At 59.8% G+C, this 56560-nt stretch carries 56 protein-coding genes and 3 other annotated features (2 of these 59 only partly in view); of the genes, 23 read left to right on the top strand and 33 right to left on the bottom strand.

The window, feature by feature from the left end:
- Positions 1 to 891, bottom strand: the 5' portion of a protein-coding gene (locus KPHS_23580) for a hypothetical protein (protein ID YP_005226658.1). 507 nt of this gene lie to the left of the window's left edge; 891 of the gene's 1398 nt are visible here — the first part of the coding sequence; it begins with the start codon at positions 889 to 891; its stop codon lies off the left edge, out of view.
- 206 nt (positions 892 to 1097) lie between these two features.
- Here KPHS_23580 and KPHS_23570 point away from each other — a divergent pair, with 206 nt between their 5' ends.
- The 3 genes from KPHS_23570 to KPHS_23550 all read left to right on the top strand — a co-directional run bounded on the left by KPHS_23570 (position 1098) and on the right by KPHS_23550 (position 3299).
- A complete protein-coding gene (locus KPHS_23570) occupies positions 1098 to 1487 on the top strand; it encodes a hypothetical protein (RefSeq protein ID YP_005226657.1) in 390 nt (129 codons plus the stop codon).
- 259 nt (positions 1488 to 1746) lie between these two features.
- Entirely contained in the window at positions 1747 to 2736 is a 990-nt protein-coding gene (locus KPHS_23560; protein YP_005226656.1) for a D-lactate dehydrogenase, read from the top strand.
- A 116-nt stretch (positions 2737 to 2852) separates the two neighbouring features.
- The gene (locus KPHS_23550; RefSeq protein YP_005226655.1) at positions 2853 to 3299 is read left to right on the top strand and encodes a heat shock protein hslJ; all 447 of its coding nucleotides are present in this window, start codon (positions 2853 to 2855) and stop codon (positions 3297 to 3299) included.
- A gap of 45 nt (positions 3300 to 3344) precedes the next feature.
- Here the strand turns inward: KPHS_23550 and KPHS_23540 are convergent, their stop codons facing one another.
- A complete protein-coding gene (locus tag KPHS_23540; RefSeq protein ID YP_005226654.1) occupies positions 3345 to 3509 on the bottom strand; it encodes a putative lipoprotein in 165 nt (54 codons plus the stop codon).
- Between the two features lie 461 nt (positions 3510 to 3970).
- On the opposite strand from KPHS_23540, the gene KPHS_23530 reads away from it, so the two are divergent.
- The 5 genes from KPHS_23530 (at position 3971) to KPHS_23490 (ending at position 11051) form a co-directional block, all read left to right on the top strand.
- Positions 3971 to 7498 carry a putative oxidoreductase, Fe-S subunit gene (locus KPHS_23530; RefSeq protein ID YP_005226653.1) on the top strand — a complete coding sequence of 1176 codons (3528 nt, stop codon included), beginning with the start codon at positions 3971 to 3973 and terminating at the stop codon, positions 7496 to 7498.
- Between the two features lie 357 nt (positions 7499 to 7855).
- Complete coding sequence (locus KPHS_23520; protein YP_005226652.1) at positions 7856 to 9010, top strand: outer membrane pore protein N, non-specific; 1155 nt, start codon at positions 7856 to 7858, stop codon at positions 9008 to 9010.
- A 143-nt stretch (positions 9011 to 9153) separates the two neighbouring features.
- Positions 9154 to 9366 carry a KTSC domain-containing protein gene (locus KPHS_23510; RefSeq protein ID YP_005226651.1) on the top strand — a complete coding sequence of 71 codons (213 nt, stop codon included), beginning with the start codon at positions 9154 to 9156 and terminating at the stop codon, positions 9364 to 9366.
- An 81-nt stretch (positions 9367 to 9447) separates the two neighbouring features.
- Positions 9448 to 9882, top strand: a complete 435-nt coding sequence (locus KPHS_23500) for a universal stress protein UspF (protein YP_005226650.1) — start codon at positions 9448 to 9450, stop codon at positions 9880 to 9882.
- Between the two features lie 233 nt (positions 9883 to 10115).
- Positions 10116 to 11051, top strand: coding sequence for a tRNA 2-thiocytidine(32) synthetase TtcA (locus KPHS_23490; RefSeq protein ID YP_005226649.1), 936 nt, complete (start codon positions 10116 to 10118; stop codon positions 11049 to 11051).
- Positions 11052 to 11096: 45 nt separating this feature from the next.
- Here the strand turns inward: KPHS_23490 and KPHS_23480 are convergent, their stop codons facing one another.
- Positions 11097 to 12470: a DEAD/DEAH box helicase gene (locus KPHS_23480; RefSeq protein YP_005226648.1), complete on the bottom strand. Its 1374-nt coding sequence runs from the start codon at positions 12468 to 12470 to the stop codon at positions 11097 to 11099.
- A gap of 524 nt (positions 12471 to 12994) precedes the next feature.
- Entirely contained in the window at positions 12995 to 13978 is a 984-nt protein-coding gene (locus KPHS_23470) for a zinc transport protein ZntB (RefSeq protein ID YP_005226647.1), read from the bottom strand.
- Positions 13979 to 14257: 279 nt separating this feature from the next.
- Here KPHS_23470 and KPHS_23460 point away from each other — a divergent pair, with 279 nt between their 5' ends.
- From KPHS_23460 to KPHS_23440, 3 genes are all read left to right on the top strand, one after another.
- Positions 14258 to 15001 (top strand): DeoR transcriptional regulator, encoded by a 744-nt coding sequence (locus KPHS_23460; RefSeq protein YP_005226646.1) that lies wholly within the window; start codon positions 14258 to 14260, stop codon positions 14999 to 15001.
- Positions 14964 to 16082 carry a putative oxidoreductase gene (locus KPHS_23450; protein YP_005226645.1) on the top strand — a complete coding sequence of 373 codons (1119 nt, stop codon included), beginning with the start codon at positions 14964 to 14966 and terminating at the stop codon, positions 16080 to 16082. Before KPHS_23460 ends, KPHS_23450 begins: the two co-directional genes overlap by 38 nt.
- 236 nt (positions 16083 to 16318) lie before the next feature.
- On the top strand, positions 16319 to 16513 hold the full coding sequence (locus KPHS_23440; RefSeq protein YP_005226644.1) for a hypothetical protein: 195 nt from the start codon (positions 16319 to 16321) through the stop codon (positions 16511 to 16513).
- A 111-nt stretch (positions 16514 to 16624) separates the two neighbouring features.
- Here KPHS_23440 and KPHS_23430 read toward each other — a convergent pair whose 3' ends face one another.
- Together KPHS_23430 and KPHS_23420 are read right to left on the bottom strand one after the other, a co-directional pair.
- Positions 16625 to 17371 carry a hypothetical protein gene (locus tag KPHS_23430; RefSeq protein YP_005226643.1) on the bottom strand — a complete coding sequence of 249 codons (747 nt, stop codon included), beginning with the start codon at positions 17369 to 17371 and terminating at the stop codon, positions 16625 to 16627.
- Positions 17372 to 17621: 250 nt separating this feature from the next.
- Complete coding sequence (locus tag KPHS_23420) at positions 17622 to 19001, bottom strand: aromatic amino acid transport protein (RefSeq protein YP_005226642.1); 1380 nt, start codon at positions 18999 to 19001, stop codon at positions 17622 to 17624.
- A gap of 334 nt (positions 19002 to 19335) precedes the next feature.
- Between KPHS_23420 and KPHS_23410 the strand changes: the two genes are divergently transcribed.
- The 3 genes from KPHS_23410 (at position 19336) to KPHS_23390 (ending at position 21919) form a co-directional block, all read left to right on the top strand.
- Positions 19336 to 19815: a regulator for leucine (or lrp) regulon and high-affinity branched-chain amino acid transport system gene (locus tag KPHS_23410; RefSeq protein ID YP_005226641.1), complete on the top strand. Its 480-nt coding sequence runs from the start codon at positions 19336 to 19338 to the stop codon at positions 19813 to 19815.
- 251 nt (positions 19816 to 20066) lie between these two features.
- Positions 20067 to 20681, top strand: a complete 615-nt coding sequence (locus KPHS_23400) for a YitT family protein (RefSeq protein YP_005226640.1) — start codon at positions 20067 to 20069, stop codon at positions 20679 to 20681.
- 38 nt (positions 20682 to 20719) lie between these two features.
- On the top strand, positions 20720 to 21919 hold the full coding sequence (locus KPHS_23390) for an aromatic amino acid aminotransferase (protein YP_005226639.1): 1200 nt from the start codon (positions 20720 to 20722) through the stop codon (positions 21917 to 21919).
- Between the two features lie 28 nt (positions 21920 to 21947).
- On the opposite strand, the gene KPHS_23380 is transcribed toward KPHS_23390, so the two are convergent.
- From KPHS_23380 to KPHS_23360, 3 genes are read right to left on the bottom strand one after another with little or no spacing between them, the layout of a single operon-like run.
- Entirely contained in the window at positions 21948 to 22616 is a 669-nt protein-coding gene (locus KPHS_23380) for an ABC transporter permease (RefSeq protein YP_005226638.1), read from the bottom strand.
- A complete protein-coding gene (locus tag KPHS_23370; RefSeq protein ID YP_005226637.1) occupies positions 22609 to 23622 on the bottom strand; it encodes a putative ABC transport system ATP-binding component in 1014 nt (337 codons plus the stop codon). Before KPHS_23370 ends, KPHS_23380 begins: the two co-directional genes overlap by 8 nt.
- A gap of 8 nt (positions 23623 to 23630) precedes the next feature.
- Positions 23631 to 24437: a putative lipoprotein gene (locus tag KPHS_23360; RefSeq protein ID YP_005226636.1), complete on the bottom strand. Its 807-nt coding sequence runs from the start codon at positions 24435 to 24437 to the stop codon at positions 23631 to 23633.
- A 220-nt stretch (positions 24438 to 24657) separates the two neighbouring features.
- Here KPHS_23360 and KPHS_23350 point away from each other — a divergent pair, with 220 nt between their 5' ends.
- On the top strand, positions 24658 to 25833 hold the full coding sequence (locus KPHS_23350) for a putative aminotransferase (protein ID YP_005226635.1): 1176 nt from the start codon (positions 24658 to 24660) through the stop codon (positions 25831 to 25833).
- Positions 25834 to 25877: 44 nt separating this feature from the next.
- Here the strand turns inward: KPHS_23350 and KPHS_23340 are convergent, their stop codons facing one another.
- A complete protein-coding gene (locus KPHS_23340) occupies positions 25878 to 26912 on the bottom strand; it encodes a zinc-binding oxidoreductase (protein ID YP_005226634.1) in 1035 nt (344 codons plus the stop codon).
- A gap of 88 nt (positions 26913 to 27000) precedes the next feature.
- On the opposite strand from KPHS_23340, the gene KPHS_23330 reads away from it, so the two are divergent.
- Positions 27001 to 27549, top strand: a complete 549-nt coding sequence (locus KPHS_23330) for a putative TetR family transcriptional regulator (protein YP_005226633.1) — start codon at positions 27001 to 27003, stop codon at positions 27547 to 27549.
- Positions 27550 to 27605: 56 nt separating this feature from the next.
- Here the strand turns inward: KPHS_23330 and KPHS_23320 are convergent, their stop codons facing one another.
- Together KPHS_23320 and KPHS_23310 are read right to left on the bottom strand one after the other, a co-directional pair.
- Complete coding sequence (locus KPHS_23320; protein ID YP_005226632.1) at positions 27606 to 28517, bottom strand: NmrA/HSCARG family protein; 912 nt, start codon at positions 28515 to 28517, stop codon at positions 27606 to 27608.
- Positions 28510 to 29379 (bottom strand): MBL fold metallo-hydrolase, encoded by an 870-nt coding sequence (locus KPHS_23310; protein YP_005226631.1) that lies wholly within the window; start codon positions 29377 to 29379, stop codon positions 28510 to 28512. Before KPHS_23310 ends, KPHS_23320 begins: the two co-directional genes overlap by 8 nt.
- 87 nt (positions 29380 to 29466) lie before the next feature.
- Between KPHS_23310 and KPHS_23300 the strand changes: the two genes are divergently transcribed.
- Together KPHS_23300 and KPHS_23290 are read left to right on the top strand one after the other, a co-directional pair.
- Positions 29467 to 30108, top strand: a complete 642-nt coding sequence (locus KPHS_23300) for a transcriptional regulator LysR (RefSeq protein ID YP_005226630.1) — start codon at positions 29467 to 29469, stop codon at positions 30106 to 30108.
- Positions 29467 to 30391: a sequence feature (potential frameshift: common BLAST hit: gi|152969909|ref|YP_001335018.1| transcriptional regulator LysR), on the top strand. It overlaps the preceding gene by 642 nt.
- Entirely contained in the window at positions 30080 to 30391 is a 312-nt protein-coding gene (locus KPHS_23290; RefSeq protein YP_005226629.1) for a transcriptional regulator LysR, read from the top strand. Its footprint overlaps the feature before it by 312 nt. The genes KPHS_23300 and KPHS_23290 overlap by 29 nt, the downstream gene beginning before the upstream one ends.
- Positions 30392 to 30410: 19 nt before the next feature.
- On the opposite strand, the gene KPHS_23280 is transcribed toward KPHS_23290, so the two are convergent.
- Positions 30411 to 31316: a LysR family transcriptional regulator gene (locus KPHS_23280; protein ID YP_005226628.1), complete on the bottom strand. Its 906-nt coding sequence runs from the start codon at positions 31314 to 31316 to the stop codon at positions 30411 to 30413.
- A 139-nt stretch (positions 31317 to 31455) separates the two neighbouring features.
- Between KPHS_23280 and KPHS_23270 the strand changes: the two genes are divergently transcribed.
- Positions 31456 to 32385: a putative 2'-hydroxyisoflavone reductase gene (locus tag KPHS_23270; RefSeq protein ID YP_005226627.1), complete on the top strand. Its 930-nt coding sequence runs from the start codon at positions 31456 to 31458 to the stop codon at positions 32383 to 32385.
- Between the two features lie 25 nt (positions 32386 to 32410).
- A complete protein-coding gene (locus KPHS_23260; protein YP_005226626.1) occupies positions 32411 to 32617 on the top strand; it encodes a DUF1471 domain-containing protein in 207 nt (68 codons plus the stop codon).
- A 50-nt stretch (positions 32618 to 32667) separates the two neighbouring features.
- Here KPHS_23260 and KPHS_23250 read toward each other — a convergent pair whose 3' ends face one another.
- A complete protein-coding gene (locus KPHS_23250; RefSeq protein YP_005226625.1) occupies positions 32668 to 33546 on the bottom strand; it encodes a putative ARAC-type regulatory protein in 879 nt (292 codons plus the stop codon).
- A gap of 158 nt (positions 33547 to 33704) precedes the next feature.
- Here KPHS_23250 and KPHS_23240 point away from each other — a divergent pair, with 158 nt between their 5' ends.
- Positions 33705 to 34460 (top strand): putative dehydrogenase/reductase oxidoreductase protein, encoded by a 756-nt coding sequence (locus KPHS_23240; RefSeq protein YP_005226624.1) that lies wholly within the window; start codon positions 33705 to 33707, stop codon positions 34458 to 34460.
- Between the two features lie 4 nt (positions 34461 to 34464).
- Here KPHS_23240 and KPHS_23230 read toward each other — a convergent pair whose 3' ends face one another.
- A complete protein-coding gene (locus tag KPHS_23230) occupies positions 34465 to 35058 on the bottom strand; it encodes a putative regulatory protein TetR (protein ID YP_005226623.1) in 594 nt (197 codons plus the stop codon).
- Positions 35059 to 35131: 73 nt separating this feature from the next.
- Here KPHS_23230 and KPHS_23220 point away from each other — a divergent pair, with 73 nt between their 5' ends.
- Positions 35132 to 35845 (top strand): oxidoreductase, encoded by a 714-nt coding sequence (locus KPHS_23220; protein YP_005226622.1) that lies wholly within the window; start codon positions 35132 to 35134, stop codon positions 35843 to 35845.
- A gap of 66 nt (positions 35846 to 35911) precedes the next feature.
- Here the strand turns inward: KPHS_23220 and KPHS_23210 are convergent, their stop codons facing one another.
- The gene (locus KPHS_23210) at positions 35912 to 36406 is read right to left on the bottom strand and encodes a hypothetical protein (RefSeq protein ID YP_005226621.1); all 495 of its coding nucleotides are present in this window, start codon (positions 36404 to 36406) and stop codon (positions 35912 to 35914) included.
- Between the two features lie 29 nt (positions 36407 to 36435).
- Between KPHS_23210 and KPHS_23200 the strand changes: the two genes are divergently transcribed.
- Positions 36436 to 36564, top strand: a complete 129-nt coding sequence (locus KPHS_23200) for a hypothetical protein (protein ID YP_005226620.1) — start codon at positions 36436 to 36438, stop codon at positions 36562 to 36564.
- Here the strand turns inward: KPHS_23200 and KPHS_23190 are convergent.
- From KPHS_23190 to KPHS_23030, 17 genes are all read right to left on the bottom strand, one after another.
- Positions 36535 to 37077 carry a type VI secretion system lipoprotein TssJ gene (locus KPHS_23190; protein ID YP_005226619.1) on the bottom strand — a complete coding sequence of 181 codons (543 nt, stop codon included), beginning with the start codon at positions 37075 to 37077 and terminating at the stop codon, positions 36535 to 36537. The two genes, KPHS_23200 and KPHS_23190, sit on opposite strands and share 30 nt — an antisense overlap.
- Complete coding sequence (locus KPHS_23180; protein ID YP_005226618.1) at positions 37055 to 38140, bottom strand: type VI secretion system baseplate subunit TssG; 1086 nt, start codon at positions 38138 to 38140, stop codon at positions 37055 to 37057. The genes KPHS_23190 and KPHS_23180 overlap by 23 nt, the downstream gene beginning before the upstream one ends.
- Complete coding sequence (locus KPHS_23170) at positions 38104 to 39858, bottom strand: type VI secretion system baseplate subunit TssF (protein ID YP_005226617.1); 1755 nt, start codon at positions 39856 to 39858, stop codon at positions 38104 to 38106. Before KPHS_23170 ends, KPHS_23180 begins: the two co-directional genes overlap by 37 nt.
- A gap of 79 nt (positions 39859 to 39937) precedes the next feature.
- Entirely contained in the window at positions 39938 to 41071 is a 1134-nt protein-coding gene (locus KPHS_23160) for a type VI secretion-associated protein (protein ID YP_005226616.1), read from the bottom strand.
- Positions 39938 to 41530, bottom strand: a sequence feature (potential frameshift: common BLAST hit: gi|288935816|ref|YP_003439875.1| type VI secretion-associated protein). Its footprint overlaps the gene before it by 1134 nt.
- Positions 41123 to 41530 (bottom strand): type VI secretion-associated protein, encoded by a 408-nt coding sequence (locus tag KPHS_23150; RefSeq protein YP_005226615.1) that lies wholly within the window; start codon positions 41528 to 41530, stop codon positions 41123 to 41125. Its footprint overlaps the feature before it by 408 nt.
- The gene (locus KPHS_23140; protein YP_005226614.1) at positions 41530 to 44955 is read right to left on the bottom strand and encodes an ImcF domain-containing protein; all 3426 of its coding nucleotides are present in this window, start codon (positions 44953 to 44955) and stop codon (positions 41530 to 41532) included. The genes KPHS_23150 and KPHS_23140 overlap by 1 nt, the downstream gene beginning before the upstream one ends.
- The gene (locus KPHS_23130; protein YP_005226613.1) at positions 44939 to 46078 is read right to left on the bottom strand and encodes a hypothetical protein; all 1140 of its coding nucleotides are present in this window, start codon (positions 46076 to 46078) and stop codon (positions 44939 to 44941) included. Before KPHS_23130 ends, KPHS_23140 begins: the two co-directional genes overlap by 17 nt.
- The gene (locus KPHS_23120; RefSeq protein ID YP_005226612.1) at positions 46075 to 46332 is read right to left on the bottom strand and encodes a PaaR repeat-containing protein; all 258 of its coding nucleotides are present in this window, start codon (positions 46330 to 46332) and stop codon (positions 46075 to 46077) included. The genes KPHS_23130 and KPHS_23120 overlap by 4 nt, the downstream gene beginning before the upstream one ends.
- A gap of 44 nt (positions 46333 to 46376) precedes the next feature.
- Positions 46377 to 47675: a hypothetical protein gene (locus tag KPHS_23110; RefSeq protein ID YP_005226611.1), complete on the bottom strand. Its 1299-nt coding sequence runs from the start codon at positions 47673 to 47675 to the stop codon at positions 46377 to 46379.
- Positions 46377 to 48795 (bottom strand) — a sequence feature (potential frameshift: common BLAST hit: gi|206580265|ref|YP_002238883.1| lipoprotein). (Overlaps the previous gene by 1299 nt.)
- Complete coding sequence (locus tag KPHS_23100) at positions 47761 to 48795, bottom strand: DUF2235 domain-containing protein (protein YP_005226610.1); 1035 nt, start codon at positions 48793 to 48795, stop codon at positions 47761 to 47763. Its footprint overlaps the feature before it by 1035 nt.
- A complete protein-coding gene (locus tag KPHS_23090) occupies positions 48783 to 49313 on the bottom strand; it encodes a putative lipoprotein (RefSeq protein ID YP_005226609.1) in 531 nt (176 codons plus the stop codon). The genes KPHS_23100 and KPHS_23090 overlap by 13 nt, the downstream gene beginning before the upstream one ends.
- A 67-nt stretch (positions 49314 to 49380) precedes the next feature.
- Positions 49381 to 49911: a putative lipoprotein gene (locus tag KPHS_23080; RefSeq protein YP_005226608.1), complete on the bottom strand. Its 531-nt coding sequence runs from the start codon at positions 49909 to 49911 to the stop codon at positions 49381 to 49383.
- Positions 49912 to 49978: 67 nt separating this feature from the next.
- The gene (locus KPHS_23070; protein ID YP_005226607.1) at positions 49979 to 50509 is read right to left on the bottom strand and encodes a putative lipoprotein; all 531 of its coding nucleotides are present in this window, start codon (positions 50507 to 50509) and stop codon (positions 49979 to 49981) included.
- A 68-nt stretch (positions 50510 to 50577) separates the two neighbouring features.
- Positions 50578 to 51108: a putative lipoprotein gene (locus KPHS_23060; RefSeq protein YP_005226606.1), complete on the bottom strand. Its 531-nt coding sequence runs from the start codon at positions 51106 to 51108 to the stop codon at positions 50578 to 50580.
- 63 nt (positions 51109 to 51171) lie between these two features.
- Positions 51172 to 51951, bottom strand: coding sequence for a DUF4123 domain-containing protein (locus KPHS_23050; RefSeq protein YP_005226605.1), 780 nt, complete (start codon positions 51949 to 51951; stop codon positions 51172 to 51174).
- Complete coding sequence (locus KPHS_23040; protein ID YP_005226604.1) at positions 51952 to 54321, bottom strand: Rhs element Vgr protein; 2370 nt, start codon at positions 54319 to 54321, stop codon at positions 51952 to 51954. It lies immediately after the preceding gene.
- 1 nt (position 54322) lies between these two features.
- On the bottom strand, positions 54323 to 56560 hold the 3' portion of the coding sequence (locus tag KPHS_23030; protein YP_005226603.1) for a putative protease. It continues 417 nt past the right edge of the window; 2238 of the gene's 2655 nt are visible here — the last part of the coding sequence; the start codon falls outside the window, past its right edge; it ends in the stop codon at positions 54323 to 54325.

Genomic DNA, 56560 nt, shown 5'->3' with positions numbered 1-56560 from the left:
ACCGCTGACGATCATCTGTTCGGTGCCCTGCTGCCAGTTACCCACCGACAGCGCCACCCGCCCGCGCAGCGGATACGCCTCGTAACGGGTGCGCCAACGGCCGTCGCTGATGGTGATCCGCTCCGGGGTGATCTCCCACGGCAGGTCCAGAATAGGCTCTACCTCACCCCGCGGGGTGACCAGCAGCTGGCCGCGATTGTGCTGCCACTCGAGCTCAGCATCGATCCATTCCGCAGTCTGCGGGAATTCGAAGGTGCCCTGCATCTGGCCGTCGACCGGCAGACCATCCGGCACCAGCGGCAGATGGAAGGTCCCCACCAGCTTCACCGGCGGCTGATCGTCAGTCAGCCGGGCGCTGAACTGGCTGACGGTGAGCGCCTGGCCGCGCAGGCGCGCCTGCAGACTCAGTTCCTTCCCGGCAAAGCCGATATCCTGCTGCGCAGGCGTTAATGACATTACCAGCCGCCCCTGCCATTTCTCCCACGGCGACAGCCGCAGATTGTCAATGGTTAACCAGCTATAGGGCAACATCGATTGCCATTCGGCAAGCGTGCGCGGTGAACCGGGAGAGGGATCGCTGGCCGGCAGTTTGCTCAGGCAGGCGCTGTTGATCTCCAGCTGGCCAATATGCAGCCGCCAGCGGCTGGGACGCGAGAGACGGGCATCGGTCACCCGGGCGATTTCACAGTCGCCCACCAGATAACGCAGATCGGGGATCAGCAGGGCCGACCGCGTCAGGCGCGGGCTCTCCTGCAAAGAGATACGCGTGCCCACGGGCAGCCAGATGCCCGCCAGCGTCGGCACCCAGTGGGTTAGCGTCAACAGCAGGGTTAGCGGCAATAACACCAGAACTAACACCAGCGCGATGGCGGCTTTATATTTACCCTTCATGGGCAGTTAATATCCTGATTCAACATAAGTAAAAGCCGAAAGGCGTCCATTGTGACACGTTCGACCAGTGAGTGAAAGTTTACGGCCTGTTAAAGCATAGTTGCCAGCCGGACTCGCGGCGCGACGTTCGGCCATTATCATTTAACTGTTGTTTAAGTCGCCCCTGCCACACTCCAGCCAGACGGGAATAGCTTGCGGGAGAGGCGGTGTCGTTAATTATCTCGCTCATAGAGAGCGCACAGGACCACTATCCATGGGTATTGCTGATTGTTTTTCTGCTTACCTTCACTAAATCCTGCGCATTGGTCTCGCTGGCAATCCCCGGCACCTCCGGCCTGCTGCTGCTGGGGACATTCGCTTCCGCCAGCCTCGGACATTTCCTGTTAATGTGGTCCAGCGCCAGCCTCGGCGCCATCGGCGGATTCTGGCTATCGTGGCGGCTGGGCATTCGCTACCGTCATCGCCTCACCCATCTACGCTGGCTGACCGCCGAGCGTCTGGCCCGCAGCCGCCTCTTCTTTCAGCGCTATGGCCCGTGGGCTATCTTTTTTCAGCCGCTTTCTCTCTCCCCTGAGGGCTACGCTGCCCTTCGTTAGCGGCGCCAGCAGTCTGCCGCTGTGGTCGTTTCAGCTGGCTAACGTCAGCTCCGGTCTGCTGTGGCCGCTTCTGCTGCTCGCCCCCGGCGCTTTCAGCCTCAGTTTGTGGTGAAAAAACTTTGTCTTTCAAAGAGATTCCGCAAGTCCGCGATATGCTCTAGAATTAGGATTAGCACCCTCTCATTAAACTATTTTTTAATAATTGTACGTTTATTTTAAATATGCTACCGTGACGGTATAATCACTGGAGAAAAGTCTTATGAAAATCGCGGTTTATAGTACGAAGCAGTACGATAAAAAGTACCTGCAGCACGTTAATGATGCATACGGCTTTGAACTGGAATTCTTCGATTTCCTGCTGACAGCGAAGACTGCCAAAACCGCCAACGGTTGCGAAGCGGTATGTATCTTCGTCAATGACGACGGCAGCCGCCCGGTGCTGGAAGAGCTGAAGGCCCACGGGGTGAAATATATCGCCCTGCGCTGCGCCGGGTTTAACAACGTCGACCTTGAGGCGGCAAAGGAGCTTGGCCTGCGCGTCGTGCGCGTTCCAGCTTACTCTCCGGAAGCGGTCGCTGAGCATGCGATCGGTATGATGATGTCGCTCAACCGCCGCATCCACCGCGCTTACCAGCGTACCCGCGATGCCAATTTCTCCCTCGAAGGCCTCACCGGCTTCACCATGTACGGCAAAACCGCCGGGGTGATCGGCACCGGGAAAATTGGCGTAGCGATGTTGCGGATCCTTAAAGGCTTCGGCATGCGCCTGCTGGCGTTCGACCCGTACCCAAGCGCCGCCGCGCTGGAGCTGGGGGTAGAATATGTTGACCTCGCCACGCTGTACAAGGAATCGGACGTGATCTCCCTGCACTGTCCGCTGACCGACGAAAACTACCACCTTCTCAATCGCGAAGCCTTCGATCAGATGAAAGACGGGGTGATGGTGATCAACACCAGCCGCGGCGCCCTGATCGACTCTCAGGCGGCCATCGACGCCCTGAAGCACCAGAAAATTGGCGCGCTGGGGCTGGACGTTTATGAGAACGAACGCGATCTGTTCTTTGAAGACAAATCCAACGACGTGATCCAGGACGATGTCTTCCGCCGCCTCTCCGCCTGCCATAACGTGCTGTTTACCGGCCACCAGGCGTTCCTCACCGCCGAGGCGCTGATCAGCATTTCGGAGACCACTCTGGGTAACCTGCAGCAGGTCGCCAACGGCGAAACCTGTCCAAACGCCATCGTCTGACGCCTTTCCCTTTTGTGCTCCTCTTCCGGGGGGAGCACATTCAGATAATCCCCACAGATCCCTGCTGCGATACCGTTACACTGGCTTGGTTTTATTAGTTATGTGAATGTTTTGGAGTGAAAATGAACAAATTTGCGGCGCTTCTGGCGGCAGGTATGCTGCTGTCCGGCTGTGTCTATAACAGTAAGGTGTCCACCGGTGCGGAACAGCTGCAGCATCATCGCTTCGTGCTGACCAGCGTCAACGGCCAGGCGGTCAACGCCAGCGACCGGCCGCTGGAGCTAAGCTTCGGTGAGAAGATGGCTATTACGGGCAAGATGTATGTATCCGGCAATATGTGCAACGGCTTTAGCGGGGAAGGTAAAGTGTCGGACGGCGAGCTGAAGGTCAAATCGCTGGCGATGACCCGGATGCTGTGCCACGATGCCCAGCTCAATACCCTGGATGCGACGATCGACAAGATGCTGCGCGAGGGTGCGCAGGTCGATCTGACGGAAAACCAGTTGACGCTGGCGACCGCCGACCAGACGCTGGTCTATAAGCTCGCCGACCTGATGCACTAGCCGGCGTTGAGGTGCCGCTGACGCTGCCCCGCGACGGGGCCGCTGTTAGTAGCCGCAGCTGCCGCCCGCCAGCGCCTGCTCGCTGCAGCGTTTGCCGTTCGGCAGCGCGCACATGCCAATCGCCGAACCATCGAGCTGACGAGCCACCGATAACGAGCCGCCTATCATGGCGCAGTTGGCCTGACCGGCGTCGCTCATCGCCGCCCGCATTCCCGGCGTGACGTGCGCCGCCGTGGCCTGCTGAACGGGTTCACTACTGCACGCGGACAGCAACAGCGCCGCACATCCTACTAACATCGCAGCTCGCATTCTCTCTCCCCTCGGAAACGTCTTAAAAAAGCAAACCCCAGAATAATAGGCAGCGTGGCGGGCGGCGTCGAGAGGGGAAGTACGTATTTATGCGCCTCATTAACATTTTCTAGCAAATTTTCGCCTAAAGCTTGATCTGCCTCGGCCATGTCGCCCGGCGCAGGTGGTTCCTCTCCCGGCAGGCAGCCATTTTCTCCGCGAACCACGCAAAATATTGATCTGGTCACGGGTACCCGGCGCATTGAGGACACAAATGCAAAAATGGCGGGGTCAGCGGTTTGCTAAACTACCCCTTATATAATTACAGGGCGCGTCGCGGTTTCACGCGTCCATTCTTTTGCGCAATGTAAGGGTGTCTTCATATGATTACGATTGATGGTAATGGCGCGGTCGCTTCCGTCGCGTTTCGCACCAGTGAAGTTATCGCCATCTACCCGATCACGCCCAGTTCAACGATGGCGGAACAGGCTGACGCCTGGGCCGGCAATGGGCTGAAAAACGTCTGGGGCGATGTTCCCCGCGTGGTCGAAATGCAGTCGGAGGCGGGCGCCATTGGCGCCGTACATGGCGCGCTGCAAACCGGCGCCCTCTCCACCTCCTTTACCTCATCGCAGGGCCTGCTGCTGATGATCCCCACGCTGTACAAACTGGCCGGCCAGCTGATGCCGTTTGTGCTGCACGTCGCCGCCCGCACTGTCGCTACCCATGCGTTGTCTATCTTCGGCGACCATTCCGATGTCATGGCCGTCCGCCAGACCGGGTGCGCCATGCTGTGCGCCAGCAGCGTTCAGGAAGCGCAGGATTTCGCGCTAATCTCGCATATCGCCACCCTGCAAAGCCGGGTGCCGTTTATTCATTTCTTTGATGGTTTCCGTACTTCGCACGAAATCAACAAAATCGCCCCGCTGGCGGATGACACTATTCGCGCCCTGCTGCCGCAGGATAAGATCGCTGAGCATCGCCAGCGCGCGCTCAACCCGGAACACCCGGTGATCCGCGGAACCTCGGCCAACCCCGACACTTACTTCCAGTCCCGGGAAGCTACCAATCCGTGGTACGACGCGGTGTATGACCATGTCGAGAAAGCGATGGACGACTTCGCTGCCGCCACCGGCCGTCAGTACAAACCGTTTGAGTTTTGCGGCCACCCGCAGGCAGAGCGCGTGATCGTCATTATGGGCTCGGCCATCGGCACCTGTGAAGAGGTGGTCGATGAGTTGCTGAGTCGCGGCGAGAAAGTCGGCGTGCTAAAAGTCCGCCTCTATCGCCCGTTCTCCGCCGCCCACCTGCTGGCGGCACTGCCGGAGAGCGCCCGCGCGGTTGCCGTACTGGATCGCACCAAAGAACCCGGCGCGCTTGCCGAACCGCTTTACCTCGACGTGATGACCGCCCTGGCGGAAGCCTTTAACCGCGGCGAGCGCGAGACGCTACCGCGCACTATCGGCGGCCGCTACGGTCTCTCCTCCAAGGAGTTTGGTCCGGAATGCGTGCTGGCGATATTCAGTGAACTGCAGGCCGCCCAGCCGAAGCCGCGCTTTACCGTCGGGATCTATGATGACGTGACCAACCTGTCGCTGCCGCTGGGCGAAAATACCCTGCCGGCAGAGGCCAAGCTCGAGGCCCTGTTCTACGGCCTCGGCAGCGATGGCAGCGTGTCAGCCACCAAAAACAACATCAAAATCATCGGCAACTCGACCCCGTGGTTCTCCCAGGGCTATTTTGTCTATGACTCGAAGAAAGCGGGCGGCCTCACCGTCTCGCATCTGCGGGTCAGCGAAAAACCGATTCGTTCATCGTATCTGATTTCGCAGGCTGATTTCGTCGGCTGCCACCAGCTGCAGTTTATCGATAAATACCAGATGGCCGAGCGGCTGAAGCCCGGCGGCATTTTCCTGCTCAACACGCCGTACAGCGCCGATGAGGTCTGGTCCCGCCTGCCCCAGGAAGTCCAGGCCACCCTGAATCAGAAAAAAGCGCGTTTTTACGTGGTCAACGCGGCAAAGATCGCCCGCGAATGCAGCCTCGGGGCGCGCATTAATACCGTGATGCAGATGGCCTTTTTCCATTTAACCCAGATCCTGCCGGGTGATAGCGCGCTGGCGGAACTGCAGGCAGCCATCGCCAAAAGCTACAGCAGTAAAGGTCAGGAGCTGGTGGAGCGCAACTGGCAGGCGCTGGCCCTGGCCCGTGAATCACTGGCGGAAGTACCGCTCCAGCCGGTGAACGCCAGCAGTCCGAACCGCCCGCCGGTGGTCTCCGACGCCGCGCCGGATTTCGTCAAAACGGTCACCGCCGCGATGCTGGCCGGGCTCGGCGATGCGCTGCCGGTCTCTGCCCTGCCGCCGGACGGCACCTGGCCCATGGGCACCACCCGCTGGGAGAAACGCAACATCGCCGAAGAGATCCCCATCTGGAAGGAAGCGCTGTGTACTCAGTGCAACCACTGCGTCGCCGCCTGCCCGCACTCGGCGATCCGCGCCAAAGTGGTCGCCCCGGAAGAGATGGAGAACGCCCCTGCCAGCCTGCATTCGCTGGATGTGAAATCCCGCGATATGCGCGGGCAGAAATACGTTCTGCAGGTCGCCCCGGAAGACTGCACCGGCTGCAACCTGTGCGTCGAAGTGTGCCCGGCAAAAGACCGCCAGACCCCGGAGATCAAGGCCATCAATATGATGTCCCGCCTGGAGCATGTGGAAGAGGAGAAGGTCAATTACGAGTACTTCCTCAACCTGCCGGAAATCGACCGCAGCAAACTGGAGCGCATTGATATTCGCACCTCGCAGCTGATTAGCCCGCTGTTTGAATACTCCGGCGCCTGCTCGGGCTGTGGCGAAACGCCGTATATCAAACTGCTGACCCAGCTGTACGGCGACCGAATGCTGATTGCCAATGCCACCGGCTGCTCCTCCATTTACGGCGGCAACCTGCCCTCGACACCGTACACTACCGACGCCAACGGCCGCGGCCCGGCGTGGGCCAACTCGCTGTTTGAGGATAACGCCGAATTCGGGCTCGGCTTCCGCTTGACCGTCGACCAGCATCGCCAGCGCGTGATGCGCCTGCTGAGCGAATTCGCCGATAAACTGCCGGCAGAGCTGAACGCGGCGCTGCACGCCGAGGCGACGCCGGAAGATCGCCGTGAACAGGTGGCGGCCCTGCGTCAGGCGCTGGCCGGCGTGGCGGGTGCTGAAGAGCTGCTGACCGATGCCGACGCACTGGTGGAGAAATCCGTCTGGCTGATCGGCGGCGACGGCTGGGCTTACGATATCGGCTTCGGCGGCCTGGACCATGTACTGAGCCTGACGGAAAACGTCAATATTCTGGTGCTGGACACTCAGTGTTACTCCAACACCGGCGGGCAGGCGTCAAAAGCCACCCCGCTGGGAGCAGTGACTAAGTTTGGCGAGCATGGCAAACGCAAGGCGCGTAAAGATCTGGGCGTCAGCATGATGATGTACGGTCATGTTTATGTGGCGCAAATTTCGCTGGGCGCGCAGCTGAACCAGACGGTAAAAGCGATTCAGGAAGCGGAAGCCTATCCGGGGCCATCGCTGATCATCGCCTATAGCCCTTGCGAAGAGCATGGCTACGATCTGGCGCTCAGCCACGACCAGATGCGTCAGCTGACCGCCACCGGCTTCTGGCCGCTCTACCGCTTCGACCCGCGTCGAGCAGATGAAGGCAAGATCCCCCTGGCGCTAGATTCCCGTCCGCCATCAGACGCGCTGGCCGAGACGCTGCTTAATGAGCAACGTTTCCGCCGCCTGAACGCCCAGCAGCCTGAAGTGGCGGAGCAGCTATGGAAAGACGCCGCCGCCGATCTGCAGAAGCGCTATGACTTCCTCGCCCAGCTGGCTGGCAAAGCGGAGAAATCGCCAAGCGAAGGTTAACCGCCCCGTCACCTTTGTCCATAAAAAAAAGCCCGAACACAACGTTCGGGCTTGTCGTTTTACCGATAAACAACATCATTCCGCAGAATGAGACGGCAACAATAAATTATTGGCATGACAATAAAGGCATATAACGCGCAAATAATACGTGATTAGCCCGGGCATGTATAATTTTTATTTTGTATATTATCTATAAATGCATTCAGCATAATTATCACCATTTCATTGGTATTATTTATTTTAGATTTTACTTATATCGTAACAATTGAGTCTTACCGGATCTCAGACCGCTCCTTTAGCATGAGTTCACTTCCCACCCGGAAGTTAAAACATAAAAACAGTTAAAGGAATTTCTTCATGAAAAGAAAAGTACTGGCCCTCGTTATTCCGGCTTTATTAGCCGCCGGTGCCGCGCATGCGGCGGAAATTTATAATAAAGACGGGAATAAATTAGATCTCTATGGCAAGGTAGATGGTCTGCATTATTTCTCCAGCGACTCGAAAAAAGACGGCGATCAAACTTATTTACGTTTTGGCTTTAAAGGCGAAACCCAGATCAACGATATGCTTACCGGCTATGGCCAGTGGGAATATAACGTTCAGGCCAACAACACCGAGACCTCCAGCGATCAGGCGTGGACCCGTCTGGCATTCGCCGGTATCAAAGTGGGCGATTACGGCTCCTTCGACTACGGTCGTAACTACGGCGTGCTGTACGACGTTGAAGGCTGGACCGATATGCTGCCGGAGTTCGGCGGCGACTCCTACACCTATGCGGATAACTTTATGGCAGGCCGCGCCAACGGCGTCGCAACCTACCGCAACAGCGATTTCTTCGGTCTGGTGGAGGGTCTGAACTTCGCCCTGCAGTATCAGGGTAAAAACGAAGGCCAGAACGCGCAGGATATCAACGTCGGCACCAATAACCGCAGCAGCGACAGCGATGTTCGCTTCGACAATGGCGATGGTTTCGGCCTCTCCACTTCCTACGACTTCGGCATGGGTATCAGCGCGGCGGCAGCTTACACCTCGTCTGACCGTACAGGCGACCAGCAACACTATACTCACACCGAACGATACGCCAAAGGCGACAAAGCGGACGCCTGGACCGCCGGCCTGAAGTACGACGCCAACGATATTTACCTGGCGACCATGTACTCTGAAACCCGCAATATGACGCCATACGGCTCTACCAGCAGTACCAACGGTGGCGGTATCGCCAATAAAACGCAAAACTTCGAAGTCACCGCGCAGTATCAGTTCGACTTCGGCCTGCGTCCGGCCATCTCCTACCTGCAGTCCAAAGGCAAAGATCTGTACAATAACGGCCGCTATGCCGATAAAGATCTGGTCAAATATATGGACGTTGGCGCGACCTATTACTTCAACCGTAATATGTCCACCTATGTTGATTACAAAATCAACCTGCTGGATGGTAACGACAAATTCTACGAAGACAACGGTATCTCTACCGATAACATCGTCGCCCTGGGCCTGGTTTACCAGTTCTGATGCGCCTGCCCGCCGGTTCCGGCGGGCTTTCCCCCTCCCGCCTCGCTGCAGATAAAACAAAACGCTATATCTCGCGGACTAAAATAGCCGTCCGTTTAATGATATAGTCATGGCCAGTCAGTGCTTGCCCGAGGACGTCCATCATGCACCACCATCCGGTAAAATCTTCCCGAATTATCTCCGTCGCCTACGATGACGCCTCCGCCACACTGGAAATCTATTTCTATCACCAGCCGCCATTACAATATACCGGGGTCCCACCGCGTATTTTTCATGATTTTTTACAGGTGGTGTCAAAAGGCCGGTATTATGACGGGGTGATCAAAGGAAAATTTCCCGAACGCAAGCTACGTTAATGTCAAAGTGTGACTGCGGTCATGATACAAAACGTGCCCTAATACCGTACAATATGAAGGGATACTTAAACAGGAGGTTTTATGAGCAGAATGATTCTTGTCCCTATCGATATCTCTGATAAAGAATTTACTGAACGCATTATCAGTCACGTTGAATCGGAAGCGCGGATTGACGACGCCGAGGTGCATTTCCTCACCGTGATCCCTTCTCTGCCCTATTATGCCTCACTGGGAATGGCCTATACCGCTGAGCTTCCCGGCATGGACGAGCTGCGTGAGGGTTCTGAAACGCAATTGAAAGAGATCGCGAAGCAGTTCTCCATCCCGGAAGACCGGATGCATTTTCACGTCGCGGAAGGATCGCCAAAAGATAAAATCCTTGCGCTGGCCAAGTCGCTGCCAGCCGACCTGGTGATCATCGCTTCGCACCGACCGGATATCACAACTTATCTGCTGGGCTCCAACGCCGCCGCGGTGGTTCGTCACGCCGAGTGCTCGGTACTGGTGGTCCGCTAACGCCGCAGCCCGCCGCCCGGCGGGCTTTTTATTTCCGCATCAGCCGCCCCCGCCTGGCTGCTCGCTGCCGAAAGTGCCGGAAAGATGCTGACATTCCGCCCCTGAATCCGTACCATACACGCCACGGTTGCCTGTCAAACCTCAATAATTGCTACGCGCCAGCGCCACGTTGTTCAGCGGCTGGCAGAATGCGTGCTCTTCTGATGCCACACTATGAATTGAGCCACTATTACATGCTGCAAAACCAAGAAATCAGTAAAAAAGAAAAGTACAACATCGATAAGCTGCAGAAACGTCTGCGCCGCAACGTCGGTGAGGCGATTGCCGACTTCAATATGATTGAAGAGGGCGACCGCATTATGGTTTGTCTTTCAGGCGGCAAGGACAGCTATACCATGCTGGAGATCCTGCGCAATCTGCAGAAAAGCGCGCCCATCTCCTTCTCGCTGGTGGCGGTGAACCTCGATCAGAAGCAGCCAGGGTTCCCGGAGCATATTCTGCCGGCGTATCTGGAGCAGCTGGGGGTTGAATACAAGATTGTCGAAGAGAACACCTACGGCATCGTCAAAGAGAAGATCCCGGAAGGAAAAACCACCTGCTCGCTGTGCTCTCGCCTGCGTCGCGGCATCCTCTATCGTACCGCCACCGAGCTCGGGGCGACCAAGATCGCCCTCGGCCATCATCGCGACGATATCCTGCAGACGCTGTTTTTGAATATGTTCTACGGCGGCAAAATGAAAGGGATGCCGCCGAAGCTGATGAGCGACGACGGCAAACACATCGTCATCCGCCCGCTGGCCTACTGCCGCGAAAAGGACATCGAGCGCTTCTCCCAGGCCAAAGGCTTCCCGATTATTCCGTGCAACCTGTGCGGTTCGCAGCCAAACCTGCAGCGCCAGGTGATCGCCGATATGCTCCGCGACTGGGATAAGCGTTATCCTGGGCGCATTGAAACCATGTTCAGCGCGATGCAGAACGTGGTACCTTCGCACCTGAGCGACGTCAATCTGTTTGATTTTAAAGGTATCACCCACGGCTCAGAGGTGGTGGATGGTGGCGATCTGGCGTTTGACCGGGAAGATATTCCCCTGCAGCCCGCCGGCTGGCAGCCGGAAGAAGAAGACGCCCGTCTCGATGAGCTGCGTCTGAACGTAGTGGAAGTGAAATAACCCTCACGCGTCTCAGGCAGCCGCCTGAGACGCACTCTCCTGCCCTTACTTCAGCAGTCGTACGCGGCAGGATTTACCTTTGATCTTGCCATTTTGTAACTGCTTATACGCCTTCTGCGCCATATTCTGGCGGATCGCCACATAGACGTGGGCCGGGTGGACGGTAATTTTGCCGATATCGGCACCATCAAAGCCCATATCCCCGGTCAGGGCTCCCAGCACATCTCCCGGGCGCATTTTCGCCTTTTTCCCGCCGTCGATACACAGCGTCGCCATCTCCGCCGTCAGCGGCGCGATGGTGTTGCCCGTCGGCGCCGGCAGCCAGTTCAGGGAAAGCTGCAGCATGTCGGCCAGAATAGTGGCGCGCTGCGCCTCTTCCGGCGCACAGAAGCTGATGGCCAGCCCTTGTTCACCGGCGCGGGCGGTACGGCCGATGCGGTGAACATGCACCTCCGGATCCCAGGCCAGCTCGAAATTCACCACCAGCGCCAGGGATTTGATGTCCAGACCGCGGGCAGCGACGTCGGTCGCCACCAGAACCCGGACGCTGCCGTTAGCGAAGCGCACCAGCGTCTGATCGCGATCGCGCTGCTCAAGGTCACCATGCAGCGACAAGGCGCTCTGCCCGGCGGCGTTGAGCGCATCGCAGACCGCCTGGCAATCGCGTTTGGTATTGCAGAACACCACGCAGGATGCGGGCTGATGCTGGCTGAGCAGGCGCTGCAGCAGGGCAATCTTACCGTGGCGGGAAACTTCAAAGAACTGCTGTTCAATCGCCGGGAGCGCGTCGACAGTGTCGATCTCAATGGTCTGCGGATTACGCTGCACCCGGCCGCTGATCGCCGCGATTGCCGCCGGCCAGGTAGCAGAAAACAGCAGCGTCTGCCGGTCAGCCGGTGCGAAGCGGATCACCTCATCAATGGCGTCGCTGAAGCCCATATCGAGCATGCGGTCCGCTTCGTCCATCACCAGGGTCTGCAGCGCGTCAAGGGAGACCGTTCCCTTCTGCAGATGATCGAGCAGACGGCCCGGGGTGGCGACGATAATATGCGGGGCATGCTGCAGGGAATCTCGCTGGGCGCCAAAGGGCTGCCCGCCGCAGAGCATCAGAATCTTGATGTTCGGCAGGCAGCGCGCCAGGCGGCGCAGCTCGCCGGCGACCTGATCGGCCAGCTCGCGGGTCGGGCACAACACCAGCGACTGGGTCTCGAAGCGCGCCGGATCGATATGCTGCAGCAGACCCAGCCCAAATGCGGCCGTTTTTCCGCTGCCGGTTTTTGCCTGCACGCGCACATCTTTCCCCGCGAGGATCGCCGGCAGGGCGGCGGCCTGAACCGGGGTCATCGACAGATAACCCAGCTCGTTAAGGTTGGCTAATTGGGCGGCAGGTAAAACAGTCAGGGTAGAAAAAGCGGTCACAATGTATTCTCGTATTAAAAGGCAGACAATCTGCAGGCGCGTATCCTCGCAGATCTCCGCGCCTGATGCGACAATTTAATCGGCTCTTCGTCAGGCGGCGGATCGGGCTGGGGCTGCGGACGCGGTCGTGGATCGGGTAAAGGAGCCGGATCGTTCGGCTCGGGCGAGATAGGGATAGACTGGGCTGTCAGCTCTGAAGCGTAATACATAGAGGCCTCCCGGAGAGTGATACGGGCGAACCCGCAGGCGTCAACGGCCAGAAACCGTCGGGTGTCTTAGTAAGGGTAGAAGCTGGTCCGGAGAGCGCAAAAAAAAGCCGACTCAACAAAGCCGGCGTCGTACGAATCAATTGTGCTATGCAGTAATTCAAAAAAGGAAGTAAGACAATATGGAGCGCAACGCCCATCGCTTGACGTTGCATTCACCTGCGAGAGAGATATTGCCCTGAATGGGTAGATGGTTTATTGATTTCGCTCAAACATTGCCGGGTTTTCCCGGCACTACAGCCGCTAAAAGGCGATTCTTTACAGCCATTTACTGCGATGTAACCACCACGCAACACCACCGATGACAACGACTAACATCAAGCAGAAAAGGCTAAACCCCAGATGCCAGCTGTTGCCAGGGATCCCGCCGAGGTTGACGCCGAACAGGCCGGTTAAAAAGGTGCTGGGTAGAAACACCATCGCCATCAATGACATGGTATAGGTCCGCCGCGCCAGCGACTCCTGCATAATCTGGGCGATCTCGTCGCTCATGATCGCCGTCCGCGCGATACAGCTGTCGATCTCATCCAGACCGCGCCCCAGCCGCTCGGCGATATCCTGCATTCGCCGCCGCTGATCGTCACTCATCCACGGCAGCCGCTCGCTGGCCAGCCGGGCATAAACGTCGCGCTGCGGCGCCATATAGCGGCGCATCACAATCAGCTGCTTACGCAGCAGCGCGAGAAATCCGCGCGGCGGCACCTGCTGATCGAGCAGGTCGTCTTCCAGGTCGATAATGCGATCGTGCAGTTGTTCGATAAACTCGCTGGCATGATCGGTCAACGCATCGCAGACCTCCACCAGCCAGCTGCCGCCGTCCGTCGGGCCATTACCTTCCTTCAGGTCGCCCAGCACATCGTCCAGCGCCAGCACTTTGCGCTGACGAGTGGAGACGATCAGCCGCTCATCCATATACAGGCGCATCGCCACCAGCTGGTCGGGCCGCTCATCGGTACTGCCATTGATACAGCGCAGGGTGATCAGCGCCCCGTCACCGATCCGCGTCACCCGCGGCCGGGTGCTCTCTCCCGCCAGGGCATCGCGTACGTTATTGGGCAGCAACGGGGTGGCCGCCAGCCAGTCGGCGCTGTCGCTATGGGTATAGTTGAGATGCAGCCAGCAAGGCTTGTCTTTGTCGATAATATCGTCATCGGCGAGCGGCTTAACGCCCCCCTGCCCGTCGAGCACCCACGCGAAGATCGCGTCCGGTATCTGCAACTCCGAGCCTTTAATCGCGTCCACTCAACCTCCGTTAATCCATATCTGCTAAATTACGCGCCTTCTCTATAAGGTACGCGAAAGCGCGCATTCTTGCTTTTAATGACCCGGAAATACAGGCCTAGTCGCTTCATTGAAAAGCGCTTTCGCCCCCGGTCGCGGCGCTCCCCTCATTTAACGTTAAAACTTAGTGAAATCAAGTTCTTCACGATTCAACACATACAGAGCGACGTTTTGCCGTTTATTTTGCAACTTCTTGCTGTATTATGCTGTTTATTGCGTTAATTTGCGGAGTCAATGGCCATGCATAAGCTCGCCAGGCAAAAACATATTCTCGACAGGCTTAGCGAAACCGGTCAGCTGAGCATCAGCGAGCTGGTTGCAGAGCTGCAGGTGTCGGCCGATACCATTCGCCGCGATCTGAGCGACCTGGAACAACAGGGCGTGCTGCAGAAAAGCCACGGCGGGGCCATCGCCCTTAACGTCCCGGCCATGACGCGCCAGGGCAGAAACGCTCTTCTCACCCAGACCAAGCAGCGCCTGGGTCAGCAGGTCGCCGCGCGCATTCCCTCTGGCTCGACGCTGTTTCTCGACGCCGGAAGCACGCTGTTGGCGGTGGCAGCCCAGCTGAAAGGGCCGTTGACCGTGATCACGGCATCTCTGGATATCGCTCAGCTGTTCAGCGACCGTGCCGATATCCAGCTGATCCTGCTTGGCGGCCAGTGGGATAGTAAACAACGGCTGTTCGCCGGCAGCGCCACCCTGTCGCTGGTCACCCGCTACCGGGCCGATATCGCCATTCTCGGCGCCTGCGCGCTCCATACCGGGCTGGGGCTGAGCGCCAGCCAGGAAGCTGATGCCGACGTTAAACGCGCCATGCTGGCCGCCAGCGCCGAGCACTGGCTGGTGGCGGACCGTACCAAACTCAACCGCTGCGAACCGTGGCGGGTGGCCGGGCTCAGCGACATTCACCATCTTTTTCTTGATCGTCCCTGGGCTGAGCTGGGGGATGACCCCGCCCTCTCTGTACATATTGCTGACGCTTAACAACGTGGAGAACCTGATGAGTAACAATACGATAAATATCGCCCTGATTGGCTACGGATTCGTCGGTAAGACCTTCCACGCGCCGCTTATCCGTTCGGTGCCGGGGCTGAACCTGGCGTTCGTCGCTTCCCGCGATGAAGAGAAGGTCAAACGCGATCTGCCGGACGTCACGGTGATCGCCTCCCCGGAAGCAGCGGTCCAGCATCCGGACGTTGACCTGGTGGTCATCGCCTCCCCTAACGCCACGCACGCCCCGCTGGCCCGCCTGGCGCTGAACGCCGGCAAACATGTGGTGGTGGATAAGCCCTTTACCCTCGATATGCAGGAGGCCCGGGAGCTGATCGCCCTGGCGGAGGAGAAACAGCGTCTGCTCTCCGTCTTCCATAACCGCCGCTGGGACAGCGACTATCTCGGGATCCGTCAGATGATTGAGCAAGGCACCCTCGGCGCGGTGAAACACTTCGAGTCGCATTTCGACCGCTTCCGCCCGGAAGTCCGCGTCCGCTGGCGCGAGCAGAACGTCCCGGGCAGCGGCTTGTGGTTCGACCTGGGGCCGCACCTTATCGACCAGGCGCTGCAGCTATTTGGTTTGCCGCAGTCGGTGCAAGGTAACATAGCCACCCTGCGCGACGGCGCGGAGATCAACGACTGGGCGCATGTGGTATTAAACTACCCGGCGCATAAAGTGATCCTGCACTGCAGCATGCTGGTCGCGGGCGGCTCGTCGCGCTTCACCGTGCACGGCGATAAAGGTAGCGTTATCAAAGCGCGGGCCGACCAACAGGAGAGCCAGCTGCTGGCGGGCGTGGTACCGGGCAGCGCCGGCTGGGGCCAGGATGACGACCCGCTGGTTATCTATGATGCCTCGCTGCAGGCCCACGCGCAGGCTACCCCGCAGGGCGATCAGCGCCAGTACTATATGCTGATCCGCGATGCGCTGAAGGGCCAGATCGCCAATCCGGTGCCGCCGGTGGAAGCGCTGGCGGTGATGGCCGTTCTGGAAGCGGCGGTGCGCTCTGCTGAAAGTGGTATGGTGCAGACCCTGGACCTGTCCGACGACGAGCGCAACACGCTGCGCTAATCCGCCCTCTTCTCCGGTTACCTGCGCGGCCCGCAGGTAACCGCTACTTTTGCTCCACATTAGAAAAAATCACTATCTATCCGCAGATTAACATTGCTTTATCCTGCTACATGGCGCAAAGCACCGCTGGAAATTTCAGCCAATTGGGAGGAGGATAGAATGCAGATCGATCGTAATGAGAAAAAGGTTGCTGACGCTGTGGACGCGGCAACCGTACTACAGGACAGGAGAAGCGCATGTATTACACGTTAGGAGATACCACTCTCCATTTTTATCGCTATCAGTGCAAATTTTACGTCGCCCACTGGGAAGGGGGTAACGTGATGAGCGAAAAATTTAAATCGTTTATCGAACAGATCACTGAGAATACCGGGCTGGATGCGAAACGCGTCGAGACCGCCGCGCGCGATTATTTTACTAACGTGGATTAACAGGCAGTGCTGTTCGTAAGAGACAAGCTGGTGCGGTAGCCGCGCAGGCTAACCCACCTTTCACCGCCAGGACGCCTCGCGCCGCCTGGCGGCTTCTCTATTCTGCCAGCGTTAAACGGTAGTCAGTTTTGCCAGAATGGCGGCGAAGGCGTCATTAACCTTATCGCCGGCGAGCAGTTTTTTACGCAACGTGAAGCTTCTGCCGCTGGAACGGATCAGCAGCCGAACTTTCGCATCATTATTGCTGCGTTCAACTACGGCAACATCCCGCAAGGGAATAACGTAGGTATCGGCATAGAGCCCCGGCGTAAATATCATCGACTCGCCGCTCACGCCAATCACCACCCGATTTTGCAGACGATAGCCATTGCACAGCGCAACAATACCAGCGGCAATAAATACTCCGCCTATACCCATGCCAATCATTAAAATAATGATCCCGGCGATGAGCGCCAGCGCCCCTTGGGGATAAAAGCCTGAGGCATTAAAGGTTAATAGCTGCTGGTTATCAGCCTCGCCCACTGCCGTGGTTGATCGCCAGGGCGTAAATCCGGCGTTAATCCGCGTTTGCAAGCTGAACAGACTACCCACCAGAAAGATCACGCTGGCGGGCACCATCACGATGCCGCCAACAAACGCCAGGACGATGGCCAGATAAGGGTAGCGGCCTGACAGCATTATGCTGATCGCCTGAACCACCACGGCAATAAACAGGGCCAGCACCAGCCAGGACCATACGCCGTCCGCCCGACTATGGAAGTTCAGCTGTCCTTCATCAAGTAATAAATTTCGCGCGACAAAACAGATAATAATATTGACGAACAGGCCTATCCAGGCCAGCTTGTGCACATGCTTCATACCCTACTCCATTATGGTTTTTACTATTCCATTTCCAGGCATTATTAAATACAGTCTCAATGCCGGCTGGATAGTAGCAAAGCGGTACGCAAGATCAATAAAAAGCGCGCGGTCTCCTCACATTCTAATTTATATTCAGCGTGATATTGTTAGTTATCATTTATCGTAATTATATAAACCATCCTATATATTGGCGCTATATATTTTCAGCGCAATAATATCGCCCTGCCGCCAGGCAGGGCGTCGCAGATTAACGCTCCTCAAGCGCCGCCACCGGCGCCGGCGCGCTTTTCCTGCGCAGCAGATAGCCTGCAGCAAGGATCAGCAGCCATACCGGGATCAGGCAGACGGAGATGCGGATGTCGGGGGTCAGATACATCACCCCGAGGATCGCGGCGAGAAACAGCAGACACAGCCAGTTTGTCAGGGGATAGGCGAAACTCTGGAAAGCCGTTACCTTCCCCGCCCGCTGCATGGCGCGGCGGAACTTAAGATGAGTGATGCAGATCATCGCCCAGTTGATGACCAGGGCGGCCACCACCAGGGCCATCAGCAGGGCAAAGGCTTTCCCGGGCATCACATAGTTAATCACCACGCAAAGCGCCGTGGCGACGGCGGATACCGCCAGGGCGGTCAATGGGATCCCGCGGTGGTTCACCCGCAGCAGCGCACGCGGGGCGTTGCCCTGCTGAGCCAGGCCGAACAGCATCCGGCTGTTGCAGTAGACGCAGCTGTTGTAGACCGACAGCGCGGCGGTGAGCACCACCAGATTGAGGGCGTTGGCCACAATATTGCTGTCAATGGCGTGAAAGATCAGCACAAAGGGGCTTCCCCCTTCCACGACGTTCCGCCACGGGTAGAGTGACAGCAGGACCGCCAGCGACCCCACGTAAAACAGCAGAATACGGTAGATCACCTGGTTGGTGGCTTTGGGAATGGTTTTATGCGGTTCGTCGGCTTCCGCCGCGGTGATCCCCACCAGCTCAAGCCCGCCGAAGGAGAACATGATCACCGCCATGGCCATCACCAAGCCCGTGATGCCGTTAGGGAAAAATCCCCCGTCCTGCCACAGGTTGGCCACCGTCGCCGCCGGGCCGCCGTGACCGCTAAATAACAGATAGCAGCCAAAGGCGATCATGCTGATGATGGCGGCCACTTTGACAATCGAGAACCAAAACTCCAGCTCGCCATACACTTTGACGTGCGTCAGGTTGATGGCGTTGATCGCCACGAAGAAGATCGCCGCCGACAGCCAGGTGGGTACCTCCGGCCACCAGTACTGAATATAGATCCCCACCGCCGTCAGCTCCGCCATGCTTACCAGCACGTACAACACCCAGTAATTCCAGCCGGACATAAACCCGGCGAAGGGCCCCCAGTAGCGGTTGGCGAAATGGCTGAACGACCCCGCCACCGGCTCCTCTACCACCATTTCGCCAAGCTGACGCATGATAAAGAAAGCGATAACCCCGGCGATGGCGTACCCCAGCAGGACCGACGGGCCTGCCATACGGATCGTTTGCGCGATACCTAAAAACAGTCCGGTGCCGACCGCCCCCCCGAGGGCGATCAACTGGATGTGGCGGTTTTTTAACCCGCGTTTTAACTGATGCTCTTGCTGCGTTGTCATCTCTGACCTGCCCCTGTCTGTAAAAAGTCACGTTCGCCGGTAGCAACTTTCAGGCCAGCGGAGCGTCTTGCAGCGTCAGACAAAAATTAATTAATTGAAATATATTCAAATATTCTTTTCAAATCAGTTCCGGTAGCTGGTCATGTCGGCGCCGACCTGGCGCATCACACGCGAAAACTGGCCAGATAACGCACAGATCATGAGAAAAAGAGCGGATTGATGCATAAACCTGACCCGTTTTGGTGCATCCGGTTTGCCGCCGTCCGCTCAGGCTTCACGCCAGGCAAAAAACTGTTAGGCTGGTAGCCACTTTTACGTTCCGCTAGTGGCCACTATGTACAACATCGACGACTATGATCTGAAAATACTTACCCTGCTGCAGGCCAATGGCCGTTTAACCAATCAGGAGCTGAGCGAGCTTATCGGCCTGTCCGCTTCCCAGTGTTCGCGCCGCCGTATCGCCCTTGAACAGGCACAGCTTATCCTCGGCTACCATGCGCGTCTGGCGCCGGATGCAGCCGGGCAGGAGATGCTTGGCCTGATTGAGGTGCGTCTGCTGAATCACACCCCGCAATGCGTGGAGAGCTTTCATCAGATGCTCAGTGAAGTGGACGCCATTCTGGACGCCTGGAAAACCACCGGCGACGCCGATTATCTGCTGCGGGTAACGGTCCCGGACCTGCCCGGTCTGAGCCATTTGATCAGCCATATTCTGGCGCAAAACAAAGGGGTGGCCCATCTGAAAACCGCCGTCGTGCTCAACCGCCTTAAAGAGAACGGCCAGCTGATGCCGGGCACGACCCCGCTGCGCTGAACCGGGGCACAGTGCCCTGCGCTGGTGCAGACGCGGGGCCAGACAATGCGCGACAAGCGGCAAGTTCGCACAATTCACGCATTCGGAAACCATAAAACGCACGCCCCGTGCAATTTTCTCTTCCTGTCAGAACAACAGGTTAGGCTAAACCACGGGTATTTTTTCCGCAAACGCTCGCCAGGGCACGCTCCTCTGGTGCGATTTTTGCAAACAAGAGCTTATCCTTGTTAACGAAAAGATAGTGCTTATTTATGGATAATATCCTTTCCCCTGAAAAACTGACCCACACCTGGCTGGAGGATACCCTGGCGCTGCTGTTCGGCACGCTGATGATCTCCTTTGGCATTATTTTATTTCGCCAGGCCGGTGCCCTGACCGGCGGAACGGCAGGTATGGCCTTTCTGATCCACTATGCCACCCACCTGCCGTTTGGCGTGGTCTTCTTCGTCATTAACCTGCCATTCTACTGGCTCTCTGTCCGGCGGATGGGCGCCGCCTTCACGCTGAAAACCTTCTGCGCGGTCGGACTGGTGTCCCTGTTCTCTGACCTGCACGGTTACTTTATCCATGTCGATCGCCTGAATCCCTATTACGCCACCCTCTTCGGCAACATCATGGTCGGCATCGGCTTTGTGGTGCTGTTTCGCCATAAAGCGAGCCTCGGCGGCGTTAATATTCTGGCCCTCTATCTGCAGGACAAAAGCGGCATCCGCGCCGGTAAATTCCAGATGGTGGTTGACGCCTGCATCGTCACCGCCTCGCTGTGGGTAGTGAGCTTGCCGATGCTGCTGGTCTCTATCCTCGGCGCCGTGATTTTGAATTCGATTATCGCCATGAACCACCGTCCCGGACGCTACGCGGTGTAATGGCTTCACCTTTGACGGTCATTTCAGGAGTAACCACTGTGTTTCAGAACGTTGACGCCTATGCGGGCGATCCTATCCTGTCGCTGATGGAAGCCTTTCAACAGGATCCCCGGGCAGACAAAGTTAACCTCAGCATCGGGCTGTACTATAACGAGCAGGCCATTATTCCCCAGCTGGAGGCGGTCCGTCAGGCCGCTGACCGGCTGCAGAGTCAGCAGCAAAAGGCCAGCCTTTATCTGCCGATGGAGGGGCTGGCGCCCTATCGCCGCGCGGTCCAGACCCTGCAGTTTGGCGACAATCATCCGGCGTTGCGTGCCGGACGCATCGCCACCATCCAGACACTGGGGGGCTCCGGCGCGCTAAAGGTGGGCGCTGATTTCCTCAAGCGCTACTTCCCCGACTCCGCGGTCTGGGTCAGCGATCCAACCTGGGAGAACCACGTTGCCATCTTTGCCGGCGCCGGCTTTGAGGTACATACCTATCCCTGGTTCGACAGCGCCACCCGCGGGGTGAATTTCCCCGCTATGCTCGCCGCCCTCCAGCAGCTGCCGCCGCGCAGCATTGTGCTGCTTCACCCTTGCTGCCATAACCCGACGGGGGCCGATCTCACCCGCGAGCAGTGGGATCGCGTGATTGAGGTGCTGATCGGCAGGGAGCTGATCCCATTCCTTGATATCGCCTACCAGGGCTTCGGCCGCGGACTGGACGAGGATGCCTATGCCATTCGCGCCATCGCCAGCGCCGGGCTGACGGCGCTGGTCAGCAACTCGTTTTCCAAGATATTTTCGCTGTATGGCGAGCGGGTTGGCGGCCTGTCAGTGGTCTGTGACAATGCCGATATCGCCGGGCGCGTGCTGGGCCAGCTGAAAGCCACCGTGCGGCGCAACTACTCCAGCCCGCCGGGGTTTGGCGCCCAGGTGGTGTCGCAGGTGCTCAACGATCCCGAGCTGAATGCCCTGTGGCAGGAAGAAGTGGAGGCCATGCGCACCCGCATCAGCGCCATGCGCGTCGCGCTGGTGAAGGCCCTGCAGGCAGCCCTGCCGGCGGGGGATTTTTCCTATCTGCTGACCCAGCGCGGCATGTTCAGTTACACCGGCTTTAGCGCCGATCAGGTAGACGTTCTGCGTCAAGAGCATGGCATCTATCTGATCGCCAGCGGTCGGGTCTGCGTGGCCGGGCTCAACCACGGCAATATTGCGCGGGTAGCCAGCGCCTTCGCCGCGGTCTGCGCACGCTAGCCGGGTCAACCCCGGCGCGGTAGAGCGATTAATCGCGACGCAGCCGGCGAGCCAGGCGGGTCCCCAGCGTCTGAATAAGCTGGACAATAACAATCAGCACCAGGGCGGTGGTGAGGGTGGCAAAGGCGTCGAAACGCTGATAGCCGTAGGTGATCGCCAGGTCGCCAATTCCGCCGCCGCCCACCGTTCCTGCCATGGCGGTCGCACCAAGCAGGCCGATGGTCGCCGTGGTAAGGGCCAGAATCAGCGATGCCGCCGCCTCCGGCAGCATAAAGTGCCAGACAGTCTGCAGGGGGGTTGCGCCCATGGCGTCCGCGGCCTCGAGGATCCCCTCATCCACCTCCAGCAACGAGCTCTCCACTAGTCGGGCAATATAGGGGGCGACAAAGACGATCAGCGGCACGATGGCTCCCGCGGTGCCGATAGTGGTGCCCACCAGCAGTCTGGTAAAGGGCAGGATCACAATCAGCAAAATGATAAACGGCAGCGAGCGCAGCACGTTAATCAGCGGATTCAGCGCCTGATGCACCACCGGGTTGGCCACGATGCCGCCGGGACGGCAAACCACCAGCACAATCCCCAGCGGGACGCCGATCAGCGCGCCAAAGCCCAGCGAGACGGCGACCATAATCAGCGTGTCATGCAGCGCCAGCAGAAACTGATCGCCGGTGATGGCGGTATCAATAAGATCAAACATGGGTGATTTTCACTCCTGCATCGACCAGATGGGTGATGGCGCGTTCGGTTTCGTCAGGCTCGCCGAGAAGCTGCACAATCATAAATCCCAGAATCCGGCCCTGAACTTCAGACATGCTGGCAAACAGGATATTCACCTCGACAGCATACTCGCGGATCAGGTGGTTAATAATCGGCTGCTGCGCCGTCGCGCCGACAAATTCGAGGCGTAAAGCCCGGGCGCCGTTATCGCGCTGCAGGAACGACGCCACCCGCTGCGGCAGGCGGTCGTGCACCACCGACTGCACGAAACTGGCAGTGACCGGATGCTGCGGCTGAGCAAAGAGATCAAAAACCGCCCCCTGTTCAACGATACGGCCCGCCTGCATCACCGCCACCTTGTGACAGATTTTCTGGATCACCGACATCTCATGGGTGATCAGTACGATGGTGATGCCATACCGACGATTAATCTCCTGCAAAAGCAGTAAGATCTGCACCGTAGTGTGGGGGTCGAGCGCCGAGGTGGCTTCATCGCATAGAAGGACCGACGGGTTGGTGGCCAGCGCCCGGGCAATACCGACCCGCTGCTTTTGTCCGCCCGACAGCTCATTAGGGTAGCTGTGGATTTTGTCGCTCAGATCGACGAACGCCAGCAGTTCCGCCACCCGCGCCTGGATAAAGGCCTTGTCGCGCCCCTGTAAAATAAGCGGGATGGCGATGTTATGAAAAACGGTTTTCGAATTCAGCAGATTAAAATTCTGAAAGATCATGCCGATATCTTTTTTGATGGCCTGCAGGCGCTGGCCGCTGCAGGCCTGTAGCGGCTCGCCGTTTAACAGTACCTCGCCCTCGCCAGGCGTTTCCAGACGATTAATCAGCCGTAATAAGGTGCTTTTTCCTGCCCCGCTGTAGCCAATAATGCCAAAAATATCGCCTCGCTCAATGCTGAGATTAATATCCTGCAAGGCCAGAACCGGATGTCCTTTCCTGGAAAAGCTTTTACTGACGTGGCGAAATTCTATCATCGCGTTATTCATTTTAAATAGTCAGGCAGCAGGTAACCATCATACTGCGGATGGCTGAGAATATATTTTTTGAACTCGGCCGAGTGGTAGCCATCGATAATATCTTTGGCAAACTGCGCCTTCTGATTTTTACCGGCGACGGTCACGACATTAATAAAATGGCTGGTGGCTGCTTCCAGCTTTAATGCCGAGGTCAGGGACATACCGCTGGAGACGGCAAAATTGCCCTGAATCAGGCCATAGTCGACGTCCGGCAGAGCGCGAACCTGCTGGGCATTATCCATCTCTTTTAGGACAATTTTGTAAGGATTATCTACGATGTTACGCTGCGAAAAAGTGGCCGGATCGCTGTCTGGTTTAATTTTCACCCAGCCAAGGCTCTCCAGCACCAGTACCGCGCGATATTCATTTGACGGCTGGTTTGGTACCGACACGACGGTGCCCGCCGCCGGGGTCCCCAGGGTGGTCAGTTTCCCACCATACAGCCCCATCGGCGGCGTGGGGACCTGCACAATGCCCACGTTATCGATCCCCAGCCGCTCATTAATTGCTTTCAGATATACCGGATGCTGCATAATATTCGCTTCGATATCGCCGCGGGCTACCGCGTCATTCACCTGAATACCGTCGCTGAAATCCTTATATTCGATTTTATACCCTTTACTCAATAAATAGGGCGCGACGCCTTTCTCAAATTGTTCTTTATACGGCCCGGGGTTAAAGCCGACGCGGATAAGATGAGCGTCGGCGGCGGCATAAAAAGAGGTGGCCGACAACAGGGCGAGAGCGATCCCGCGCGCAACTGACTTGTTCATAAGGTATTTTCCTGGAGGGTTGGCGATATTGAACGATTAAATCACAGCCGACTGTGGGTTGTAAGCCAGAACGCCGAATTTCCTTTTGCTAATTCCTCATTAACTTTTGCTATACCGACATATCTTAAAAACAAGAATCTTTTGCGTATATTGTTATTTAGCCAGCCGCTATAAATCCCTTAAAGATGGTCAATTATTCGTGATTTAAACCGGGAATGTTATGCCTGATTTTACTGCTTCGCCGCTGGTGGACGCCCTGGAAGAGAATTTGTTCAGCCTGCTGGAAAAACTGGCCGCGGAGGTCAACACCGAAGCGCTGCCGCTGATCGATCTTTCCAGCGGCAGTCCGGATCAACCCACCCCGCCGGAAGTAATCGACTCGCTGCAGAGCGCTATTCATCGTCGTGAAAACCATGGCTACCCGTCGTTCTGGGGCAAACCACAGGTCCGCGAGGCGATCGCCCGGTTCTATCGCCGGGAGTATGATGTGGAACTCGATCCGCACAGCGAAATCGCCGTGTTTCAGGGGTCGCATATCGGTATAGGCGGCATCCCGCGGGCGCTGCTCAGCCCCGGGCAATACCTCATCTCCACCGATCCCTGCTATCCGATTTACCGCTCGGCGGCGCTGCAGTCCCAGGCGGCGTTTTATGGCCTGCCGCTCAGGGCGGAGAACCATTTCCTGCCGGATTTTAACGATCTTCCCCGGGAAGTCGCTGACAAGGCCGGGCTGGTGGTGCTTAACTATCCGCATAATCCAACCGGCGCCCTCGCCACGCCGGCGCTGTTCGCCAGCGCGCTGCAGTTTGCTCGTCGTCACCAGGTGCCGATCCTCCATGATTTTGCCTATGCGGCCATCGGCAGCGCGGCCAGCGATGCGCCGCTGAGCCTCTTCTCCCAGCCCGACGCGAAAGCATGGGGAGTGGAAACCTATACTTTTTCCAAGACCTTTAATATGGCCGGCTGGCGCTTCGGCTTCGCGGTCGGCAACGCCTCGATTATCCGGGCGTTTAAAAAGCTGCACACCCATAGCTACAGTACGGTGTTTGGCGCGATTCAGGATGCGGCGATCGCCGCGCTCAACCTGCCGGCCGAACGGATTACGCAGCTGACGGCGGTCTATCATCAACGTCGGGAGTGGGTTCTGCGTCGACTGGCTGCGCTGCGCTGGCCGGCGCGTGACGCACAAGGCACTTTCTTCCTCTGGCTCGGCGTACCGCCCGGCTACCGTTCGCAGGAGTTTGCCCGTCTGCTGCTGCAGGAAGCGCATATTCTGGTGGCGCCGGGCACTGGTTTTGGCGCAGGGGGGGAAGGATTTATTCGCATCAGCCTGACCGCAGGGGACGAGGCGCTGAGCAACGCGCTGGACCGTCTTGCCCGGCTGGCGCTGTTTTAGTCCGCCGCCGGGAGAAGCAAAAACGCAACCCTGGCCGTCGGGGATTACCCGGCTGACGAGTCCATCACCGACAGCACGATTTTGCCCTCAAGATGCCCCTGCGCTGCTCGCTCATGCGCCATCTGCACCTGCGCAAGGGGGAAAACGCTGTCAATTGCAACCTGGATGACCCCGGCGTCCAGCAGGTCGGCAAGCCGGGCGAGCTGCGCGCCGCTGGAGCGTACCTGGGTGGTTGAGACCGTCACTCCGCGCTGTCGCGCCTCTTCCGCCCCGGCAAAGCCGAGCGGAAAGATCGGGTACAGCGCGCCGCCGGGTCGCAGGGTACGCAAAAAACGGCCGCTGGCCGGCCCGCCCGGCGCATCAATGACCAGGTCCAGGTCACGCACCGTCTCTTCCACTGCGGTGGTTGTATAGTCGATAACGCTATCCGCGCCGAGCTGACGTAAAAAGGCTTCATGGCGGCCCGCGGCGACGGCAATCACCTCGGCGCCCTGCCACTTCGCCAACTGCATGGCGAAATGACCGACTCCCCCTGCCGCGCCGTTGACCAGGACGCGTTTACCCGCCAGCGGCACCGGCCGATGCGGCCCCGGCTGCAGCGGATTCGCCACCTCATGCCCGGGATCGATCATGAACTGCCAGGCGGTCAGGAGCGACATCGGCACCGCGGCAGCCTGCTGATGGCTCAGGGTTAGGGGTTTGCGAGCGAGGTCGCTGACCGGCACGCTAACGTACTCGGCGTAAGCGCGGCTGCCCCCTGCCGCCCCTTCGGGAAAACGCGCCATAGCATACACTTCGTCGCCGACCGCCACCTCCCGGACGTCATCCGCCCGCGCCACCACCACCCCGGAGAGATCGGTCCCGAGGATCAAGGGAAAGCGGACCTCGGGCCGCCACTCCGGGGGCAGCTGTTGATAGCCATCGCGCAGATAGCTGTCCGGCGGGTTCACGCCCACCGCGTGCACCTGTACCAGTACTTCACCGGCCTGCAGGACCGGCATGGGCGCATCCTCATAGCTCAGGACTTCCGGCCCGCCAAAGGCGTGCTGTTGAACGGCCTTCATCATCTGCGTCGACATCGCTTTCTCCTCATATGGAAATGCGTTATATTTAACGGAGCACTGTTCCGAATATATGGAGCAGTGCTCCGATTGTCAAGGAACGCCAATGAGAGCTGATGCCAGAAAAAATTATGACCTGTTGATCGAGGTGGCCCGGGACGTCTTTGTGGAGCAAGGCGCTGAGGCCTCGCTGCGCGATATCGCCCGCCGGGCGGGCGTCGGAATGGGAACCCTCTATCGCCACTTTCCCAACCGCGACAGCCTGCTGGAAGCCGTGCTCCGCAGCCGCTTTGCGGCGCTAACCGCCCGGGCTGAGTCGCTTCTGCTCGCCGCCGATCCTGCCGCGGCGCTGCTGGAGTGGCTGGCCGAGAGCGTGGCGTTTACCCATCAGCATCGCGGGATCATCGCCCCGCTGATGAGCGCCATCGACGATCCTGAGTCCGCCCTGCACAGCGCCTGCGTTGCCCTGCGCGCCGCCGGTACGTCGCTGCTTACCCGCGCGCAGCAGGCCGGGCTGGCACGGCCAGATCTCAGCGGAGAGGAGCTGTTCGATCTGATCGCCGCGCTTGCCTGGCTGCGGGAGCAACCGTCCCATGCCCCGCGCGCAGAGCGGATTTTAGCGGTGCTGGCCGACGCGATCCTGACTGCCGGCTAGCGGCGGCCGGTCACCGACGAGACAGCGCGCCTGGCGGGTAACCAGAACACCAGCCTTTAACGATCAAACGCCCAGCGAGCCCCGCTGGTCAGCGCCCGCTCGAAGGCGGGACGGCCGGGGCCTGCCAGCCAGCCGGCGAAGGTGTGCAGCTGCGGGTGCAGCTGGCGCAGGGCGTCGAGGTCGGCGTGCCCGGCCAGCCGCCCGTCGTCCACCAGCCCGGTCAGCTTGTGCAGAAAAGGACTGGCGGCCAGCACCTCGTCGGAAAATCGCGAATAGGGGATCGGCCGTCCCGCCGCCGCGGAGAATAACACCTCCAGCTGACGACCGGTCACGCTGTCGCTGGCGATCTCGAACGTCTTGCCGGCAAACCGCGCCGGCGCGGCAAAAACCGCCGCGACAAGATGGCCGATATCCTCCACCGCCAGCACCTGCATTCTCCCCTCCGGCAACATAAAAAATTGAAAACGACCTTCATCAAGGCCAAAACCAGGCATCACCAGCAGCTCCATAAAGGTGGCGGGCCGCACGATGGTCGCCGCCAGCGGCAGGCGGCGAATATGCCGTTCAATTTCCGCTTTGGTGTCATAATGCGCTACGCCGGTCGGCGTCTCCCCCGTCGCGCTGCCGGAGCTGTAAACCAGATGCTTCACCCCGCACTCGACGGCGAGATCGGCGATGGTTATCCCGTAGCGTACCTCCTGCTCATCGGTCACCGTCCCTCCCGGCGAACTGGGCTGGACGCTGAAGACGCCGTCGACCCCGGCCATCGCCGACCGCATTGCCGCCCGGTCTTCAAAGGTACCCACCACCAGCTCGGCTCCCCGCGCCGCCAGCGCAGCGGCCCCGGCGGAGAAAGGATCCCTGACCAGCGCCCGAACCCGCCAGCCGCGGTGCAGCAGCGCCCGCGCCACCGAGCCGCCCTGCTGACCGGTGGCGCCAAAAACCAACACGGTTTGCGCATTATTCATCACTGTTCCCCTTATCTGCAGCCTGTTTCCCGGCCTCTCGCCAGCGATAGTCACCTTGCTTATCCTTCTCCAGCCAGCCGCAGGAAGGCCCGGCAAAATGCCCGGTGAACCATTGAGCATGATGGCTTGCCCCCCACGCCATCATCTCCCGTCGCGAGACTTCCGCCTGCCGGGGATCGCCGCAGAACGCTGAATTCCACTGCGGATGGGCAAACTGGATCGGGGAATGCAGAAGATCGCCGGAGAAACAGGCGTAGTCATCACCGGCGGCGAGGATCAGCGCGGCATGGTCCGGACTGTGGCCGGGGGTGGGAATAAAGTCGATCCGTCCGCCGACCCGCGGCCGGGTCGCCACATCGACGGTCTCCAGCTGGCCGGCCTCAATCACCGGCAGCAGGCTGTCAAGCCACAGCGCCCGGTAGCGTTCGCTGTTTTTCACCCGCGACAGCTCTTTTGCCGAGCACAGATAGCGGGCGTTGGGAAACAGCGGCACCCAGCGATCGTCCTGCCAGACGGTATTCCATCCGACATGGTCGGTATGCAGGTGAGTCAGTAGCACCAGGGTCACGTCCTCCGGGTTCACCCCCGCGGCGCGGAGATTCTCCAGATACGGCGTGTTAAGTTGATGATAGAGCGGATTGCCGCCGCGCTCCCGACCATTGCCGGTGGCGGTATCGATAACAATCAGATCGTGGGGGGTCTGCACCACCCAGCTGTGGATTGACAGCGCAATCGGCTGAATAACGGCCTCCGCCTCCGCTACCGGGAACGCCTCTGGATAGAGCGCCGCCGGCTGCAGGGAAATCTCGCGCTCCGGCACTTTGAAAATCAGGCTATCGCCTGTCTGGTAAGTTTGCATCACTCCCTCCGCGCGCATTGCGCTGGTTGATTTATCGGGGTGATATTCACTATGCTGCCGGGATAACCCACATTCAAATTGATTATCATAATGAACAAAATCATTGAAAATGATTTTAGTCGTATCGATCTGAATCTGTTGACAGTCTTGATGGTGCTGTACCGCGAAGGGAGCGTCACCCGCACCGCAGAGGTACTGCATCTTGGCCAGCCGGCTATCAGCGGGGCGCTGAAACGGCTGCGCGAGATGTTTGACGACCCGCTGTTCGTCCGCAGCGCCAGAGGCATGCTGCCGACGCCGCGGGCGCAAGCGCTGATGACCGACCTGCAGCCGCTGATGGAAAACCTGCATTCGGCGATGTTTGGCGCCGGGGAGTTTGTCCCGGCGCGCGCGCAGCAGCTTTTTCGCATCGGCCTCAGCGACTGGAGCGAGCACTGGCTGATGCCCCCGCTGTTACCCGGGCTGATGCAGGAGGCGCCCGGAGTCTCACTGCAGTCGATAGCCGCCGACCCCTTCCAGGTTCGCCAGTTGCTGGAGGAGGAGCGCATTGATGTCGCGGTGTCTGTCAACAAACAGAGCCGTGGGGAGATCGTCAGCGAGCCGGTGATGTCCATGGGAGTCACCACCCTGTGGTCGCCGCAGCAGATCCCCTGCCGCGGTCCGCTGTCGGTGAGCGACTTTTGTCGCCTGGGAACACGTGATGGTGGCCTATCGCGAAACCGGCCACGGTGAAATTGACCGCCAGCTCGCCAGCCAGGGACTCGCGCGGCGCGTGCGCTTTGCCACGCAGAATTTCTCCACCTTTCCCCTGCTGCTGACCACCCTGCCGCTGTTCGCCACCGTCCCGCAGGGGCTGGCGCAGCGCTGGCAGGCGCAGTATGCGCTGCGCGCGGACGCTCCGCCGGTAGCGTATCCGGAATTTACGCTGTGCATTTTGCGGCACAAACGGCGGGCGCAGGATCCGGCGCTGAACTGGCTGGTGACGAAGTTAAAACAGGCCATGCGCGGCCAATAACCGGGCCGATGCCCCGGCATCAGGCCTCGCTGTGCGGGGGTTGCAGCACGCGCCTGCTCCAGTCATAAAACGCGCGCACCGCCGGCGGCAGATAGCGGTTTTGCGGATAGACCAGCGACAAGGGAAGATCAGAAGCGGCCTGCTCCAGACAGGCGACCAGCGCCCCGCTCTGCAAATAAGGTTGCGCCAGATAGCTGGCGACGCGGATCAGGCCCAGCCCCTGAATGCCGGCCTGAATGTAGGCATCGGTATCGTCGACCACCAGTGTCTCCCGCATGCGGATCGCGCAGTCGCCTTCATCGAGGGAGAAAAGCCAGTCGATGGTCCGCCCGGTACGGTGATTCAGGTAGCCCACCGCCCGATGCTGGTGCAGTTCGTCGATGCTCTGCGGCCGGCCGTGGGCCGCGAGCCAGGCCGGCGAGGCGAGGACCATCCAGCGGTAGCGGGCCAGAGGACGCGCCACCAGGGTGGTGGAATCTTCGATCCGCCCGGTACGGATCACGCAGTCGAATCCCTCCTGAATAATATCTTCCACGTTGTCGCTTGAGCAGAGGATCAGCTCCAGGTCGGGATACTGCTGCAAAAACTCGCCGATCCTCGGCAGAATGCAGTGGCGGGCAAGGGATTGCGGCATCCCTACCTTGAACCGCCCGGCGGGCTGAGCCGAGCGCCCGGGAAAGGAGGCTTCCATCGCCGCCATCTCGGCCAGCAGCCTTTTACACTCCTCATAATACCGGCGACCCTCCGCCGTCACGCTGAGCTTGCGGGTGGTGCGCTGGAGAAGCTGCGCCCCGAGCAAGGCTTCCAGCTCCTTCACCACCCGCGATACCGTGGAGCGCGGCTGCCCGAGCACCTCCGCCGCGCGGGCGAAGCTGTGGGCATCCACGACCGCAACATAGACCTGCATGGCATCCAGTTTGTCCATTTCGTTACCCCCCCGGCGCTCATTATCCCAATATTACGAACAGTCTAACCCGAAACGCTGTACTTATCGAATGTCGACCGTCCCCCTACACTGAGCCTGTAGCCCGTCAACACAAGGCTTAACTGAGCAAGGAGTTAAAATGAAAACTGATAATTTTAATCATGCGGAAAAGGTATTGGTGCTGGGAGCGGGACAACTGGGCGCCGCCGTTCTCGATGCGCTGGTGCCTGCGGTAATCGAGCGCCAGGGCACGGTCTCGGTCATCGTCTCGCCGGCGGCCTGGGATGAAGCCGGCCAGCTGCGGTCGGCAAACCATCAGGCGCTGGCCGACGCCGGAGCCACCTTCCTCGCCGTCGACATCGCCGGTAGCGCCATGGAGACGCTGGCCGATCAGTTTCGCGGATTCACCACCGTGATTAACTGCATGGGGTTTGTCGCCGGTCCGGGGACACAGCTGAAAATTACCCGCGCGGTGCTGGCGGCCGGGGTACCCCGCTATTTTCCCTGGCAGTTTGGCGTCAATTACGATGTGGTAGGCAAAGGCAGCGGTCAGCCGGTCTGGGACGAGCAGTACGATGTCCGGACCCTGCTGCGCGCGCAGCGGGCCACGGAGTGGGTCATTGTCTCCACCGGGATGTTTACCAGCTTTCTCTTCGAACCAGACTTCGATGTAGTGAATTTATCCAACCGAACCCTTCACGCCCTTGGCAGCTGGGATACCCAGGTGACCGTCACCTCACCGGCGGATATTGGCCGCCTGACCACGGCGATTTATCTGCATCAGCCGCGGATCGTCAACGAGGTGGTGTTTGTTGCCGGCGAAACGACCTCTTACCGGCAGTTGGCGGATACCGTGGAGCGCGTAACGCAGCAGACGTTCAGCAAAGCCGTCCACACCCTGCCCGCCCTGCTGGAGCAGCTGCGGACAAACCCGGATGACGCCATGCTGCGCTATCGCGCCGCCTTCGCCCGGGGGGATGGCGTGTGGTGGCCGATGGGCGACACCTGGAATGCCCGCCACCAGCTGCCGACCCAGGACATTGCCGGCTGGCTGCAGACCGCGCGCTGATTTTCTCTCACAGGACAGAATGACGATGAACAAGTTAATTCCACTGATCGTATTGAGTTGTCTGCTGCCCCTGGCGGCAAATGCCAGAACCATCACCGCCACCGGCGATACCCTGGACCACGCGGAGAGCAAAATCCGCCAGCATGCCGCCCGCGAGGGCGTGACTACCTATCGCATCACTGAAGCGCGAATGGGCAACAAAGTGCATATCACGGCGAAAATCGCGGACTAAACCACCGGCGTCAGGCTCAGGGATGAGCTGCCGGCAGCCCGCGCGCCAGGTCAGGCGCTCATTTTTTCCCGTCGACGATCGCGGCCCGGCGGCGCGCCATACAGGCGAGCGTATTCCCGGGTGAACTGCGACACGCTGATATAGCCCACCTCCCCGGCAGCCTGTGCAATACTCATCCCTTCCGCCAGCATCAGGCGGCGGGCGTGGATCAGGCGTAACTGCTTCTGAAACTGCAGCGGCGACAGCGTGGTCATGGCGCGGAAATGACGGTGAAAGACAGAGACGCTCATCCCGGCGGCGTCGGCCAGCGCGTCGACGCTGACTGGCTGCATAAAATCCCGGCGCAGCATCGCCACCGCCCGGCGGATCCGCGCCGAATGGCTGTCTACGGCGCCCAGCGCCCGGATGGCCGGCCCATGGACACTCTGCAACAGCCAGTAATGCAGCTCCCGCCGCAGACCTTCCCCCAGCACCGCCAGCGCCCCCGGTTGATCAAACAGCCTTGCCAGCCGGTAAGCGGCATCCGTAACATCGGCGTTCATCGGTTCGATACCAACGCGGGGCGCCTCATCCGGCCCTGACGGCCCGGCCTCCTGCAGCTCGCGCAGGATAGCCAGGTCCAGCTCCAGCACCAGCGCGTAATAGGGAAAACGCTGACTGGCCTCGGTGATCTGGCTGGTAGTGGGAACATCCGCGGCGATCACCATCGCCTCGCCCGGACCATAGTCAAAGCTTGCCAGGCCGGTGGTCACGCTCTTACGCCCCTGGAGCAGCATGGCCACCAGCGGCCTGGCGATAGCCGCCTGCAGGTCACCAGGATGCAGGGCCCGCACCAGAGTAATACCGGGAACCGGGGTAACTGCCACCCCGCTGCTATCGACATGAGCATCGGCAAACCGGCGGCAGAGATCGAACAGAGCGTCGCGCATAAGATCCTTTCAGGCAAGTTTTAAAGCCTGAGTATGCGCTATTTCCCGGCAAAAGGGAGCGAACGGAGAGAAATGGGCAAAAAATAACAAGGATTGGGCAACCCGGCCCGGTGATCCTCCCCTATTGTAAGGACTCCACACACCAGAGAGGACCGAACATGACTAAAATTGCACTTATTACCGGCGCCAACCGCGGCCTTGGCCGTCAGACCGCACTGGATATCGCCCGCCAGGGTGGGGATGTCATCGTCACCTACCGCGGCAGTCTCGAACAGGCGGAAGCGGTGGTCGCCGACATCCGCGCCCTGGGCCGCAAGGCCATCGCCCTGCCGCTGGATATGGCGCAAACCGCCAGCTTCCCGGCCTTCGCCGACAGCCTCGGCAGCGCGCTGGCCAGCGTCTGGGGGCGGGCCACTTTCGACCACCTGATCAATAACGCAGGGCACGGCGAATTCGCCCCGCTGGCCGAAACGCGCGAAGCGCAGTTCGACGGGCTGTTTAACGTCCACGTTAAAGGGGTATTTTTCCTCGTACAAACCCTGCTGCCGCTGCTGGCAGACGGCGGGCGGATCGTTAACTTTTCATCCGGGCTGACCCGCGTCTCCTATCCTGGCTTCTCCGCCTACGCCGCCGCCAAAGCGGCTGTGGAGATGCTGAGCGTGTACATGGCCCGCGAGCTGGGCGGGCGCGGCATCACCGTCAATACCATCGCCCCCGGCGCTATCGCCACCGATTTTGGCGGTGGGCTGGTGCGGGACGACGCAGAGGTAAACGCGCAGTTTGCCGCCATGACGGCGCTGGGACGGGTGGGCGTTCCCGAGGATATTGGGCCGATGATCGCCAGCCTGCTACGCGACGATAACCGCTGGGTAACCGCCCAGCGGATCGAGGTGTCGGGCGGACAAACCATCTGACGACTCAGGCTGGCAGGATGCGCTCCAGCGCCAGGCCTGCCAGCCGCACGGTCTCCAGAAGACGCGGCAGACTATCCCCTTCCCGCGCTTTCGCCGACAGGCCAAGCATCAGCGTATCCATATAGTCAGTCACCCGCAGCGCGTCCTGCGGGCGATGGCGGGCGATATACTGCTGGATTTTGGCTCTTGCCGCAGCATGCCATTCGCCTGCCGCCACCCGGGCATCAGCATCCTGACAATGTACCCCCTCCAGCACCAGGCAGCCGGCGGCGGCCGGATCGGCCACATAGCGGCGAGCCGCCTCCTGCAGTACGGCGATGAGCGACGCCGCCACCGGCTGGTCGTCTCGCAGCAGGGCATCGATGGGAATGGCCCCGGTCTGGCTGTAGCGCTGCAGGACGCGGGTATACAGCCCGAGCTTGTTGCCGAAAGCAGCATAAAAGCTCGGGGGGTTGATGCCGAAAGCGTGGGTCAGATCGGCCACGCTCACCGCGTCGTAGCCTCGCGCGTGGAAGAGGCGTTGCGCCGTTTCAATGGCCTGTTCCGCATCAAACTGGCGGGGACGTCCCGGAGTGCGCCCTGGTTTTGTAGTGGTCACTATATTAATCCTTGACAGCCTGTTTTGCCGCAGCATATTGTAATCATCACTACAATATCATGAGGTGTGGGATATGACAGCGTTTCACAACAAATCAGTGCTGGTTTTAGGCGGGAGTCGGGGAATTGGCGCGGCGATCGTCAGGCGTTTTGTCGCCGATGGCGCGTCGGTGGTGTTTAGCTATTCCGGTTCGCCGGAAGCGGCCGAGCGGCTGGCGGCAGAGACCGGCAGCACGGCGGTGCAGGCGGACAGCGCCGATCGCGATGCGGTGATAAGCCTGGTCCGCGACAGCGGCCCGCTGGACGTGTTAGTGGTCAATGCCGGGATCGCGCTTTTCGGTGACGCTCTCGAGCAGGACAGCGATGCCATCGATCGCCTGTTCCGCATCAATATTCACGCCCCCTACCATGCCTCCGTCGAAGCGGCGCGCCGCATGCCGGAAGGCGGGCGCATTATTGTCATCGGCTCAGTCAATGGCGATCGCATGCCGTTGCCGGGAATGGCGGCCTATGCGCTCAGCAAATCGGCCCTGCAGGGGCTGGCGCGCGGCCTGGCGCGGGATTTTGGCCCGCGCGGCATCACGGTCAACGTCGTCCAGCCCGGCCCAATTGATACCGACGCCAACCCGGGGAACGGCCCGATGAAAGAGCTGATGCACAGCTTTATGGCCATTAAGCGCCATGGCCGTCCGGAAGAGGTGGCGGGAATGGTGGCGTGGCTGGCCGGTCCGGAGGCGTCGTTTGTCACTGGCGCCATGCACACCATCGACGGAGCGTTTGGCGCCTGATACCTCAGGGCGGCGATGCGCGCTTTGCACCGCCGCCGCGGGGACGTCATCGCCTGTCAGGGATCTTCAGGCCAGGCTGTCTACCGCCATAAAAAAGCGATCTTCGGTAAGTATAAGCCGCGCTTCCGGGGGCTGGTGCGCCTTGCGGATCATCCAGCCCTCCTCCGGGGCCAGGCTCAGATAAAACACCTCCCGGGATCCCGCGCCGTCGGGCGCCTCAAGACTCAGGGTCACGATCCCCTTTTCCACGCCATCCAACAGCTGCTGCGGCACGATATTGACGCTGCGCTCGCCGTTTTGCAGACGAATGGCCAGGATATCGTAGCGGCAGATGCCGCTGTTGAGGCTGTAGCCAAGGGTACTCAGGTCGTGGAGATGGCGGGTCGAAATCACCACCTCAATACCGGTTCCATCAAACCACTGACTTATCTGCTGAGCCAGCTCCGCCATCTGCTGACGAAACCTGGCGATATCCGCGGCGGCCGACCCGTCGAGGGCCGCTGTCCGCCGCGGATTTTGCTGTTGCTGCAGTTTCTTAAAAAAACGTTCCCTCGCTGTCACGTTATCTCCCTGTGCTGTGATGAAACCGGTTGGGCTGGATGAAGATGGTTATCGCCCGTTCGCTGGTTACGAAGATTGAGGGCGAACTGGCGCGATGGCCCCGCCGCAAATGTTTGTTTTTTTTTACGTTACTTCGCCGCTTCAGGCCTGAGCCGTAGCTGGTTGTGTTCGGCGGTGAAAATGCGCGGCTTGTCCGGATCCAATTCCTCACGCGCCAGCACCTGCTTCCAGGTATTTCTTTGTGTGTCCGGATGGCGGAACAGGCCGACAACCGCCACGAACGTCGCCTCCGCTTCCAGCGGCATATTCAGACTGGCGTCCCCTCCGGGACCGATCACCACATCGCGACTGGCGAGGAGATCGGCGGCGAGCAGAATATCCCCCTCCTCCAGCAGCTGCTGGTAAACCAGCCGGTCAAAGGTCTGGCGATCTTTAAGCTGATAGATGCGCACCACCACCGGTTCAGAGAGCGAGTGATTCTCTCTGGCATCGGTGTTGAGCGCTTCGCGCGCGGTAAAGTCCAGATGCAGCGTATTAATTTTCTTATAAAAAACGGCGTTGAAGGCAGACTTTGTTCCCTCCGAGACGCGCTGGGTGAGTCCGCATCCGCTCAGGCAAAGCGCAAGCAGGGGCAGCAGACAGGCGGTTTTAGTCAAACTTATACGTAACACGTCGGTTTCCTTGTAGAAAGGTGGCAGGCTGCAGGCCCGTATAGGTACCCAGCTCGGTGGTAAAGGTCTGAGGAATATCGCCCTCACTCTCGCCATCACCCACGCCCAGCACGCCGTTCATACCGAGCCAGAACGGCTCGTCCCCCAGCGGCGGGACAGCCAGCAGTCGGGTCGGCGCGGTCAGGGTGATGTTGGCCCGGAATCGCCAGCCGAGGTATACCCGCAGCAGGATGAGAAAGTCCCGAAACAGCGGGCCGTCAGGCTTCCAGCCCTGCGCCTCCGCGGGATTGTCGGTGGTAAGGGCGACGAGGAGCTGGCTGCTGGCATCCATCGCTTCGTCACCCAGCGGCGTATTGCCGTCCAGGAAGAAGTCGTCATCGCCGTAAAACCCCAGCGGCTGGCTGATCGCCACCGGACGCAGGCTGTACGGGCTCACCCTGACGGTGGTCTCCGGGGCCAGCAGGGTGACCAGCGCCTGGATCCCCTGCTGGGTTTTGCCCGGCTGACGCAGCACGCCGGTTAGCGCCAGAAAGCGCGACGCCGGCGAGGCGATATGCTGCGTCGTGCCGGGGATGCCTAGCCCCGCCAGGCCCAGTAGCGACTGCGAGAGACGATCGGTGCCGCCGGGCTCAAAGGTGGCGGGCCAGGAGTATTTCCGCCAGATGCGGTAAAACTGCGTCATGATCCGGTGGCTGAAGATATCCAGTAAGCCCTGCAGCGCTTCATGCCCTTCCCTGTGCTGGGCGATATCATCGAGATATGCCGTCGGGAGCGGCGAATCGACACCGTACAACCCCATAAAGGTGGTGCGAATGACCGGCGGCCTGCTGTCATCGGCCTCATCGTATTCCACGGCTTTCAGTTCGCTGGCGGGAAATCCCATTCCCGGATGCGGGTAAAAACGCACCGGATCGTCAGCCGGATGGCTGGTTCCCCCCATCAGTGGTTGGCCGGGACGCCGTTTTTCCAGAAGCTGGCAGAAGCGGTAAAAATTGATCCGCGGCAGGTCGGCCTCCAGTCGCGGGGTCAGCCGGGAATGCGGCGGCTGTGCTTCTCTTCCCATTCCAGTCGTTCTCCGGTTGGTTGCAGAATGATAATCAGGCGGTTGAACAAGTAGATGTCGGTGTAGAGCGCGAAGAAGCGGCTAAGCATCTCGCCAAACAGGCATATATCGCCACGTCCGGCAAAGCCGTGACTGTCGAGGGTGACTTCAATCTGCACGCCGCGCACCAGATGGCCCTGTGCAAAGCGCTCTGTTGCGCGGTGCTTCACGTCGAGGATGGCTTCCAGACGCCGACGATTCATCTCGCTGTCGGTCCATTCATACAGCGCCAGGGTGCCGCGCAGGACCTCCGCGTTATCCATCAGGGAAAGAAAACTGCTGCCCAGATGGCTCAGCACCCGCCAGTGAAAACGGTCCTGGGCGGGGGGATAGCACGGCAGCGTCGGCGCGCAGAGGTTACGCACTGCAATACTGGCGGAAGTGGTTTTCATCACCGTATCGAGCACGGTGCTCTGCAGCGCGCGACGCGGCAGCTGGCCGTTGGTTCCGGTGAGGGTCAGCGACAGGCTTTCATCTTCCGGTACGGTATGATTATCAAAGGCTTCTCCGCCGACGATAAGCCAGGTGTTGTACAGCCCGGAGGGGCCACGGCGCACCCGGGTATGATAGTAATAGTCCGCCGCGTCATGACGCATCATGCCGCCTTTGTGGCGAAAACTTGAGAACGGCGCGTAAACCTGCTGGTGTGAGGAGATCACGGAATCGACGGTGTAAATTTCGGTGTGGCCGTCCTGCACGCGCATCGGGCGCAGCGGGTATTCGGTCTGCAGGGAATTGATGGTCAGCGGATCGGACTCCAGCGGAAACAGGTTGATCACTGGCACGCAGTGCAGGCGCAGCTGCTTTTCGCTGAAGCGGAAGTCATGTTCCCAGCGTTCCGCCAGCACGACGTCGATTTCAAACCACGCCAGTCCGGCCGGAAAAGCCACCGTCTCCAGCCCGCGCAGATCGATGAACATGAACTTTTCGCGGAAGGTAAAATACTCCAGCAGCAGCTGATAACCGCGAAAACTGCGGCCATCTTCAGGCCAGAGGCCGTCATCCTCGCCAAATCCCAGCGCGCTGAAATACCCGTCCAGCGGCCTTCTGTCCACCTCTTCGGGCATGCGCAGCCACATCCGGGCCACATTGAGGGTAAAGGCCTCGTGCATGGCGCAGGCCAGCGGCGCATCGGCGTTGCAGTACAGCGGGATATGACTGAGATCGACCCGGCGCCAGTCCGTCAGCTGGCTGCAGGTAAAGCGCAGCGTGATCACCGACCGGCCATCCGTATCGGTGGCCAGCTGGACGCGTTCCAGGGATAACGGCTGCAGAGCGATCGCTTTGGTGGTGGTGTACCGGCAGCGCGTGCCCTTTTCACCGATCGGCCGGGAAAGCACTTCAAAGCCTTTGGCCATCGTCATCGGCTCTTTCATTTCCGGCCAGTCGGGGGTGAACTCCACGACCGACATCGAGGGAATGGTACGTAAATAATGTGGCCACAGCAGACTGACCACGCCTTCGGTCAGCTCAGGCAGATCGTCATCGAGTTTCTCGCGCATGCGGCCCATCAGGAAGGCAAAACCTTCAAACAGACGCTCGACAAAGGGGTCGCGAGCGCCCGCTTTGTCGAGATTGAGCATTGCCGCCTGCTCAGGATGAGCGCGGGCAAACTCTTCACCCGCTTCCAGCAGGTAGCGCATTTCAGCGTCGTAATAACGCAGGGTTAAATCGTCCATAAATCACCAGAATGAGTAATAGCTTTCAGATATGCAGAGAACCGCAGGTGCAGGGAGTGCAATGTGAATGATGCGTGAATTATGCGCACAGCACCGCGGCGCGAGCAGGATCCAGAGCGATGAGCCCGGCAAGCAATGACTCCATTTCTGGCAGCAAGCGATTTTTTTCTGCCTCACTGCGCCCGGCCTTGCCTCTGAGCAGCCGGAGTCGGCGGGCTTTGACCTCAAAGATAAGCTCCGGCTTCCATTGTTCGAGCGTCATTTCCCGGGCGCGGCTGTCGAGTTCCGCCAGCAGATGCAGCGCCATTTCATTTTTTCCGTACTGCTCGCTGACCCGCGCCATCAGTAAGCGCATCAGCCACCGATTGCGGCTGGTGGTATAGCCCGGCTGCGCCTGTAACCAGTTCAGCGCCGACTCAATACCTTCATCGTCCGCGCGGGTGAGCACTTCTGGCTCCAGCGACAGCACCTCATCAGCGGTGGTCGCCGCCATTACCGGCTCATCTTGCCATCCGGCCATCTCATCCAGGACACGTTCGTTAAGCCAGTTGAGCGTAACTTCATCGGCGAATGGCGTACCATCGTTAAACGCCAGGGTTTCCAGCCCCGGCAGACGAGCCAATAGCCCTTTCATATCTCGGCACAGGATATCGGCCCGTACACTGTCAGCATCCAGTTTCAGCAGCGCCTGCCAGGCGTACCACTGCACATCCAGCCACAGATGGTTGACGCCTTGCGCCAACAGCGTGTCCGTATGCTCCAGCAGTTCCGACCAGCTTTTCTGTAAATACAACCGCTTAAGATGGGCTTTACTCTCAGGCTTGGGAGGCAATAGCCGTGTCCGGCCGGAGGCATCCAGCGGCGGTAACTCCGTTAACGTATCCCAACGCACACTCTTCATCAGATGATGACCTGCCAGCCATCCGCCGGGACACTCGCGCAGATATTTCGCCAGCACCTTAGCCTGATCGAGCAAATCACGACCTGACGTGACGGTATGCATTACCGGTGCGGTGTCCGTATGTTGGGGTAGCAGATCGTGTTCTTCGCGGCTGGTCTGCGGCACCAGACTGTGGGCTCCGCCGCTTTGCACCAGGCGGTTCTCCAGTATCTGATATAGCCCGGAAAGATCGGGGCGAGATGCTTCAGCCAAGCCGGAAAAAGTGGCTTCCGCCAGCAATAACGCCCCGATAATGACCTGCATAGTGGTCATGTCGACTTCCGGATAAAGAGACAGACTGTCCGACATCCGGCGACTGCCAAGCTATTCCAGCGCTGATTTACAGCTACGTTCACGCTGGGGATGGAGCATAGCCCCAAACCGCTCAAGCATTGCCGCCAGCAGCGTAACGCCCTCCGCCAGACCGGTTTCACCATCCCGCTGCAGACGCGCCCACACGTAAAAGGTGATCACGCGCAGATCCTTGCAGGTCTGAGTCAGCAGTTTTTCTGCCAGCTGGCAAATCAGTTCGGTATCGACGCCGGAGATCTTATTGACCTCCTCGCGGATACGCTGAAAATCATCGTCATAGCCCGGATCGTCCCCGGTTGGTTGGGCGTCACTGACTGGCGCAAGCCAGGACTGCCACTGCGCCTGGCGTGACCGGGCCTGCTGGCGCAGTGCGCTTTCATCCAACTGACTGGCGGCAACCAAATTTTGTAAAATGCTCATTATTCCATCTCATCCATGTCACTATTCCCTACCCCCGTCGTCAGGGCCTGTGCGCTCTCAGCCGCATCGACAGTGAAAATCTGATCCGGCAGGGTCAATCCGCGGAGCGCCAGAAGCGCCAGCGGGCCGCTCCCAAGCTGGGAGCGCAATACCCACTGCAGGGTGCGGCCATCCGGGGCGGAGAAGCTCATCATCCACTGGCTGCGATCCAGCGGATGGCGTTTACCCTGCTCCAGCCAGCGAATAAAGCCCCAGGTACCGCTGTAGTCACCGAACAGACGCGTGCCCGCATTGACGGTGGTCCAGGTCAGCAGAGTGCCGGGTTTATACGTCTCCCCCGGCCAGCGGAAAGTCTGCCAGTCGGCCATCTGATTGAAATAACGCAACTTTTGGCCGTCTATCGTCAGCTGTGTCTCGACAACCTCCGGGGCAGGCCTGGCCTGTAACTCAAAGCTGATCCCCTGGCTGCCGTCGGTGAAAAGAATGTCGGACAGCTGGCTTAGCTGGTTGATCGCGCGCAGAAAGGCCGGATTAAAGACCAGGCCGTGACTGTTGACCTTATCCGGCACCCATTGACTGCCTTCTTTATGCAGGACACCGTTCAGCTCCGTCGTGAGAAAACGTTCGATTCGCCCGCTGTCTTTGCGCACAAACTCAGCCAGCATCGGCAGGGAGGCATCGCTTTTGCTGGCGGCAAACGGAAAGCGTCCGTCAAAGGCGGTGTGCCAGTTGGCGACCACCGAACGGCGCCATTTATCATTCAGACTGGCCGCCGACGGCAGAAGCACGGTTTCCCAGGCCTGAGTCAGCGGCTGCACAAACAGAGTATTACCGAAGCCACTCCACTCTTCGCCAAGGCTTGCCGAAATCAGGCTACCGTACTGTTGCGTGTCGGTCAGGTCGACGCTTTTCCCCAGGAAGACGGTCTGCGCCAGGGTCTGCATCATCTCCTGCGGATCGGAGGCATTCGCAACCTGCTGCAGGCGCAGGCGCACGCGGGTGATACGGGTCAGATAGGTTTGCAGGCTCAGGGTGCTATCGGCCGACATGACGTTGCTGCCCGTGTTTTTCCCCATCAGCTGGAGCAGTGGTCCGAACGTGTCATCCAGAGGCCCCTGCGGGCCGGCTGCCGACTGGTCGATGACCGGCTTGTCTTTCCCGCCCACCAGATCTTTGGCCGATTTAATAAGGCTGTCCGACAGCCCCTCCCTTTGTTGCCCCGCCTGCCCCTGCCAGGCAAGGGTATTCATCAGGGCAATCAGCGGCGACTGGCGGACACCGCTTATCAGCGTGAGCTGGTCGGTAACATCGGCAATGGTGGTCGCTGGGTTGAGTCGCAGACTGTTGAGAAAATTCAGCCAGCTGCCGGCGAAATCGGTGAAGTAGCGTCGGGTCAGACGCGCTTTCAGCGCCTCCGGCGACAGGTCTGTCGACATCGTTTTGCGCGAATCGCTCAGCACCCAGTCGATTTCCTCCCGGCGCGAGCTGGCTGCCTTATCAATGGCCTGCTGAATGCCGCCTTCCCATGCCTGGCGGGTAAACATCCCCGGGACCACTTCATTGGTGGTAAACAGCCGGCGCGCGTCGGTGCCACTGGTCATGTCTTCCAGCGATACATCGGCAAAATTACGACGCACGGATTTGAGCATGTTCTCATATAAGGTGCTTTCGGCATTGCGGCGACCTAGCTGCTGCAACAGAACCTGACGGCTCTGACTCACCCGTTGCGCATCCGGGATGATCTTCCACTCTGGCCGCTCGGGCAGCAGGGAGAGATAAAAGGCCCACAAATCCGGCGCCAGACTTTGCCACAGACCGGTCGAGATCCCCATTCGCGTCGGCTGGACCGTTTTCATGGTCTGCGCAAAAAATGCGCCATCGGCTTTATCCGGACGAGCCATCATCAGCCAGGCTTTCAGCTGGTCATAGCCCGGTTTCGCCAGCTGGGCTCGTTGGTCGCTATTGGGGGCGGAGTTGACCAGCGCGCTGAGCGCCTGCTGCAACGCGGCATTGGCCGGGTCACGTATCAGGCGATGATTCGCCACACCGTACCAGGGCAGGACGGCGTCTAATAGTTGCTGATGATGGTCCAGACCAAAGCGCCGATACCAGGGAGCGCCATTCTGCCCATCGTGCACGAGACGGCCGGCCTCATTGCGCAGGGCATGGAGGGCCGTCAGTTGATAGTCAGAAACGGAGGGGTGGGCCACCAGGTCGCGGGCTTTTCCCGCTACCGAAGCAATCTGACTGTAATTGAGGGCAAAGGAGAGCAGCAGTCCCGCCGCCCACAGGCCGAAGATGGCCAGCAGACCGCACGCCAGGCCCCGCTCCCATGCCATTCCCACGTGATGCCCGCGTAAACGGCGGCAGTCATCGACGATCCCCTGCCAGGTGGCGGGAAGCGTCAGGAGGTGAGGCTGGCTCGCAGGCAGGGCATCAGCTTCCTGATACGGATCTACGGTACGAGGCTCTGGCAGGCTAAACATCAGGCCTCGCAGCGCAAGCCGCTGCCGCGAGGCGGTCAGCCACGGCGCCAGCTGCCGGCGCCATTGTGCGATCTCCCCGTCGATAAGCTGCTGCCCCAGACGCAGCAGGAAGTCGTGGCGGGTATCTGCTGCGATCTGGTGCATCCCCTGCTCCCGTAGCGTCGGCAACATCTGCGCAAGCTGACGGGCGACATCTTCCTCAGTGGCGCGCAACGGGAAGCTAACCCCTACCGCCTGCTCCGCGCGGTCAGCCTGCGGCCACTCACTGTCGCACAGTTTCCATAACCAGACCGGGGCGGCATAGCCCAGCAGTTCGCTGATTTTTTCCAGCCCGCGCAGGTCGCTCTCGCTTATCTGCGGCGTCAGGGTGAGAGACGACGGCATCACCCGCACAATCCCATCCAGAGGACGACCGTGGCGCAGCTTGCGCAGCGCGGCATATTGCTCACTGTCGGGCTCGGAGAGCAGACTGCCGCCGTAAATCAGAACGGTACGCTGGCCCTCCAGCCAGCGCTGCTGACGCAGGCCAGGCACCAGTTGTTCGATTGCCGCCTCGTCGCCGGTGACTAAAAGCAGGCGGACTTTGCGCCGCCAGTGCAGGCGGTAACGTGCGTGAAGGTGCTTTTTCAGCGGGGCATAAAGGGCTTCGCCCCCGGCAGGCCTGGTGGGTTGCCGCACAGGCGCTGCTGAAGGCTTAACCTTATCTTTTATCAGCAGTCGAAAGGCCATAAACCCCAGTACCAGCAGGCTGAGTGCCATCCCCCAGATAATAAAGCCCGTGGCGATAAGCGGGCGCAGCGTTTCCCACTGCGTGGCACGATCCATCGCCCATAGCCACCATGCCAGCCCGCCCAGGAGCACCAGAAGCGTGACCGCAGCAATACAGACGATAACCGTAGCCGCCACAGAGATAGCGGCAGGTTTATTGACGTTGTCCATCAGGTTTTACAATTCCAATTGCGAGGGTATTCAAGGGATCGCGGGCTAGCCAGCCACACGGTTGTTGGTAGTGCGCGGCGTAGATCGCCGCCAGCGACAGAACGGTCAAGCCTTCCATCTCGCCGATGTCTCCCCAACAGGCATCCTGGCGATACAGGTTAATATCCCATCCGCTGTGCGCCAGCGCTTCCAGTCCCGGCTGAAAAAACAGCGCACAGGCTTCCGGGGGGCCGCTCAGTTCGTTCTGCTCCAGCACACGAGCGGCTACAGCAGTCAGGGCCTCCCCTTTTTCTGCGCAATAGGTTTCCCCCCTGGTCAGGTGCACCGGACCGTCCCGTCCGGCGAGCCACAGTACCGCAGACTCTCCGGCGGGTTGCACGGCCCCCGGCTGGGCGACAACCACCTGACATCCGGCGATAAGCACAGTGTCATGGGGGTCAGCTTCCGCCAGAGCGTGTGCTATCTCCGCGAGGCTGGCCTCCCCACGCCAGGCATCCGGGCGTGAGGGTAGTGTCATCTGCGCAACAGTGAGGGTCATCTGTGCACGAAACGCCTGCCAGGCGAGCTCCGTTCCCTGCCAGTAGCAACGCAGCGGCGGCGTAAGCGTTCTTTCACTGCGCTGTCGTTGCCATTCCATCACCAGTAGTTCCGCCAGCCGTTTTTCGCGGGCGATAGCCTCAGAAACTGAAAGGTATGGCGCTCGCAGCGCCCTGCCGCCGCCCTCGTTCTCTTCCTCTGGCGGACGCTGGTGACGGCTTAGCACCCGCAGCCAGTCAGTGGTCGTTTTGCCCATGGGCCCCAGTAACAGACCTTCCTGTAACCCGATCGGCTGCCGATGCTCCGCCCACCATTGCTGTTGTTCGTATGCCACCAGTTGGTCATAGAACCTGGCGTTATGCACGCTCATGCGGTAGTACAGCAGCCGGATCAACCAGCCGGTACCTGCCAGCACCAGAGCCAACAGGATCCCGGTGGCGGCCAGGGCGCTTTTCCCTTCTGACGAGGCAAGTAAAGCGCTGACCCCGCCGCTAAGCAGGACCAGCAGGGCCGAAGCCGATAGCCACCTGGCCGTACCAGGCGGTCGCGCGTCTCCGTACGGGGGATACTCCGGTACCGGCCTCACTGATCAACCCCGCAGTCTGGGTTAGAGCTGACCAGCGTGCAGCCGCAGGCGCAGCGATGACCGTGCAGCGCAACCGGCTGGCCATCAATCGTTGTTCGTGCGCTGCCTTCAGCAATGGTCGTCATACCGTGTTTGTTACACTTGACCGGGTCGCCCTTGCAGGCGAACCCCAGACCAAAACACTGATAATGCCCCATCAGCACCCTGCCCCCATACTCCCGCAGGGTATCGCCTTTGCGAATGACTTTATTCATTGGATCCTCCTTATCCGCGTTCAGACCGTTGTCGTCAGAACGTCCTACAGCCAGCTGGCCGGCAGCGCGGCTTGCCCCCGCGCCAGCTGCTCTTCCGCTTTCCGCGCCTTTTGCTGTGCGACAACGGTTCCCGGCTCGTGGGTAAATGCCCGCAGCTGCGCCCCTCCGGGCAGCTCCGGCAGCGCTTCCCCGGTTATCTTGTCCAGCACCGCCACCTCCAGCGAGCGCACGGCGCCTGTCGCAGCCAGCCCGGCCAGCTTGCCGGTCAGGCGCTTTTGCCGGAAACTGAGCACGACACCCGCGGTCACGGTCGCAAAACCCACCAGGTCTCCGGCGAGCACCAGCGGCGAGAGCGGTTTACTGCAGCGCTCGCTGAAGTAAATCATCCGGTAGCGGAAGTAACCGGTCCACATCTCGCGCGTGCCGAGCGCGGCATACATAAACCAGGCGCGTGAGTCATGTATCTGGTCATCAAACAGCGCCCTCACCAGCCCGGCAGGCTGTTCCGCGTTGCTGGCCTCCCCGGCCTCTGGGAACAGGACGACCACCCGGGCCTCTCCGTCACGCTTCATGCGCCGGTATTCCTGCGCTTCATCATCGGTATTGAGAACGAAAATCACCGGCTGCAGCACGGTATCCAGCACCAGCTGCGCCAGGTTATCCGGAATACGGTAACCGTCGTGGTAATCCTTACCGAACTCCTTCGCCGCGTCGAACAGCTGGGTTTGATCCATCTTTGGGTCAAAATCCTTCACGCCCGGCTGCAAAACCAGCTCATCCATCCTGTCAGGGGGCTGGTTTGCTATCTGGTTCTGGCGAGCCCTGAGCACCGCCGCCTGTTTTTCATCACGAACCTCTTCTGCCGCCTTACGCGCGGCAGGCAGCGCGTCGGTATTCTTGGCGCGCTGATAGAAGGGCGTTTTCAGCATCGAGCCTCTGGCATAGCGGTCGATGCGCCAGGCGGTGATCCAGGCCATCTGCTCAGCAATGACGGTTTCCAGACTGCCGCCGGCGGCAGGTGGTTCGTAGTGAGAGGCTGCTTCGGGATCGAACGTTTTCGGCGTGGTTTGGCCCAGAGTGAGTTCGCGCCAGGCATTGAAGCGGTTGACCAGAGCCTCATCAACAAAAAACGCATCTAACAAATCTAATGGCATTTTTCTCCAGGCATCATTTTTAAAAAACTCTGGCAGCGTATCCTGTGGTACTTTTAATGGAGCCCCTGCGCTAAAAGCAGCGGTATATATATCGTTCAAAGGAATCTGCGACAGCAATAATGCATCATCTTTACCATTCGCTTTCCCTTGATCCCCCGGCGGATATCCTCCACCAATATCCGAGTGCATCCCCGGGTAAACCACCTCAGTGGCACAGGGCGGGTATTTGCCGTTTGCCCGCCGCACCGAGTCCAGCGGAAAGCAGAGACGCTGCTCATGCCCGGAGACCAGATGAACACATTTTTTTTATCAGCCCGCCATAGGTTTCATCATCCGGCAGCTCCATCGTGCCGTCTGCCCAGGACATATGCCCGTCGGCAACCGGCACCACATGCGCCACCCCGACGGAGGCCACCGTATCCAGCAGCCCGAGAAACTCCACGCTGACGGGCAGCCGCATCCCGCCTGTCTGCAGGCACTGCGGCGGTTTTTCACCCTCCGCCGCCGGCGGGGGCAGCAGTTCGCTCAGCCAGCGCACAAAGGTGCGCGCCGCTGCCGCGCCGCGGGAAAAACCATAGACATACAGCTTGATGCCTGTCAGTTTCGGCTTGCCCGGCTCAGGCTGAATAATCAGGGGCTTCAAATCAGAGGCCAAATCATTCAGCAAACGAGTGAACTCTTCATAGCGGTTATGGCTGCCGCCAAACCACAGCCGGTTCCAGCTGGTGCTCATTTCTTTCAGTGAACGACGACTCTCTGTGGTGGTCAGCCATTTTTTGGTGGCACTAAACATCAGCACATCGATTATCCGCAGCAGCGCCCAGTTAATCCGATCCTCCCCCTTAACTGCCCCCACCAGACCCATGGTGGAATAGTCCGGGTCATTCACTTCCGGGAAGGGGGTGCCAACGCCAGGCATATAGAATTTAAAATATTTCCCGTCCCCCTCGGCGTCATCATCAAACAGCTCACTCTGACCGTCAGACGGCACCCCGCCAGCCGTACCCGTTCCAATAGTCGCCCGAAACAGCCGGGCGATATTGGTCGGATGTTTCGGGTTCGCGATAAAAAAGTCATGATTTAAGTTATTGCCGGTACCATCGAAAAACAGACTGATATGCAGCGTCTTGCAGCACGGCGGATCCACGCGCCGTCCGGCAGCCAGGCACAGTTCCTGATGATAGCGCCGCTCGTCGCTGTTCTGCTGATGGCAGTTCTGCCCAACCTGCAGCGCCCGGCCCGGCAGACGTCCCTGCGGCGGAAACGGCGGCGGGACCCAGGCGGCATGGGTTTCAGTTATTTCGGACATACGGCGGGCTCCTTCATCCTGACGGGCTCTTTTATCGGATAATTCGCATTTCTCGGTGACCAGCAGCTGGTGGTCACTTTCACGTCATCGCAGGGTAAAAAGTGCACCGTAATGCCGCACACATCCTGGCCGTTATAGTCGGGCAGCGGAACGGTTTGGCTGTGCTGGCGTTTTTGGGCATCAATGTCTGCTATCCAGGCTTTGTATTTAGCCCTGTCGGCAAACCCCGGGAAACCCGCGGATGAACCCTGCCCGGTTTCCCATTCAACGCGCACCGTCATACCCGGCGTCCAGCGGGCGGGCACGCTGAAGCAGCACCCGCCACCTCCCCCCTGGAACGGGCCTATTGAATCGATGCCCGACTGGCCGTTGACACTGAAGTGGTTAATTGCCCATTTTGTGTGGTTGATGGCTTTTATTGTGCCGCCACCGCCGCCTCCGGCCTGTGCGGCTGGCTGTGCACAGCCGGTTAACAGCAGCAGACCCGCCAGCAGCGGGCTGATTAATGCAGATTTCATTGGACTCTCCCTGTCGGTTGAGGGTAATGAAGGGATGGTGATGCCATCCTGAATAAACGAAGGCGGGCTACTTCGGACAGACGGCCGGCTCCTTCATCCTGACGGGCTCTTTTATCGGATAGTTCGCATTTCTCGGTGACCAGCAGCTGGTGGTCACCTTCACGTCATCGCAGGGTAAAAAGTGCACCGTAATGCCGCACACATCCTGGCCGTTATAGTCGGGCAGCGGAACGGTTTTGCTGTGCTGCCTCTTTTGGGCATCAATCCCTTTTTTCCAGGCAAGGTATTTCGCCTCATCAGCAAACCCCGGGAAACCCGCGGATGAACCCTGCCCGGTTTCCCATTCAACGCGCACCGTCATACCCGGCGTCCAGCGGGCGGGCACGCTGAAGCAGCAGCCGCCTCCGCCCCCCTGAAACGGGCCTATTGAATCGATGCCCGACTGGCCGTTGACACTGAAGTGGTTGATCGCCCATTTTGTGTGGTTGATGGCTTTTATTGTTCCGCCACCGCCGCCTCCGGCCTGTGCGGCAGGCTGCGCGCAGCCGGTTAACAGCAGCAGACCCGCCAGCAGCGGGCTGATTAATGCAGATTTCATCGGACTCTCCCTGTCGGTTGAGGGTAATGAAGGGATGGTGATGTCACCCCGGGGAAACGAAGGCGTGCTACTTCGGACATACGGCGGGCTCCTTCATCCTGACGGGCTCTTTTATCGGATAGTTCACATTTCTCGGTGACCAGCAGCTGGTGGTCACCTTCACGTCATCGCAGGGTAAAAAGTGCACCGTAATGCCGCACACATCCTGGCCGTTATAGTCGGGCAACGGAACGGTTTTGCTGTGCTGCCGATTCTGAGAGCTCATTTTTTTCTCCCAGGCTTTATATTTTTCGTAATCAGCAAATCCAGGAAAACCTTCAGTCGATGCCTCACCACTTTCCCAGTCAACGCGCACCGTCATACCCGGCGTCCAGCGGGCGGGCACGCTGAAGCAGCAGCCGCCACCGCCGCCCTGAAACGGACCTATAATGTCGATCCCCGACTGGCCGTTGACACTGAAGTGGTTGATCGCCCATTTGGTGTGGTTGATGGCTTTTATTGTTCCGCCACCGCCGCCTCCGGCCTGTGCGGCAGGCTGCGCGCAGCCGGTTAACAGCAGCAGACCCGCCAGCAGCGGGCTGATTAATGCAGATTTCATCGGACTCTCCCTGTCGGTTTGAGGGTGATTAAGTGAAGGTGATGCCATCCTGAATAAACGAAGGCGGGCTACTTCGGACAGACGGCCGGCTCCGTCATCCTGACGGGCTCTTTTATCGGATAGTTCACATTTCTCGGTGACCAGCAGCTGGTGGTCACCTTCACGTCATCGCAGGGTAAAAAGTGTACCGTAATGCCGCACACATCCTGGCCGTTATAGTCGGGCAGCGGGACAGTTTTGCTGTGCTGCCGGTTCTGGGCCTTCATTTTCTTAGCCCAGGCAAGGTACTTTTCATCATTGCCAAAGCCAGGAAATCCTTCCATATCCCCCACCCCGGTTTCCCAGTCAACGCGCACCGTCATACCCGGCGTCCAGCGGGCGGGCACGCTGAAGCAGCAGCCGCCTCCGCCCCCCTGAAACGGGCCTATTGAATCGATGCCCGACTGGCCGTTGATACTGAAGTGGTTGATTGCCCATTTTGTGTGGTTGATGGCTTTTATTGTTCCGCCACCGCCGCCTCCGGCCTGTGCGGCAGGCTGTGCGCAGCCGGTTAACAGCAGCAGCCCCGCCAGCAGCGGGCTGATTAATGCAGATTTCATTGGACTCTCCCTGTCGGTTTGAGGGTAATGAAGAGAGGGGTGTACTCAGCCAGACCAGGCTTTTCATTCTGAAGGTCTCTCACTGGTTTTTACGTCGGCAAGCCACTTCTTCATTACCCAGTCTTCACGAGCGTCATCCAGAAGAAGACCCTGGCGTGTCGCCTCCACCATGCCCTGGTAACAGGCCGAAAACAGTGACTGTCTTGAGTCAAACATGCCCGCAGGCGGAGCACAGTGCGACAACATGACGATGACATCGCTGATACACATCAGATGCTCAAGCTGGCGATCGCTGAGTTCTATTTTTGGCGCCTTTTCATCGCGTTCCGGCAGGAGACCACTGCCCTTGATGCCTTTCGCCTGGCCGTCAAGATCCTGCCACGCCCAAAACAGGGCCGGACGCATCAATGGCTCTTGCTGCTCGTCACTGAGAATGTGCGTAAACAACAGCGGAAATACCCGGGTATCGTAAAAGCGTAAAATTCCGCTGCGCCCTTCCTGCAGAATATCCATACACTGCGTGAGCCAGTTCGCTAGCGCCGAAAAGGGCCAATATGTGCAGAACAGGAGCAGCGGCGCCTGGATGGCAAGTTGCTGGCTGATATCCTGTAACCAGCGCATTTGCTCAAGATCATCAAGCGTAAAGCGCGCCACCAGCGGAGCATCATCGACAATAAATGCTTCCGGAAGTCCATGAAAAAGCGACTGCCACTCAACTGACAGCGAATTCAGCGCCGGAATAACGGAAAAACCCACCCCCGCCTGATCGATAATGACATGCAGATAATCCGTTCCGAAAGCCCGACAGGTTCCGGCGACCTCCTCAATCCATTGTCTGGTCATCTATGCCTCCCGCGGCACGAAGCCCTGCGCCAGCGCCTGGGCTTTTTTAAGGCACTCTTTACACACCGATGCCGGTAGCTCAGGCAAGGGAAACTCCTCGCTGACCGGCCCCTGCAAATCATGCTGCCCCTTAAGGCTAATCACCCCCGGTCCGTGGATCTGTATCTCTCCCTGCGGGGTAAGACGGATATATGCGCCGCCGCAACCCAGGGTGATGCCATTTTTAGCCGTCAACTGCAGATGCCCCTGGGTTGACTGGACGGTGATATCTTTTAGCGCGGTCAGCGATAGAATATCGCCGTGCGACTCTACTTGCAGCGGACCTTTGGCGGAGACCAGCCTCATCCCCTCCTGTTGCGCCAGCAGTGAAATAGCCTGGCTGGCATTCAGAGAACAGCGCTGTGCCGTGGTGATGTTGACCTCTCCCAGGCTCTGCAGATACAGCCCCTTACCGCTGTGCAGGAGGGTTGTTTCCGGCGTGACTGCGGCAATCCCCTGCGGGGCCGACATCAGCAATGTCGGCTGTTTAAGATCGCTGGCGCCTGTGGTCAGTGCGCTTAATGGGCCGGTGTCTGGGATAACATTATGATGGGTTTGCGTAATGCTTCCCCATTCCGTGACCTGATTCACCGCACCTTTCAGCAAACTGACCGCCGGCTCCATCGCCAGCACCTGCCCCTGAGCCTGCACCTGTCCGTCCGCGCTGATAAATATCCCTTTCTGTGCCCGGATAGCTCCCCAGCTGTCGGTTCTCAGCTCAAAGCCTTCGCCGCGCGGCTGCCTGTCACTGTCCACCAGGTGCCCCAGGTTCAGCTGGCTTTTACCGCCGTACTCCGTGCTGACCTTGATATGTTCTTTCCCGCGCTCATCGTCGAGGCGGATTTTGTTGTTGGCCGGGGTGCGCAGGACGTTACGTTTGTCATTGCGGATGGTGACGTGGTCGCCGTGCGCCGAGTCGTGCAGCACGCCCGCGATATACGGCCGGTCAGGGTTACCATCCTCAAAGCCAATCGCCACCTCCGTCCCGGCCAGCAGCGGCAGGTGCAGGCCGTAGGTGTCTCCGGCATACGGCCGCGACTGACGGACCCACAGGCTCTCGAACCCGGTTTCCCAGCGCGCCCGATCAAACAACATATTCACCCGGTAGCGTCCGTGTTTGTCGATATGCCCGTAGGTGTCGTTTTCCCGGGTGCTGGTCACGCGGGCCGGCAGCGTCCCGGCCATCACCGGACGCGCGCCGGGCTCAGGCCGGTAGCCGACGTCCGGGCTGTCCGGTATGCCGGCAAACTCCACCGCAAAGTCGGCATCGCGCCGGGCGTGGCTGTGCATCGCCGTGATGAGCACGCCATCAGCAAACTCCCTGGCCACCTCCTCTCCGCCGGTGACCTTCAGCACCTGTCCCGGGCAGAGCGTCGGGCAGCTGGTGGTGGCCTGCATCCGGGTCTGGCCGTTCAGATAACGCTCATGACGAAGACGGGCGTAAAACGCCCCGGACTCCGGCGCCGGATGGCGGTCATGGACATTCCCGGCGGTCAGGTAGTTATCTCCCCAGTGGTAAGCCTCACCAAAGGTGGTGGTCTCCCCGCGGGTGACATCCACCTGCGCGTTCATGTCCGCCGTCGCCTCGCGGTAGTTGTAGTCGCGGGTACTGACCTGCTGCTCCACGACGCGGTGGCGGCATGCCATCTCCCACACCGCGTCCACCCCGGCCGACTGCTGCCCTGACGGCGGGACCGAAGGCAACGTCAGCCCCTTCTCATAGCCCTGCTGACTGTCGCAGAACTCAGCGACGTCGATGTGCAGCCGCGTGTCGGCGGTAAAGCGAAACCAGATCCCCACCTCTCCCAGCAGCCGGGTGATAAAGCGCAGGTCATCCTCGCCGTACTGCATCACCTGCTCGCGTCGCGGATACGTTTTTGTCAGCGAGAACAGAAAATCCTGACCGCGCAGGCCGTGGCGCTCGCGGAGGATTTTTTCCACAATCTGCGGAACGGACTGGTCCTGGTAAATGGCGTTCTGGTGCGAGCGGTTGAGCAGCGCCAGGCGCGGCTGAAGCGTCAGCGCGTAGTGCGTTTCATCCCTGGAGGTACCGAGCCTTTCAAACCCCGTCACCACGCCCTGGATCACCCGCACGGGTTGCTGAACATTGATGCCGAAGCCCTGAGCCACCGGCGCCTGCAGCGTCAGGGAGGCTGCCTTCATCAGCATCATCTCTTTGCTGATGGCATGGTCTGCGCTGGTGAATTCAATACGGTAGCGGAACGGCTGGCTCAGGGCTTCATCGCCCTCGAAGGCCAGCACATCAAGCCCGGCTTCACATCCCTGCACCGAAAGCAGGTGGTGGTTATGGCTGAACAACAACGATTTCACGCTACTCATCGGATATTGTCCCCTCGTCAAACGCCATCACGACGCCTTCCTCTTCGTGATACCCCAGCGTCACCTGGCGCGGTTTCTGCCCCGCCGCCATATGGCTCAATAGCTGCTGACTCAGCGCCGGCAGGATCTGCTGATTCAGCAGACTGTCGACGTTGCGGGCGCCGGTATCCGGCAGCAGGCAGGCCTCGGTTAGCGCGGCGAACAGGCTCTCGCTGAGGGTGGTGGTGATTCCGTAATGGCAAGCCAGACGCTGACTTACCTGCCCGAGCTTCATGCCGACAATGGCGCGCAGCGCTCCCGCCGGCAGCGGACGGTAAATCACCGTCTGGAAGCGGGCCAGCAGCGCCGGCTGGAAGTGGCCGCGCAGCACCGGGCGCAGCAGCTCGTGCAGGTCTGATTCGCTGGCCTGCGGCTGTTCATCCAGCAGCTGCATCAGGAGGTCGCTACCGAGGTTGGCGGTCATCAGGATCACGGTGTTGCGAAAGTCGATTTCACGCCCCTCGCCGTCGCGCATTACCCCCCGGTCGAAGACCTGGTAGAACAGGTTCATCACATCGCGATGGGCCTTTTCCACCTCATCGAGCAGCACCACGCTGTAGGGGCGTTTGCGCACCGCCTCGGTCAGGATCCCGCCCTGGCCGTAGCCGACGTAGCCCGGCGGAGAACCCTTCAGCTGGCTGACGGTGTGCGGCTCCTGGTACTCGGAGAGATTGATGGTGATCAGCGCTTTCTCGCCGCCGAACAGCGCATCGGCCAGGGCGAGCGCCGTTTCCGTTTTGCCGGTGCCGCTCGGCCCGACCAGCAGGAACACCCCTTGCGGACCGTTCTCCGGCGTCAGGCCGGTTTTCGCGGCGCGCAGGCGCCGGGCAATAGCGCTCAGGGCCGCCTCCTGGCCAACCACCCGTTTGCCGAGACTCTCTTCCAGACTCAGAAGCTCCGTCTGCTCATCTTTCATTAGCGAGGAGAGCGGCACGCCGGTCCAGTCGGCAATCACCGTCGCCACGGTGCGGACGTCGACGTCCAGCCCGAGCAGCGGATTGCCCTGCTGGACGGCGATAAGCGCGGTTTGTAGATCGCTAATTTCCGCCTGGCGGGAGATATCGCGGCGGCAGGCGAGCAGCGCTTCCGTCAGCTGCAGCTCCTGACCATACTGAGTTTCAAGGGTATCCAGCGCCAGAATAAGGCGGATCTCCTCCTGCTCAATGGCCGCCAGCCGATCGCCGCGGGCGCTGTTGCCCAGCGCAATATCTTCCAGCAGCGCCTGCTTCTCCATCGCCAGCGCGGTGAGCTGCGCCTTCATGCGGGTCAGCGGCTGAGGCACGGTATCCAAACTCATACGCAGGCGGGCGGAAGCGGTGTCGAGTAAATCCACTGCCTTGTCCGGCAGCTGGCGACCGGTGAGATAGCGTCGTGACAGCGTCACGGCGGCGCGCACCGCATCATCGGTGATATGCACGCCGTGGTGGTCGGCATAGCGGGACTTCAGGCCGCGCAGCATCAGGCAGGCGGTGTCGTCGTCCGGCTCATCCACCTTGACCATCTGAAAGCGGCGCTCCAGCGCGGCGTCGCGCTCGAAGTACTGCTTGTATTCACTCCAGGTGGTGGCGGCGATGGTCCGCAGTTCGCCCCGGGCCAGCGCCGGCTTCAGCAGGTTGGCGGCATCCGCGCCGCCCGCCTGATTACCCGCGCCGATGATCGTGTGCGCCTCGTCGATAAACAGCAGCACCGGCGAAGGCGACTGCTGTACCGCCTCAATGATATTTTTCAGCCGCTGCTCGAACTCGCCTTTGACCCCGGCGCCGGCCTGCAGCAGACCGAGGTCAAGGGTGCGCACCGACACTGGCTTCAGCGCGTCGGGGACGTTGCCTTCGGCAATGCGCAGCGCCAGGCCTTCCACCAGAGCGGTCTTGCCCACGCCCGGCTCACCGACGAGGATCGGGTTGTTTTTTCGCCGACGGGAGAGAATATCCACCATCTGGCGGATTTCCATGTCGCGTCCGAACACCGGGTCAATCTGGCCGTCTCTGGCTTTGGCGGTGACGTCGAGAGTGAATTTGTCCAGCGCGTTCTGCAGCGCCGGGTTGAGCCCATCCGCATTCAGTTCGCTGCCCGCAGGACGCCCCACAAATTCCACGTCCCCGCCATGGGGCTGCGCCAGCGCCGCTTCCTGCTGCGCTGGCGGACGTTCGTCGGACTGGGCATCCAGCAAGGAGCGCAGGCGTTCCAGCTG

Origin of the sequence: Klebsiella pneumoniae subsp. pneumoniae HS11286 (assembly GCF_000240185.1) — a bacterium.
In the GTDB taxonomy this organism is placed as follows: Bacteria; Pseudomonadota; Gammaproteobacteria; order Enterobacterales; family Enterobacteriaceae; genus Klebsiella; species Klebsiella pneumoniae.
Note: the sequence above shows the minus strand (reverse complement) of the source record. Positions and strands in the feature narration are given on the sequence as shown.

Excerpts from the sequence above, each read along its gene's own strand:
- KPHS_23540 (YP_005226654.1), bottom strand. The coding sequence starts at position 3,509 with ATGCGGGCGGCGATGAGCGACGCCGGTCAGGCCAACTGCGCCATGATA.
- KPHS_23180 (YP_005226618.1), bottom strand. The coding sequence starts at position 38,140 with ATGGGAAGAGAAGCACAGCCGCCGCATTCCCGGCTGACCCCGCGACTG.
- KPHS_23240 (YP_005226624.1), top strand. The coding sequence starts at position 33,705 with ATGACTAAAATTGCACTTATTACCGGCGCCAACCGCGGCCTTGGCCGT.
- KPHS_23170 (YP_005226617.1), bottom strand. The coding sequence starts at position 39,858 with ATGGACGATTTAACCCTGCGTTATTACGACGCTGAAATGCGCTACCTG.
- KPHS_23080 (YP_005226608.1), bottom strand. The coding sequence starts at position 49,911 with ATGAAATCTGCATTAATCAGCCCGCTGCTGGCGGGTCTGCTGCTGTTA.
- KPHS_23380 (YP_005226638.1), bottom strand. The coding sequence starts at position 22,616 with ATGTTTGATCTTATTGATACCGCCATCACCGGCGATCAGTTTCTGCTG.
- KPHS_23060 (YP_005226606.1), bottom strand. The coding sequence starts at position 51,108 with ATGAAATCTGCATTAATCAGCCCGCTGCTGGCGGGGCTGCTGCTGTTA.
- KPHS_23340 (YP_005226634.1), bottom strand. The coding sequence starts at position 26,912 with ATGTCGACGCAGATGATGAAGGCCGTTCAACAGCACGCCTTTGGCGGG.
- KPHS_23250 (YP_005226625.1), bottom strand. The coding sequence starts at position 33,546 with ATGCGCGACGCTCTGTTCGATCTCTGCCGCCGGTTTGCCGATGCTCAT.
- KPHS_23520 (YP_005226652.1), top strand. The coding sequence starts at position 7,856 with ATGAAAAGAAAAGTACTGGCCCTCGTTATTCCGGCTTTATTAGCCGCC.
- KPHS_23510 (YP_005226651.1), top strand. The coding sequence starts at position 9,154 with ATGCACCACCATCCGGTAAAATCTTCCCGAATTATCTCCGTCGCCTAC.
- KPHS_23350 (YP_005226635.1), top strand. The coding sequence starts at position 24,658 with ATGCCTGATTTTACTGCTTCGCCGCTGGTGGACGCCCTGGAAGAGAAT.
- KPHS_23140 (YP_005226614.1), bottom strand. The coding sequence starts at position 44,955 with ATGGACAACGTCAATAAACCTGCCGCTATCTCTGTGGCGGCTACGGTT.
- KPHS_23330 (YP_005226633.1), top strand. The coding sequence starts at position 27,001 with ATGAGAGCTGATGCCAGAAAAAATTATGACCTGTTGATCGAGGTGGCC.
- KPHS_23160 (YP_005226616.1), bottom strand. The coding sequence starts at position 41,071 with ATGACCACTATGCAGGTCATTATCGGGGCGTTATTGCTGGCGGAAGCC.
- KPHS_23500 (YP_005226650.1), top strand. The coding sequence starts at position 9,448 with ATGAGCAGAATGATTCTTGTCCCTATCGATATCTCTGATAAAGAATTT.
- KPHS_23530 (YP_005226653.1), top strand. The coding sequence starts at position 3,971 with ATGATTACGATTGATGGTAATGGCGCGGTCGCTTCCGTCGCGTTTCGC.
- KPHS_23220 (YP_005226622.1), top strand. The coding sequence starts at position 35,132 with ATGACAGCGTTTCACAACAAATCAGTGCTGGTTTTAGGCGGGAGTCGG.
- KPHS_23440 (YP_005226644.1), top strand. The coding sequence starts at position 16,319 with ATGTATTACACGTTAGGAGATACCACTCTCCATTTTTATCGCTATCAG.
- KPHS_23270 (YP_005226627.1), top strand. The coding sequence starts at position 31,456 with ATGAAAACTGATAATTTTAATCATGCGGAAAAGGTATTGGTGCTGGGA.
- KPHS_23490 (YP_005226649.1), top strand. The coding sequence starts at position 10,116 with ATGCTGCAAAACCAAGAAATCAGTAAAAAAGAAAAGTACAACATCGAT.
- KPHS_23450 (YP_005226645.1), top strand. The coding sequence starts at position 14,964 with ATGACCCCGCCCTCTCTGTACATATTGCTGACGCTTAACAACGTGGAG.
- KPHS_23400 (YP_005226640.1), top strand. The coding sequence starts at position 20,067 with ATGGATAATATCCTTTCCCCTGAAAAACTGACCCACACCTGGCTGGAG.
- KPHS_23070 (YP_005226607.1), bottom strand. The coding sequence starts at position 50,509 with ATGAAATCTGCATTAATCAGCCCGCTGCTGGCGGGTCTGCTGCTGTTA.
- KPHS_23410 (YP_005226641.1), top strand. The coding sequence starts at position 19,336 with ATGTACAACATCGACGACTATGATCTGAAAATACTTACCCTGCTGCAG.
- KPHS_23360 (YP_005226636.1), bottom strand. The coding sequence starts at position 24,437 with ATGAACAAGTCAGTTGCGCGCGGGATCGCTCTCGCCCTGTTGTCGGCC.
- KPHS_23460 (YP_005226646.1), top strand. The coding sequence starts at position 14,258 with ATGCATAAGCTCGCCAGGCAAAAACATATTCTCGACAGGCTTAGCGAA.
- KPHS_23280 (YP_005226628.1), bottom strand. The coding sequence starts at position 31,316 with ATGGACAAACTGGATGCCATGCAGGTCTATGTTGCGGTCGTGGATGCC.
- KPHS_23150 (YP_005226615.1), bottom strand. The coding sequence starts at position 41,530 with ATGAGCATTTTACAAAATTTGGTTGCCGCCAGTCAGTTGGATGAAAGC.
- KPHS_23430 (YP_005226643.1), bottom strand. The coding sequence starts at position 17,371 with ATGAAGCATGTGCACAAGCTGGCCTGGATAGGCCTGTTCGTCAATATT.
- KPHS_23420 (YP_005226642.1), bottom strand. The coding sequence starts at position 19,001 with ATGACAACGCAGCAAGAGCATCAGTTAAAACGCGGGTTAAAAAACCGC.
- KPHS_23050 (YP_005226605.1), bottom strand. The coding sequence starts at position 51,951 with ATGACCAGACAATGGATTGAGGAGGTCGCCGGAACCTGTCGGGCTTTC.
- KPHS_23110 (YP_005226611.1), bottom strand. The coding sequence starts at position 47,675 with ATGCACTCGGATATTGGTGGAGGATATCCGCCGGGGGATCAAGGGAAA.
- KPHS_23260 (YP_005226626.1), top strand. The coding sequence starts at position 32,411 with ATGAACAAGTTAATTCCACTGATCGTATTGAGTTGTCTGCTGCCCCTG.
- KPHS_23300 (YP_005226630.1), top strand. The coding sequence starts at position 29,467 with ATGAACAAAATCATTGAAAATGATTTTAGTCGTATCGATCTGAATCTG.
- KPHS_23320 (YP_005226632.1), bottom strand. The coding sequence starts at position 28,517 with ATGAATAATGCGCAAACCGTGTTGGTTTTTGGCGCCACCGGTCAGCAG.
- KPHS_23560 (YP_005226656.1), top strand. The coding sequence starts at position 1,747 with ATGAAAATCGCGGTTTATAGTACGAAGCAGTACGATAAAAAGTACCTG.
- KPHS_23100 (YP_005226610.1), bottom strand. The coding sequence starts at position 48,795 with ATGTCCGAAATAACTGAAACCCATGCCGCCTGGGTCCCGCCGCCGTTT.
- KPHS_23370 (YP_005226637.1), bottom strand. The coding sequence starts at position 23,622 with ATGATAGAATTTCGCCACGTCAGTAAAAGCTTTTCCAGGAAAGGACAT.
- KPHS_23090 (YP_005226609.1), bottom strand. The coding sequence starts at position 49,313 with ATGAAATCTGCATTAATCAGCCCGCTGCTGGCGGGTCTGCTGCTGTTA.
- KPHS_23120 (YP_005226612.1), bottom strand. The coding sequence starts at position 46,332 with ATGAATAAAGTCATTCGCAAAGGCGATACCCTGCGGGAGTATGGGGGC.